At 31.5% G+C, this 57671-nt stretch carries 62 protein-coding genes and 3 pseudogenes (1 of these 65 cut by a window edge); 44 read left to right on the plus strand and 21 right to left on the minus strand.

The annotated features are described in order from the left end of the window. A protein-coding gene (locus V5E38_RS06940; protein WP_499212683.1) for a DMT family transporter crosses the window boundary here: on the minus strand, window positions 1-757 show its 5' portion. 140 nt of this gene lie to the left of the window's left edge; the window shows 757 of its 897 coding nt (coding positions 1-757); the start codon lies at window positions 755-757; its stop codon lies beyond the left edge, outside the window. 425 nt (window positions 758-1182) lie between these two features. Here V5E38_RS06940 and V5E38_RS06945 point away from each other — a divergent pair, with 425 nt between their 5' ends. The 5 genes from V5E38_RS06945 to V5E38_RS06965 all read left to right on the plus strand — a co-directional run bounded on the left by V5E38_RS06945 (window position 1183) and on the right by V5E38_RS06965 (window position 3791). Beyond that, window positions 1183-1338 carry a hypothetical protein gene (locus tag V5E38_RS06945; protein WP_499212684.1) on the plus strand — a complete coding sequence of 52 codons (156 nt, stop codon included), beginning with the start codon at window positions 1183-1185 and terminating at the stop codon, window positions 1336-1338. A gap of 18 nt (window positions 1339-1356) precedes the next feature. Continuing rightward, window positions 1357-1512, plus strand: coding sequence for a dihydrofolate reductase family protein (locus V5E38_RS06950; protein WP_499213531.1), 156 nt, complete (start codon window positions 1357-1359; stop codon window positions 1510-1512). Between the two features lie 643 nt (window positions 1513-2155). Further along, window positions 2156-2431, plus strand: a complete 276-nt coding sequence (locus V5E38_RS06955; RefSeq protein ID WP_499212685.1) for a DUF4190 domain-containing protein — start codon at window positions 2156-2158, stop codon at window positions 2429-2431. A gap of 159 nt (window positions 2432-2590) precedes the next feature. After that, on the plus strand, window positions 2591-2962 hold the full coding sequence (locus V5E38_RS06960) for an iron chaperone (protein WP_499212686.1): 372 nt from the start codon (window positions 2591-2593) through the stop codon (window positions 2960-2962). Between the two features lie 274 nt (window positions 2963-3236). Continuing rightward, complete coding sequence (locus V5E38_RS06965; RefSeq protein WP_499212687.1) at window positions 3237-3791, plus strand: P-loop NTPase family protein; 555 nt, start codon at window positions 3237-3239, stop codon at window positions 3789-3791. 34 nt (window positions 3792-3825) lie between these two features. Here V5E38_RS06965 and V5E38_RS06970 read toward each other — a convergent pair whose 3' ends face one another. Then, a complete protein-coding gene (locus tag V5E38_RS06970; protein WP_499212688.1) occupies window positions 3826-4593 on the minus strand; it encodes a divergent polysaccharide deacetylase family protein in 768 nt (255 codons plus the stop codon). 409 nt (window positions 4594-5002) lie between these two features. On the opposite strand from V5E38_RS06970, the gene V5E38_RS06975 reads away from it, so the two are divergent. Next, complete coding sequence (locus V5E38_RS06975; protein WP_097977912.1) at window positions 5003-5287, plus strand: PspC domain-containing protein; 285 nt, start codon at window positions 5003-5005, stop codon at window positions 5285-5287. A 60-nt stretch (window positions 5288-5347) separates the two neighbouring features. On the opposite strand, the pseudogene V5E38_RS06980 reads toward V5E38_RS06975, so the two are convergent. Further along, window positions 5348-5521: pseudogene (locus tag V5E38_RS06980) on the minus strand (helix-turn-helix domain-containing protein); the annotation flags it as partial. Between the two features lie 150 nt (window positions 5522-5671). Between V5E38_RS06980 and V5E38_RS06985 the strand changes: the two are divergent. After that, window positions 5672-6190 (plus strand): nucleotidyltransferase domain-containing protein, encoded by a 519-nt coding sequence (locus V5E38_RS06985; RefSeq protein WP_499212689.1) that lies wholly within the window; start codon window positions 5672-5674, stop codon window positions 6188-6190. Window positions 6191-6236: 46 nt separating this feature from the next. After that, window positions 6237-6614 (plus strand): glyoxalase superfamily protein, encoded by a 378-nt coding sequence (locus tag V5E38_RS06990; RefSeq protein WP_499212690.1) that lies wholly within the window; start codon window positions 6237-6239, stop codon window positions 6612-6614. Between the two features lie 124 nt (window positions 6615-6738). On the opposite strand, the gene V5E38_RS06995 is transcribed toward V5E38_RS06990, so the two are convergent. Beyond that, window positions 6739-7230 (minus strand): aromatic acid exporter family protein, encoded by a 492-nt coding sequence (locus tag V5E38_RS06995; protein ID WP_499212691.1) that lies wholly within the window; start codon window positions 7228-7230, stop codon window positions 6739-6741. 277 nt (window positions 7231-7507) lie between these two features. Here V5E38_RS06995 and V5E38_RS07000 point away from each other — a divergent pair, with 277 nt between their 5' ends. Beyond that, window positions 7508-7696, plus strand: coding sequence for a hypothetical protein (locus V5E38_RS07000; protein ID WP_499212692.1), 189 nt, complete (start codon window positions 7508-7510; stop codon window positions 7694-7696). Between the two features lie 104 nt (window positions 7697-7800). On the opposite strand, the gene V5E38_RS07005 is transcribed toward V5E38_RS07000, so the two are convergent. Beyond that, entirely contained in the window at window positions 7801-8670 is an 870-nt protein-coding gene (locus V5E38_RS07005) for a metallophosphoesterase (RefSeq protein ID WP_499212693.1), read from the minus strand. A 174-nt stretch (window positions 8671-8844) separates the two neighbouring features. Here V5E38_RS07005 and V5E38_RS07010 point away from each other — a divergent pair. Together V5E38_RS07010 and V5E38_RS07015 are read left to right on the plus strand one after the other, a co-directional pair. Continuing rightward, window positions 8845-9404: pseudogene (locus tag V5E38_RS07010) on the plus strand (response regulator transcription factor); the annotation flags it as partial. Window positions 9405-9587: 183 nt separating this feature from the next. Then, window positions 9588-10442, plus strand: a complete 855-nt coding sequence (locus tag V5E38_RS07015) for a sensor histidine kinase (protein ID WP_499213532.1) — start codon at window positions 9588-9590, stop codon at window positions 10440-10442. A 407-nt stretch (window positions 10443-10849) separates the two neighbouring features. Here V5E38_RS07015 and V5E38_RS07020 read toward each other — a convergent pair whose 3' ends face one another. Next, a complete protein-coding gene (locus tag V5E38_RS07020; RefSeq protein ID WP_098234807.1) occupies window positions 10850-11185 on the minus strand; it encodes a L,D-transpeptidase in 336 nt (111 codons plus the stop codon). A 196-nt stretch (window positions 11186-11381) separates the two neighbouring features. On the opposite strand from V5E38_RS07020, the gene V5E38_RS07025 reads away from it, so the two are divergent. The 4 genes from V5E38_RS07025 (at window position 11382) to V5E38_RS07040 (ending at window position 13359) form a co-directional block, all read left to right on the plus strand. Further along, window positions 11382-11603, plus strand: a complete 222-nt coding sequence (locus V5E38_RS07025) for a hypothetical protein (protein ID WP_499212694.1) — start codon at window positions 11382-11384, stop codon at window positions 11601-11603. A gap of 251 nt (window positions 11604-11854) precedes the next feature. Then, complete coding sequence (locus tag V5E38_RS07030) at window positions 11855-12022, plus strand: peptidoglycan-binding domain-containing protein (protein WP_499212695.1); 168 nt, start codon at window positions 11855-11857, stop codon at window positions 12020-12022. Between the two features lie 133 nt (window positions 12023-12155). Then, on the plus strand, window positions 12156-12572 hold the full coding sequence (locus tag V5E38_RS07035) for a GNAT family N-acetyltransferase (RefSeq protein WP_499212696.1): 417 nt from the start codon (window positions 12156-12158) through the stop codon (window positions 12570-12572). Window positions 12573-12918: 346 nt separating this feature from the next. Then, window positions 12919-13359 (plus strand): hypothetical protein, encoded by a 441-nt coding sequence (locus tag V5E38_RS07040; RefSeq protein WP_098232923.1) that lies wholly within the window; start codon window positions 12919-12921, stop codon window positions 13357-13359. A 165-nt stretch (window positions 13360-13524) separates the two neighbouring features. Here the strand turns inward: V5E38_RS07040 and V5E38_RS07045 are convergent, their stop codons facing one another. Continuing rightward, window positions 13525-14067: a GyrI-like domain-containing protein gene (locus V5E38_RS07045; RefSeq protein WP_499212697.1), complete on the minus strand. Its 543-nt coding sequence runs from the start codon at window positions 14065-14067 to the stop codon at window positions 13525-13527. A gap of 107 nt (window positions 14068-14174) precedes the next feature. After that, on the minus strand, window positions 14175-14822 hold the full coding sequence (gene lexA, locus V5E38_RS07050) for a LexA family protein (protein WP_499212698.1): 648 nt from the start codon (window positions 14820-14822) through the stop codon (window positions 14175-14177). A 140-nt stretch (window positions 14823-14962) separates the two neighbouring features. On the opposite strand from lexA, the gene V5E38_RS07055 reads away from it, so the two are divergent. The 5 genes from V5E38_RS07055 to V5E38_RS07075 all read left to right on the plus strand — a co-directional run bounded on the left by V5E38_RS07055 (window position 14963) and on the right by V5E38_RS07075 (window position 19193). Further along, window positions 14963-15619 carry a recombinase family protein gene (locus V5E38_RS07055; RefSeq protein ID WP_499212699.1) on the plus strand — a complete coding sequence of 219 codons (657 nt, stop codon included), beginning with the start codon at window positions 14963-14965 and terminating at the stop codon, window positions 15617-15619. A gap of 225 nt (window positions 15620-15844) precedes the next feature. After that, on the plus strand, window positions 15845-16084 hold the full coding sequence (locus tag V5E38_RS07060) for a DUF896 domain-containing protein (protein ID WP_097977898.1): 240 nt from the start codon (window positions 15845-15847) through the stop codon (window positions 16082-16084). 186 nt (window positions 16085-16270) lie between these two features. After that, on the plus strand, window positions 16271-18274 hold the full coding sequence (gene tkt, locus V5E38_RS07065; RefSeq protein WP_499212700.1) for a transketolase family protein: 2004 nt from the start codon (window positions 16271-16273) through the stop codon (window positions 18272-18274). A gap of 183 nt (window positions 18275-18457) precedes the next feature. Beyond that, window positions 18458-18895 carry a sporulation inhibitor of replication protein SirA gene (gene sirA, locus V5E38_RS07070; protein ID WP_056476717.1) on the plus strand — a complete coding sequence of 146 codons (438 nt, stop codon included), beginning with the start codon at window positions 18458-18460 and terminating at the stop codon, window positions 18893-18895. Window positions 18896-18980: 85 nt separating this feature from the next. Next, window positions 18981-19193, plus strand: a complete 213-nt coding sequence (locus tag V5E38_RS07075) for a YneF family protein (RefSeq protein WP_056476721.1) — start codon at window positions 18981-18983, stop codon at window positions 19191-19193. A 918-nt stretch (window positions 19194-20111) separates the two neighbouring features. Here V5E38_RS07075 and V5E38_RS07080 read toward each other — a convergent pair. After that, window positions 20112-20306 carry a hypothetical protein gene (locus tag V5E38_RS07080; protein WP_499212701.1) on the minus strand — a complete coding sequence of 65 codons (195 nt, stop codon included), beginning with the start codon at window positions 20304-20306 and terminating at the stop codon, window positions 20112-20114. Window positions 20307-20378: 72 nt separating this feature from the next. Continuing rightward, complete coding sequence (locus V5E38_RS07085; protein ID WP_499212702.1) at window positions 20379-20996, minus strand: type II toxin-antitoxin system SpoIISA family toxin; 618 nt, start codon at window positions 20994-20996, stop codon at window positions 20379-20381. 506 nt (window positions 20997-21502) lie between these two features. On the opposite strand from V5E38_RS07085, the gene V5E38_RS07090 reads away from it, so the two are divergent. The 3 genes from V5E38_RS07090 to V5E38_RS07100 all read left to right on the plus strand — a co-directional run bounded on the left by V5E38_RS07090 (window position 21503) and on the right by V5E38_RS07100 (window position 27635). After that, window positions 21503-23254, plus strand: coding sequence for an ABC transporter domain-containing protein (locus tag V5E38_RS07090; protein WP_499212703.1), 1752 nt, complete (start codon window positions 21503-21505; stop codon window positions 23252-23254). Between the two features lies 1 nt (window position 23255). Continuing rightward, window positions 23256-25040, plus strand: coding sequence for an ABC transporter ATP-binding protein (locus tag V5E38_RS07095; RefSeq protein ID WP_499212704.1), 1785 nt, complete (start codon window positions 23256-23258; stop codon window positions 25038-25040). A 705-nt stretch (window positions 25041-25745) separates the two neighbouring features. Next, a complete protein-coding gene (locus V5E38_RS07100) occupies window positions 25746-27635 on the plus strand; it encodes a S53 family peptidase (RefSeq protein WP_499212705.1) in 1890 nt (629 codons plus the stop codon). 85 nt (window positions 27636-27720) lie between these two features. Here the strand turns inward: V5E38_RS07100 and V5E38_RS07105 are convergent, their stop codons facing one another. Continuing rightward, entirely contained in the window at window positions 27721-28026 is a 306-nt protein-coding gene (locus tag V5E38_RS07105; protein ID WP_097977847.1) for an AzlD domain-containing protein, read from the minus strand. Then, window positions 28023-28763, minus strand: a complete 741-nt coding sequence (locus tag V5E38_RS07110; protein ID WP_097977846.1) for an AzlC family ABC transporter permease — start codon at window positions 28761-28763, stop codon at window positions 28023-28025. The genes V5E38_RS07105 and V5E38_RS07110 overlap by 4 nt, the downstream gene beginning before the upstream one ends. Before the next feature lie 617 nt (window positions 28764-29380). Here V5E38_RS07110 and V5E38_RS07115 point away from each other — a divergent pair. Together V5E38_RS07115 and V5E38_RS07120 are read left to right on the plus strand one after the other, a co-directional pair. Next, window positions 29381-30088, plus strand: a complete 708-nt coding sequence (locus V5E38_RS07115; RefSeq protein WP_499212706.1) for a cytochrome c biogenesis CcdA family protein — start codon at window positions 29381-29383, stop codon at window positions 30086-30088. A 216-nt stretch (window positions 30089-30304) separates the two neighbouring features. Further along, complete coding sequence (locus tag V5E38_RS07120) at window positions 30305-30784, plus strand: CcdC family protein (protein WP_097977948.1); 480 nt, start codon at window positions 30305-30307, stop codon at window positions 30782-30784. Window positions 30785-30813: 29 nt separating this feature from the next. On the opposite strand, the gene V5E38_RS07125 is transcribed toward V5E38_RS07120, so the two are convergent. Further along, window positions 30814-31245 (minus strand): DUF2621 family protein, encoded by a 432-nt coding sequence (locus V5E38_RS07125; RefSeq protein ID WP_097977842.1) that lies wholly within the window; start codon window positions 31243-31245, stop codon window positions 30814-30816. 186 nt (window positions 31246-31431) lie between these two features. On the opposite strand from V5E38_RS07125, the gene V5E38_RS07130 reads away from it, so the two are divergent. Continuing rightward, window positions 31432-31902, plus strand: coding sequence for a hypothetical protein (locus V5E38_RS07130; RefSeq protein ID WP_499212707.1), 471 nt, complete (start codon window positions 31432-31434; stop codon window positions 31900-31902). A gap of 226 nt (window positions 31903-32128) precedes the next feature. Then, window positions 32129-32278 (plus strand): hypothetical protein, encoded by a 150-nt coding sequence (locus tag V5E38_RS07135; protein ID WP_091021567.1) that lies wholly within the window; start codon window positions 32129-32131, stop codon window positions 32276-32278. A gap of 200 nt (window positions 32279-32478) precedes the next feature. Here V5E38_RS07135 and V5E38_RS07140 read toward each other — a convergent pair whose 3' ends face one another. Then, on the minus strand, window positions 32479-32868 hold the full coding sequence (locus V5E38_RS07140; protein WP_499212708.1) for a hypothetical protein: 390 nt from the start codon (window positions 32866-32868) through the stop codon (window positions 32479-32481). A gap of 776 nt (window positions 32869-33644) precedes the next feature. Here V5E38_RS07140 and V5E38_RS07145 point away from each other — a divergent pair. Both V5E38_RS07145 and V5E38_RS07150 read left to right on the plus strand, forming a co-directional pair. Beyond that, window positions 33645-34196, plus strand: coding sequence for an NADPH-dependent FMN reductase (locus tag V5E38_RS07145; RefSeq protein ID WP_499212709.1), 552 nt, complete (start codon window positions 33645-33647; stop codon window positions 34194-34196). Between the two features lie 392 nt (window positions 34197-34588). Next, a complete protein-coding gene (locus V5E38_RS07150; RefSeq protein WP_499212710.1) occupies window positions 34589-35293 on the plus strand; it encodes a DsbA family protein in 705 nt (234 codons plus the stop codon). Window positions 35294-35346: 53 nt separating this feature from the next. On the opposite strand, the gene V5E38_RS07155 is transcribed toward V5E38_RS07150, so the two are convergent. From V5E38_RS07155 to sspO, 3 genes are all read right to left on the minus strand, one after another. Then, window positions 35347-35520, minus strand: a complete 174-nt coding sequence (locus V5E38_RS07155; RefSeq protein WP_499212711.1) for a YfhD family protein — start codon at window positions 35518-35520, stop codon at window positions 35347-35349. A 19-nt stretch (window positions 35521-35539) separates the two neighbouring features. Then, on the minus strand, window positions 35540-35674 hold the full coding sequence (locus V5E38_RS07160; protein ID WP_084006741.1) for a small acid-soluble spore protein P: 135 nt from the start codon (window positions 35672-35674) through the stop codon (window positions 35540-35542). A 680-nt stretch (window positions 35675-36354) separates the two neighbouring features. Then, window positions 36355-36501: a small acid-soluble spore protein SspO gene (gene sspO, locus V5E38_RS07165; protein WP_097977831.1), complete on the minus strand. Its 147-nt coding sequence runs from the start codon at window positions 36499-36501 to the stop codon at window positions 36355-36357. Between the two features lie 435 nt (window positions 36502-36936). On the opposite strand from sspO, the pseudogene V5E38_RS07170 reads away from it, so the two are divergent. The 8 genes and pseudogenes from V5E38_RS07170 to tlp form a co-directional block, all read left to right on the plus strand. Then, a pseudogene (locus tag V5E38_RS07170) lies at window positions 36937-37326 on the plus strand (M15 family metallopeptidase); the annotation flags it as partial. Window positions 37327-37332: 6 nt separating this feature from the next. Further along, window positions 37333-37545 (plus strand): peptidoglycan-binding domain-containing protein, encoded by a 213-nt coding sequence (locus V5E38_RS07175; RefSeq protein WP_499213533.1) that lies wholly within the window; start codon window positions 37333-37335, stop codon window positions 37543-37545. A 295-nt stretch (window positions 37546-37840) separates the two neighbouring features. Continuing rightward, complete coding sequence (locus V5E38_RS07180) at window positions 37841-38881, plus strand: acyltransferase family protein (protein WP_499212712.1); 1041 nt, start codon at window positions 37841-37843, stop codon at window positions 38879-38881. A gap of 432 nt (window positions 38882-39313) precedes the next feature. After that, a complete protein-coding gene (acnA, locus tag V5E38_RS07185; protein WP_499212713.1) occupies window positions 39314-42040 on the plus strand; it encodes an aconitate hydratase in 2727 nt (908 codons plus the stop codon). Between the two features lie 563 nt (window positions 42041-42603). After that, window positions 42604-43155: a TlpA family protein disulfide reductase gene (locus V5E38_RS07190; protein WP_499212714.1), complete on the plus strand. Its 552-nt coding sequence runs from the start codon at window positions 42604-42606 to the stop codon at window positions 43153-43155. A 72-nt stretch (window positions 43156-43227) separates the two neighbouring features. Continuing rightward, entirely contained in the window at window positions 43228-43365 is a 138-nt protein-coding gene (locus V5E38_RS07195) for an FbpB family small basic protein (protein ID WP_082459651.1), read from the plus strand. A gap of 144 nt (window positions 43366-43509) precedes the next feature. Next, on the plus strand, window positions 43510-43650 hold the full coding sequence (locus V5E38_RS07200; protein ID WP_056476763.1) for an acid-soluble spore protein N: 141 nt from the start codon (window positions 43510-43512) through the stop codon (window positions 43648-43650). Between the two features lie 43 nt (window positions 43651-43693). Further along, complete coding sequence (gene tlp / locus V5E38_RS07205) at window positions 43694-43927, plus strand: small acid-soluble spore protein Tlp (RefSeq protein ID WP_499212715.1); 234 nt, start codon at window positions 43694-43696, stop codon at window positions 43925-43927. Window positions 43928-43980: 53 nt separating this feature from the next. On the opposite strand, the gene V5E38_RS07210 is transcribed toward tlp, so the two are convergent. The 3 genes from V5E38_RS07210 to V5E38_RS07220 all read right to left on the minus strand — a co-directional run bounded on the left by V5E38_RS07210 (window position 43981) and on the right by V5E38_RS07220 (window position 46624). After that, complete coding sequence (locus V5E38_RS07210) at window positions 43981-45267, minus strand: glycosyl hydrolase family 18 protein (protein WP_499212716.1); 1287 nt, start codon at window positions 45265-45267, stop codon at window positions 43981-43983. A 321-nt stretch (window positions 45268-45588) separates the two neighbouring features. Continuing rightward, complete coding sequence (locus V5E38_RS07215; protein ID WP_499212717.1) at window positions 45589-46482, minus strand: prohibitin family protein; 894 nt, start codon at window positions 46480-46482, stop codon at window positions 45589-45591. After that, window positions 46463-46624: a DUF8570 family protein gene (locus V5E38_RS07220; protein WP_176522604.1), complete on the minus strand. Its 162-nt coding sequence runs from the start codon at window positions 46622-46624 to the stop codon at window positions 46463-46465. The genes V5E38_RS07215 and V5E38_RS07220 overlap by 20 nt, the downstream gene beginning before the upstream one ends. A gap of 140 nt (window positions 46625-46764) precedes the next feature. On the opposite strand from V5E38_RS07220, the gene V5E38_RS07225 reads away from it, so the two are divergent. Then, the gene (locus V5E38_RS07225) at window positions 46765-47187 is read left to right on the plus strand and encodes an acyl-CoA thioesterase (RefSeq protein ID WP_097977818.1); all 423 of its coding nucleotides are present in this window, start codon (window positions 46765-46767) and stop codon (window positions 47185-47187) included. A 93-nt stretch (window positions 47188-47280) separates the two neighbouring features. Here the strand turns inward: V5E38_RS07225 and plsY are convergent, their stop codons facing one another. Then, window positions 47281-47883 carry a glycerol-3-phosphate acyltransferase gene (plsY, locus tag V5E38_RS07230; RefSeq protein WP_499212718.1) on the minus strand — a complete coding sequence of 201 codons (603 nt, stop codon included), beginning with the start codon at window positions 47881-47883 and terminating at the stop codon, window positions 47281-47283. Window positions 47884-48058: 175 nt separating this feature from the next. Between plsY and V5E38_RS07235 the strand changes: the two genes are divergently transcribed. The 6 genes from V5E38_RS07235 to parC all read left to right on the plus strand — a co-directional run bounded on the left by V5E38_RS07235 (window position 48059) and on the right by parC (window position 57398). After that, window positions 48059-48733, plus strand: coding sequence for a response regulator transcription factor (locus tag V5E38_RS07235; RefSeq protein ID WP_499212719.1), 675 nt, complete (start codon window positions 48059-48061; stop codon window positions 48731-48733). A gap of 3 nt (window positions 48734-48736) precedes the next feature. Next, window positions 48737-50527 carry a sensor histidine kinase gene (locus tag V5E38_RS07240; RefSeq protein ID WP_499212720.1) on the plus strand — a complete coding sequence of 597 codons (1791 nt, stop codon included), beginning with the start codon at window positions 48737-48739 and terminating at the stop codon, window positions 50525-50527. A gap of 81 nt (window positions 50528-50608) precedes the next feature. Next, on the plus strand, window positions 50609-51802 hold the full coding sequence (locus V5E38_RS07245; protein ID WP_097977814.1) for a S1C family serine protease: 1194 nt from the start codon (window positions 50609-50611) through the stop codon (window positions 51800-51802). Between the two features lie 247 nt (window positions 51803-52049). After that, window positions 52050-52460, plus strand: a complete 411-nt coding sequence (locus V5E38_RS07250) for a CoA-binding protein (protein WP_097977812.1) — start codon at window positions 52050-52052, stop codon at window positions 52458-52460. 532 nt (window positions 52461-52992) lie between these two features. Next, the gene (gene parE / locus V5E38_RS07255) at window positions 52993-54966 is read left to right on the plus strand and encodes a DNA gyrase/topoisomerase IV subunit B (RefSeq protein ID WP_499212721.1); all 1974 of its coding nucleotides are present in this window, start codon (window positions 52993-52995) and stop codon (window positions 54964-54966) included. Beyond that, window positions 54966-57398: a DNA gyrase/topoisomerase IV subunit A gene (parC, locus tag V5E38_RS07260; protein WP_499212722.1), complete on the plus strand. Its 2433-nt coding sequence runs from the start codon at window positions 54966-54968 to the stop codon at window positions 57396-57398. The genes parE and parC overlap by 1 nt, the downstream gene beginning before the upstream one ends. Window positions 57399-57671 lie beyond the last annotated feature (273 nt).

Consider the following 57671-nt stretch of genomic DNA (forward strand, 5'->3'; position numbering starts at 1 on the left):
ATAAAGAGGTGATTGGATCAACATAACTTAATGCTGCTATACTTTGCCCGTTTAATTTCTGCATACCTGAAAAGAATAATAAGAACCCAATGCCCGTGTGTACCATCCCTAAGATTATTATAAATGGAATTGAAGAAACTGACATTTCCAAAAGCCCAAATCCTTCAGTAATGAATACATATGGAATGAGAAGTGATGATGCTGTTCCAAGCTGGATAAGTGTAATTTCTAAGCCACCCATGTTTTTAATAAACTTATTGAGTAGCATTAGAGAAGCGTAAAACACAGCAGCTAATAATCCATAACCAATCCCAATAAAATCTTCTAATCTAGCCGTGCTTAACCCACCACTAGCAACAACTAATAACATACCGAATATGGATATGACAATGCAAATTAATTTCTTAGTTGATAATTTTTCTTTTAGTACGAATGGAGATAAAATTAGGACAAAGACTGGTGCAAAATAATAACTTAGTGCCGCGTTTGAAACAGTCGTATATTTATAAGCTTGGAAAAGGAAAATCCAATTTCCACCCAATGTAATACTAGAAAGTAACAAAATATAAGCATTATTTTTTACTGATGCCCATGATATTTTTTTCTTACCGATAAGCATGTATGTTATTAAAAATAAACTACCAATTAAACCACGCAATAAAGCTATTTCACTCGAATCTAAATCAATGTATCTTATAAATACGCCAATCGTACCAAAGATCGCCATTGATAGTAGGAATTGAATTTTAGATTTCATCGTCTACTCCTTCGAATCTACGAAACAGCTTATATTTCGCAGATTCTTAATCTGTTTTTAATATAAGCTCACTTAGTGTTGCTTGAACAGCAGGAGTAAACGGTGGTGGTGGTGAAGTTGAAAATGGTTTCCAAATATATAAATTAAAAGAAGATAAAGGCATTTCGATTCCCCCTATTTCAAAAGCATATTATTGTTACATTCAATTATACTAGATTAATGAATAGTTAATGAACAAAACATACATCAAAAATAATGATAGGAGATTTAATATGGAAAAACAACGTAAAATTATCTTATACATTGGTACATCTATTGATGGATATATAGCTAATAATGATGGAACATTAGAATGGCTAGAAACAACATAAGTAGAAGAAGACTCTGGCTATCATACACTTTTAGAAAGAATTGACACTGTAGTAATGGGTAAAGCAATATATGATGTCGTTCGTGGATTTGATATGGAGTATCCTTATATTGCATATAAAAACTACGTGTTTTCAAAATCTGCAACTGGATCAGATAAATATGCTACTTTTATAGATGAAGATATTAAAACTTTTATAATGGGTTTATAGCAACAACCTGGTAAAGATATATGGTTTGTTGGTGGAGGAAACCTAGCTAGAGAATTTTTTAAAGAAAATTTAATTGATGAATTTCAACTAGCGATCGCTCCAATCGTTTTGGGGAAAGGAGTCTCTCTTTACACGGGTGATGACATTACCCAAAATACACTTATACGAAAGTAGAAAAATTAGGTCAACTTGCTATGCTTCATTATGTTAGGAGATAATCTTATGAATTTTCCTATTTAGTAGAGTAGATTGTTATAAATGGTCTGCAGTAGCAGATCTTTTTATTTGCTTAATTTAGTGTTTAAAAATGATATAAATAAAGTAGCTCCAATTGAACCGAAATCTGATAAGGTTAAAGAAGCTTATGAAAATTATTTGAGAGAAAAAGAATTAAACATTTAAGGATGGAAACTATTTCGATCATTTTTTATTGTATACTCTTTAAATGGTTCTTGTTTTTAGTTACATCTGTAAAGTAATCTTCGTAAGTCTATTCTGCTTTTCTCCAGAATATGGACTCAATCCAAATATTTCCTTCATGATTTTTTTAAAAAAAATTTCACTTTTTAAATTGATTCCAATTCGTCATGATTCCTTATAAAACAATACCTCATTATTTCTATTTTATTTTTATATTAAAATTTATTAATACTTTTTATAAAGAAACGTCGGAATTAACCCAAATTACAAAAAGAAGTTGTTAGTGTAATATTATAATAAAATTATAAATAATAGGATGGTAATTATCTATTTATTTAGAATTAGAATTTTATTATTTATATTAAATTTAATTTTTAAATTTATGGGGGAAATAGTAGTGGTAACAACAAATAGTAAATCTATATCTTCATTAACTTTAGGCGTTTTATCAATCATCATTCCTTATATTGGCTTTATACTTGGTATAATAGGTCTATTTATTTCTCGAAAAAGCATTGCCGAAATTAATCGCACGAATGAAAAAGGGAAAGGTTTAGCAATTTCCGGAAGGGTTTGCAGTATTGTTGGAATAAGCATACAGACAATTTTAATTATCATTTTAGTTTTAGGAATTATTACTTTTTTTTCAATGAATGATAATATGACTTTTTAAAGAGAACACAATACAAAGGTTTTCGAATGAAAAAAGTAGAGAAATAGTTTTTAATTATGATTAAACATTAAAGCGACTTTGACTGTTTAGATTTAAATGTATATAGTTTAAATTAAAGTCCTACATATCTACATAATTTTGGATAGAGGAGGTACGGACATGGAAGTTTTTGCAGAATATTTAGCAAGTATGGATCATCCAGACCAACGTGAGCGAACGGCTGAAATTTTGAATTGGATTTCGAATAAATTTCCTAGCCTAGAGCCACAAATTAAGTGGAATACGCCGATGTTTTCCAATCATGGCACATTCATCATGGGCATTTCGACCGCGAAGCAACATATGAGTGTATCACCTGAAGAAAAAGGTATTGTTCAATTTGCCGATGAAATTGCAAATGCTGGCTATAGTGCTACAAAAGGATTGTTTCGTATTCCTTGGAAAGTCCCGGTTAATTATGAATTACTTGAGAAAATGATTGAGTTCAATATTCAAGATAAAGCAGAATATACGACTTTTTGGCGTAAATAATGTTTCTTATTTCTTAAACTAGTTGGTAATGATTACTTGATTTTCAGACTGATTGCAAGCGCTTGTCTTTCGAGGCGCGGAGTTACCCTAAACGGTAATGAGCACCGCAGACAGGCGAAGCAACGAAGAAAGCGAGCGTTTTCGGGCAGTCTGATAGGAGCTGATTAGAACAGCTCCTATTTTTTATACATAAAGATTTAAATAATAACAAGGTCATTTTAAGGACTAAATCGAATAATATAGAATCAATGTTTTAAGATAAGTGGTGATTTAAGTGAAAAATAGCCTACCAAAGAAAATACATATCATTGGTTCAGTTGGGAGTGGAAAGACGACATTAGCTAGGCAGATGTCCAAAAAGCTAAATATTCCTTATTATGAGTTAGATAATGTTGTATGGAAAAGGCAAAAGGGTCATAAAGATATCAGGCGTTCCGAGCAAGAAAGAGAATGCTATTTAGATACACTCATTCGTTCGAATACATGGATAATTGAAGGTGTTCATAATGAAGAATGGGTTAGTAATAGTTTTCAAAATGCAGAGTTGATTATTTTTTTAGATACGAGCTATTCTGTTAGAACCTACCGAATCATTAAAAGATATTTCTTACAAAAACTTAAATTAGAGAAGTCAAATTATAAACCGACACTTAAAATATTCTTCAAAATGTTTAAATGGAATAAGTATTTTGAAGAGGTGGGGAGACCAACATTCTTTAAAAAGTATAAAGATTTATATGATAAAATATTGGTCGTTAATAATATAAATGAGGTTGAAGATTATTTTAAAGAACAACATAGATCAAAAAATATAGGAATCGCAAAATAGCGGTTCCTAATTTTTTGTTTATCGCAGTAAGTTTTTAATGTAATGGGATTGGTAGGTTTTCTACTAATTCTGATAAAAATACAAATTTAGCTTCTTCTTTAATTTTAGGTATGTATTCCTTTATTACATTTGAGGTAATTTCGCCTGGTTCTCCTACATGTCCAATCGCAATCATAGTTGGTTCGACTCTTACTTTTTCTAATAATAATCGAGTTTGTTTTTCTATATGTTTATAGGTGTATAAATCATCGAAAAATAACTTGTTTTCTATGACCGGCACGCCTATCTCATCTGCAATTTTAGTAACTACGCTCCGATAATTCGTTTTACTATCTAAAAAAAATAGGCCCCTTTCTTTACAAGCAGTTAAGACAATGCGCATTACTCTCTCATCGGAAGTTGCTTTTGAACCCATATGATTATTTATTCCTATTGCGTATGGGACGTCATCAATTGCGGCTAGAACTCTTCTTCGAATTTCGTCATCACTTAAGTTGGTCTTAATCGGATTTGGACCTAACCAACTTGCTTTCCCTTTCCTTGGTTCCATTGGTAAATGAACTATTACTTCATAGCCTTTAGAGTGAGCGAAAGTTGCATCCTTTTTAGTAGTAGGTAAAAAAGGCATCACTGCAACTGTTAATGGGATTGGTAGTGAAAGCATTTGGTCCGTTCCTTTCATGTTATTACCAAAATCATCAATCACTATAGCAAGCTTATGATTAGGCTCAGCAAATACTGAAGAGCAGGTAGTAGATAGAGCTACTAATATAGAGAAAATAGAAGTAATCCAAAGCTTCATCGGTAAATCTCCTTTTCCATTAATTACTATGCTCTTCTATTTTCTGTGATTATAAAGAAAATAACCGTAAAAATTGAAAAGAAACTAAAATGTTTAAATACAAAAAGGAAATGTGATTTTTATGCTCAATTTAAAAAAGGAACTTTAATTCTGTTGGCGAATGTAATTAAGTTAAAGTTTTGGTTTCATCTTAGGAGGTATTATGAAAGATTTTCATTGCTGCGCAACCTGCCAGCATTTTATAACAAAGAAACAAGTAAAAGGTATGAAATATTATTGTAGTAGATTGGGATTTGAAACAATGACGACCTATAAGTTTAATTGCTGGAGTCCAAATGAGAATGTGAAGAAATTGATAAATAAGTTCAACGTGGAACGATAGACTCACAAACAAAAAGAGGAAGATAAAATGAATAGAAATAGGTTATATAAATCGAATACAGATTATGTATTTTTAGGTGTATGTGGAGGAATTGCAGAAGCTTTATTAATCCCATCAATTCTTGTAAGATTGGTATTCTTATTTTTGCCAGTATCACTTCTAGTCTATCTAGTTTTGGGAGCGCTGATGGGAAATGATGATTTTTATTATGTTGAAAATGTAAGAAAAAAGAGTAGGTTTAAAACTGTGATACTTGCTTTTGTATTTACTGTAATCGTAATAGTCATTTTATCAAATTTAGGATTTTTATGAACTAACTCAAACAAATAAGGATGACCAAAAACTAAAATGACCTTAATTAAAAGGTCATTTTTAATTTTCTAAATAACGATATAGAGTAGATTTACTAATCCCAGTCTCCCTTTTAATATCTTCAAGTGTATATTTTTTACTTTCATACTTAATGATCGCTCGTTTTACATTTTCATCAGGTTTTTTAGGACGTCCTGAAGTAACTCCTTTTTGTTTGGCTTCATATATTCCCTTTTATAAACGTAAATATTGGACATTAAGTAAAGACTTCTTCATTTTGAAGAAGCTTTTTTAATTAGGGATTTGTAAATTTTAAGTCAGAAGAAGGTGACAATACTTACAAGATAGAAACAAATAAATAGATGTAAAAAGGGTGTGGTTAATTTGGACAATAACAATTTAGTAGAGAAACAGTTAAAAATCCTCAATGAAATTAACACAATTTGTTTAAAACTTACATTTCAACTCTGGTTACGAGGAGGGTGGGCAATTGATTTTCTTCTTGGTAAAGTGACCCGCGAACACTCGGATATTGATTTAGTCACTTTCATTCAATATAGGGATGAGTTAGAACGGGCAATGGTTAATGTTGGTTTTAAGAAAATCCCGGTCAGTATGCTTCAAACAGATTTCATAAAAGATGAGGTCGATGTGAGTTTTGTATTTGTTAGAATAACAGATGAAGGTAAAATCAAAGCAAATGGTTTTCCAGACTGGGAATGGAGAAAAGATGCTTTGCCTATTCAAAAATATCATTTAAAAGGTATATCAATGAATGTACTAAACCCAAATCAGTTACTTGATGAAAAAAAGGTATATGAAAAAGGTACAGGACGCAAGCTTCGTCCAAAGGACATTGAGAGTATGAAAGTAATTCAAGGAATTATTGATCAATTAAGCTAATTGAACTTAATAGGTAGTAGTTTTAAAAGAAAAGGAGAGAAAAGAAATGAGCACATCGAAAATTTCTATGAAAAGTCCCACACCTATACTACGTATGTTTGATGAAGATAAGGCAAAAGAATTTTACATAACATTTTTAGAATTTGAGATTGATTGGGAGCACCGATTTGAAGATGATTTTCCTTTATATATGCAAATTTCTTATAGCGATTGTGTAATTCATCTTTCTGAGCACCATGGTGACTGTAGTCCAGGTGCAGCTATTAGAATTGAGGTAGAAAATTTAGAGTTACTTCATACAAAGTTGCTGAAAAAGAAATATAAATATGCTCGCCCTGGTATCGAAGAAACTCCTTGGAAAACACGAGAGGTCCGGGTTGGAGATCCATTTGGTAATAGAATTGTCTTTTATGAGAACATGTAAGACTGAAGTTTTATTGTATAGTATCATAATGAATAACCTAAAGATTAAAGAAGATTGAATTAGGTATCATTTTAAATTAATCCTCTTAAAAACTAAAAATGAACTAATCAGCTTAGTATATGTACTATTTCAGAATTTTTTTTCCTGAAATGAATTTAGACCAAACGAACTGTATTAATCCAGCGGTCAAAACACCTACTAGTGTATCCCTCATTCGATCCATCGCATAATCCTTTGATTGGTGTTCAAAAGCAAAGACAAATAGAATTGTGAGAGCGACCTGGTGAAGAACTTTTTTGTCTAATTTTAAATATTTAGCAATATATGTACCAATTAAAATTAAAAGTCCTAAGTTCCATCCATTGACTTTCAGATAACTCGCAATTATTACAGTAATACCAATTCCAATTATTGTTCCAATTACTCTTTTGATTGATAAATTAATTGTTTTGTCCATTGTCGATTGAACAGTAAGGATAAGAGAAACTGGACCTAAGTAGGGATGTGAGGAACCAAAAAATTTCGAGATTTCCCATGCTAATGTAGAACCAATCGATAATTTCCAGATCAGACTAGTTATATTTTTAGATGAGTTCAGTGATTTTGTTTCTACCATAAGCACCTCTTTTAGAAAATTCTATTTTTTTATATTATCCTCTCAAATTAAATCTAATATGTATAAGATGTCTATAAGAATAAATAAGAAATTGAAAACTTATAATAGTGTTTAGCTAATAGACAACAACAAAAAATAGAAATGGGTTGAAGGAATGATAACAGTTTTATTTGAATATAAGTTTGAAAAGAAGTTCTTAGAGGATTTTAAATCAAGATTATGAAAGTCAGCACATCCAAAATTTCATTCAGAGCCCTCAAATATTGGAATGAATTTTATGCAAAGAGAAGATGAGCAATATTATTACATCAATTTAATTATTAAATATAGAAGTAAAGAAGAATATGAAGAACGAACGAGGTTTGAACGAAGTCAGCTTGAATGGAATGAAACATGGTTCAGTAAAGACATTACCCATGAACTATTATCAGTAACAATCTGGAAGGATTTTAGCCCAATGTCATAACAGCTTTATTGCAACATGATTCTTATACTTTACGATAATTTTGTGAATTGGTTATAAAGGATTATTTTTACCCGCAAGGAATTCATATTTCCTTGCGGGTTTTGTCATTTATTCGTTAAAGTAAAAACAGAAATTTCTGGTACACTAAAAAATCGAAACGGAAGCCTTGTTGTTCCTATACCCCTATTAACATATAAGTCCATAGGTTTTATATGATGGATTATTTTATATAACCCTTCAGTATAAATAGTTGCTAATGGCGGAGTATAAATTGCTTCGTGAAATGGTAGTTTAACTTGTCCACCATGACTATGGCCAGAGAGTTGTAAGTCTATGGGATACTCTTTAAGTCGTTCTGCCACATCAGGTTCATGGACTAGTAAGAGATTAAAGGTGTTTTTTTGTATATTTTTAAATGCTTCAGCCGGATTTGGTCTTCCTAAAAGATAGTCATCCAAACCAATAATATTTAGTTTACTATGATCTTTTAAGACGATTTCTTTCTGTTCATTTTCTAAAACGGTAAAACCAGATTTTATAAAAACCGATGATGAGATTTTCTTCCCTGCACCACCAACGTCATGATTTCCGTATATAGCATATTTACCATACTTTGCTTTTAATCGTTGAAGCACAGCAGGGATTTGATCTAATTTATTGGATAAAGCGCTATTATCAATTAAATCACCAGTAAACACAATTAAATCAGGATTTTGTTTATTAATTTGATCGACAACATTATTTAATTGCTTTAATGTATAATGAGCACCTAGATGACTATCACTAAATTGAACAATTTTCATTCCTTCCATCTGTTTTGAAACGGAAGTTGATGAGATTTTTATTTGATTTACATCTAACATTTTTGGTTCAATACTTTTTGAATAACTATATAAACTAATAGGGAAAATTAATAATATAAACGTAAAAACTATTAATCTTCTAACTACCTTTCGAAATATGGTATATTTCATATCTATAACCTGCCTTTATGAATGAATTGATACAATTAAGATTGTAAATAAAATAAATAGAGTACTGACTAAAATTTCAATAATCCTCATATTATCACTCCCCCTAGAAAACAGTTTAAGCTCCTTTTGTTACATGTACGTGACAAAATAACCTAATGAACGGAGGAATTAAATATCAATATTTTAATCGCTGATGATGAAAAAGATATGTTAAAAATCTTAGAGGCATATTTCAAAAAGGAAGGATACAACGTTTTCTTAGCGGAAGACGGAGAACAGCTATCGAAATCTTTTATAGCGAAAAAATTGATTTAGCTATTTTAGATTGGATGTGTGTGAATCTACTATATTTAAATCTTTTTCTTTAAATAATTTATTCGCTATTTGAACAGTTTCATCGCCACTTAATCGAACGATGGCATCCGGGTATCTTAATTACTAGAGCTAAAAAATTACTAAAAGAAGAGCATCATATTGTAATTGGTAATATAAAAGTAGACTTTAAAGCTAAAATAGCATTTAAAAACGGGGAAAATTTAAATTTAACGAAAAAGGAAATTGATTTATTAAGCTGTTTTGTACGTAATCGCGGAAATATTTTATCACGTGAGGATTTATTAGTGAATGTATGGGGTATTGATTACGATGGGGATGATCGAACGGTGGATACCCATATAAGAAGATTAAGAGAAAAAATAGGAGAAGACCTTATTCAAACACATAGGGAAAGTGGTAAAAGAATAAGTAAAATCTATGATCAAGGTAAGTTGAAATCTAGTTTTTTAGTCGATTTTATTCAAAAGGATAATGTATTCATTGTAGTCGGTGTTTCTATTGTATATTTAAGTGATGCTGTTCATATCGTTAATAAGTTCACCATTTATATTATGGTTTTCTTGATTTTAATGCTGATTTTAATGGTTTGGATTTGGTCAAAAAAAATAACAAATCCATTAAAAGAATTAAAAGATATTTCTAAAGAAATCGCTCAATTAGATTTTAAAAAGGCAAAAATTTCAACAAATGATGAAATCGAAGAACTTGCTAAAAGTATAAACGAAATGAGTGACAAATTGAGGATTGCCCATGATGATTTAAATCAACGGAATGCAAATTTAAAAACATTCATTTCAGATATATCTCATGAACTTAAAACTCCATTGGCTTTAATCAAAGCTTATTCTGCAGGCATAAAAGATGGAATAGATGATGGAACTTATGTTGATACGATTATTAAACAAACTGATCAAACAAACCGATTAATCGATAAATTATTAGAGTTATCAAGAATTGAAGGTGAAATATTACATATAGAAAAATTTGACTTAATTCAGCTTTTTGAAACTAGTTTGGAGAACTTTGAAATCGAATTGAATCAAAATAATATCATTTTAACAAAAGAATATATTAGTACGAATCAATTAAATATTGAAGTAGATCGTGACCAAATTGAGAAAGTATTTAATAATTTAATTAGTAATGCAATTAAATATACAAAAAATCCGGGAATAAATATTAAGATTTACGAGGTGAATGAGGAAATTGTATTCATGATTAATAATGAAACAAATCTTAAAAATTCTACTCAAATTAAGCAAATCTGGGAACCTTTTTATGTTATGGAGGCTTCCCGAAATAAACATTTTACAGGTACAGGCTTAGGTCTAGCAATTGTGAAATCGATTTTAACACGTCATCAGTTAAAACATGATGTGAAATTAATAGATGGAATCATTGAATTTTCAATTCATTTTCCAAAACCCTTACAGTAAAGTAAGGGTTTTACGTTGTTGAAAACAACCTTATCAATTAATCATCAAATTTTCGTAAAGGAGTAGTGTGATGTTGATTTCCATTACAGAATGCTCGCTTTCCATGGGGCGAGATTTCGCCTCCTCGGCAAGCCTGTGGGGTCCTTAGCCTTCCCGCTTATCCCATAGGAGTGGAGCATCCCTCCATTCCAATCAACTAATTCATAAAAAAAAAGTTCACTTAAAGTACATTTTCCCAATTGGCCATTTTATATTTCTACACTCTGAAAACCCTTATAATAAAGTAAGGGTTTTTAAATTTACTTCTTAGTTCTAATATTCAAGCCATACGGCAGCATTAACAATGTTAATTTATTTATATAGTAGTACCTATTAATCTATGAAAATCCATCTCGTGGGTTTTAGATTTATTGATGAATAACAACACCTGTACCAATTGGAACCATTGAGGATAACTCAAGAACATCCTTATTATACATTCGAATACAACCATGTGAAACAAAGTGACCAATAGTTGATGGATTATCAGTTCCATGAATTCCGTAATGTGGAGCAGATAGTCCCATCCATAGTACACCAAAAGGTCCACCAGGATTTGGATCTTTATTTATAATTGTATAGGTTCCTGTAGGAGTAGGTGTAAGCATTTTTCCAACACCGATTGGGTAAGTTTTAAGGAGATTGTTGCCATCGAAAAGTTTTAGTTGGCGGTTTGATGTAGAAATGTAGATCCAATTAGTCATTTTATCAGCTCCAGTTTTTAACCATATTATGAAGAAAGTTTAATAGTTGTTAAATACAAGAGTAGTAATAGAAATATGAAATTTAGATAGAAAAAATAGTAAGTTTCCATTACTTTTCTACTATTTCCTTAGTACCAAGATTGGAGCAATTGAATAATCTATAGGACAAGCACTTTAAGGAGTGGATTAGTCTATAGTGTCTAATACAATAAAATATTTTCAATATGCCCAAGAAGTTTCAAAGAAAATTGGCTGGTTACCCGAAGTAATTTATACTCAATGGCAAGTAGAAACAGCACATTTTACGTCTAAAAATTTTAAGAAAAATAACAATATCGCAGGGCAACATGGTATCCAGGCTTACCTCTTAGTAGCAGAGGAACAGCTAGACCTAAAAATGAAGGAGGGTATTATATAAAATATAATGAACCAGTTCAGGGCTATGTTGATTTTATTTTAAATAATCCGAGGTACAGTAAAGTTAGAACATACAAAACTGCTAATGAGCAATTAAATGCGATTGCTGCTGCAGGATGGGCAGTAGCTCAAAATTATGCAGATGTACTAAATTCGGTTAATAATGCAAATATTAAAAATGGATTATATAAAAGGATTATTGAAATTGAATTACATCCTTATAAGGGAATCTTAAAAAAAGGATCAAGGGGAGTGCAAGTAAAGAAAATTCAAGTAATAATAAGCGTCAAAGTGGATGGGATTTTCGGGACTTTAACCGAAAAAGCGGTTAAAGAGTTTCAAAGAAAAAATGATTTAGTAGTTGATGGAATTGTTGGAGTAAAAACATGGGGCAAACTTTTCAATCCAACAAATCTATAAGGAAATTAAATATTTAAAAATGACCTGTATGATTTTTTATACAGGTTATTTAATTTTAACCTACTATATAAGAGGATTTGAAAGAATTTTATAGAAAAATTAACAATAACTATTTAAGAAAAGGAGAATTAAAGTGGAAATTAGAAATGCGGAAATGAATGATTGTGAATCAATCGTAATTCTAGATTCTCAAATTATTGAAAGCCGAATTAGGGAAGATCAAATTAAAAGATCAATTGAAGAAAATCGCTGTATTGTTTGTGAAATGAATATGAGGATAGTAGGTTTTATGATTTATCATAAATTTTTCTTTGGCCATTTATTTATTGATTTAATAATTGTTTCACCAAAAACGAGGAGGCTTGGTATAGCAAAAAATCTCATGAAATATGTTGAAGTTTTATCAGAAAAGAAATTATTTTCCTCTACCAACAAATCAAATATCCAAATGCAAAACGTATTTCAATCTCTAGGATATATTGAAAGTGGATTTATCGATAATTTGGATGAAGGAGATCCTGAAATTATTTATGTTAAATTAATAGATTAAACGATATTTTTGGTCATTTATTTTTTGAAGAGGAATAAAAATATTTTTATTACCCCTATTATCATTAGCCACTTCCAAATACCCATCTTCAATTCTATATAAATTTACTCTCTACAGTTTCTCAAACTTAGTTCGAAATAATCCTATCGAAAAAGTTTACTAATATTCTCAATAATTACGAAAAAAATTGTGTAAAAAGTCCTGATGGAATGATTGATTTGTTACTTTAGGCTAATTAGTATAAAAAAATTTTAAATACATTCTTCCTGTTATTCTATTTTTCAGTACTTGATGAATAGTAATAATATATAAATGCTCCAATTATATCACTACAAGGAGTGGAAATATGGATTTTAAAAGGGAATTCATCTTAAAAACAAAAGCAATATATAAAGAAACTGTTACAGAAAATATGGCATACAGTAAGATGTGTGAGAAATTCGAATCATATTTTGTTGATTTAAAGGAGTCTTTAAAAAAGGAAATTGAAGTTTCGAATGGTGAGTTTGATATTATGATTGATAAAGATGGTGTTATTGAGGTCTTATTAAATCAAAGAGAGTTATTAATTACGATTGATGATGCTGGGGTAGTAGTTAGTATTAAATATTTTGATGAAGTGCAAAATGAACAGGTTGAAAATAAGATTGATATAATTGAATATGATGGTGGCGCATATAAAAGTCAAGTATTTCAATCACCTATTACTAGAAATATAATTGATAATTATTTGGCAATTGCGTTTAGAGATGATTTAGAAAAGAATTTTGAGAGTTATAGTGAATAATAAAGTAATTTATTTGTAAGTGATTTGTTCCAGTTAAATAATAGTAAGACTAGAGCTTGGGATTTCCAAGCTCTTTTAATTTGTTATAGTTCTTGCACTTGAAATCTTAAAACAGTTTTCAATTTTTCAGGTTGAGTTTTTCTTGCATCAGAAATTTAAATCTCTTTATGTGTTTTTTGAACTCTTTAGATTATTCTCCATACAGAATTCTTCCATTAGTTTAAAAGTTCTTGGCTCGTCATCATAGCTTCCGGTGTGCATGGTTTGAACACATAAGCCTTCAGTAATCGATTCGAGTTTTACGTTTGCTAGCAGTGGATTTTTCTTTTTTTGTTTAAGTTGATCTAAAATGATGTATGTTAAATCTTCTGTAACAAAGTCGGGTTGTCTTATCATTAATTTATATAGAAGATGTTCTTTATTTAAGTAGTCTAGTTTTCGACCTTCTTCATCTAAATCCCAAACACCTTCAAGAGGGAAGACTGTGTAATCAAAGTATCCTTCTGGAACAATGCCTTTTTTGGGTAACATTTTAATGGCATATGCTAAAGAATAAAGCGCTTCGACATTTTCTTTAAAAAATTCATTATTTGGATTGCCTTTGCCTTCAATCGTTATATATTTAAAGGTTGGTATATTAATTTTACTAGGCTTACTTTTTGGTAAATAAATTTCTTGTGAACTTTTTCTCCACTCAAGTTTACTCACTAGAAAAACTCCCTAAATAATAAGTTAGTTTGGTTTATTGCGTTATGACTATGCTTGTTAAAAAACAAAAAGCAATCACATAAAGATGTCATTGCTCTTAAAAGGTTTTAATGATATGTACGATAAACTCCTATTACTTTCCCTAAAATTGATACTTGTTTTAATAAAATAGGAAACAGGGCATCATTTTCAGGTTGAAGTCTAAAATGGTCGGTTTCTTTATAAAAGCGCTTTACAGTAGCTTCACTATCTTCGGTCATGGCAACAACAATCTCGCCATTTTCAGCAGTAAATTGTTTTTTAACGATTACAAGATCGTCATTCAAAATACCAGCATTAATCATACTATCTCCTTCTACTCGAAGCATAAAAACTTGTTCGTTAGATGGAGCGACAGATGTCGGTAAAGGGAAATATTCTTCTACGTTTTCGACCGCAGTAATTGGAATACCTGCAGTTACTTTACCGATTACTGGAATATTAATAATATCGTTATAAACTTCACTGTATGATGCTTGTACTTCATTTACAGCCGTTGCTGTTTCGCCAAGAATCTCGATTGCACGCGGTTTCGTAGGGTCTCTTCGAATATAGCCTTTTTGTTCTAGTCTCTCTAAATGACCATGTACTGTAGAGCTTGAAGCTAAACCAACAGCCTCAGCAATCTCTCGAACTGAAGGTGGATAACCTTTAATTTTTACTTCGTCTTTAATATAAGCTAAAATTTCTGCTTGCCTTTTCGATAGTTTGTTCATTTGAATTTCCCCCTTGCCTATAAAGTAGATAATACGTTCCTCTTTATTTTTTTCATTATATCATGATAGGATATGATATACAAACGTTAGTTCTATTTTTTATTAAAGTAGTTTTCGTGTTCGTATGGAGGGAACAGTTAATGAATGCAATAATTTACGCGAGAGTAAGTACAGCAAAGGATTCGCAAGAAACATCATTACATAGACAAATAAGTGAACTAACCGAATTAGGTAAGCGGATGGGAATGTGTATTCTAGAAACAATAGGCGAACAGGCGAGTGGATATGAAGTAGAAAGAGAAGGGCTATTCCAGCTATTCCAAATTATAAAAGAGCATCAAGTTGATGCTTTGTTAATTCAAGATGAAACAAGATTAGGAAGAGGTCATGCAAGAATTGCTTTATTACATTTTTTAAAAAGGGAAGGAATAAGATTATTTACATCTTCTCAAAATGGACAATTTCAATTAAGTGAAAGCGATGAAATGGTTTTAGAAATTTTAAGTATTGTAGAGGAATATCAACGGAAAATTCATAATATGAAAATAAAAAGAGGTATGAAAAAGGCAGTTGAAAACGGGTATAAGCCTCAAAAAAACTTAGAAGGTAGTTTAAACGCCGGTGGTAGAGATAAGTTGGAATTACCTATTTCTGAAATTGTAAGATTACGTCAAAACGATCTAACATTTGAAGAAATAGCTGCAACCTTAAAAGGATTTGGATATAACGTTTCAAAGGCAACTGTCAATAGAAGGTATAATGAACATATGAAAGAAATCTCCAATATTGAAAGCTAATGCAATTTATTGTAAGATGAGATACATTGAATAGAATATCAGACTCTGACTAACGATTGTCTTTCTTCGTTGCACACCTGCAAAGCGCGATGCTCTTTACACCAATGGTAAAACAGCTCGACGTCAGATTTTTTCGCAAAGAAAGAACATATAATTATTCGTCTGATTATCAAAGTGATGGAACTAACAATGAATAGATAGATACAAATAAAGGAGAGGTTACGAATGGTTACTAAAAAATCTTTAGATAGAATAAATGAATTATCAAAAAAGTCAAAAGAAGTAGGGTTAAGTCCTGAAGAGAAAGTTGAACAAGATCAATTAAGAAAAGAATATTTAGCAGACTTCCGTTCCCGTATGGTCGATGAATTAACTTCAATTAAAATTGTTGATGAAAAAGGGAATGATATTACACCAGCAAAGTTAAAATATGAAAAAGCAAAGCGTAAAAAAAACTTACATTAAAAAAATTTTTATAATATAAAATTTCATATTTTGTTAAAAATAACAGAAAAAGCAGAAGAATATTCTGCTTTTTTCTATTTCTTGGAAAGAATTTGTTAAAAATGTCAAAACTTAGTGTTAGTTATTGTAATAAATCATGGTAAATTATATGATAATATCTATGAATAAGCTAAAGGAGCGAAATTTATGTCTAATAATATTGAACAATTAGCAATTAATACGATTCGTACATTATCAATTGATGCAATCGAAAAATCTAATTCTGGTCACCCAGGAATGCCAATGGGTGCTGCACCGATGGCATATGCATTGTTTGCAAAATTTATGAATCATAACCCAAAAAATTCAAAATGGTTTAACAGAGACCGATTTGTGTTATCAGCAGGCCATGGTTCAATGTTACTATATAGCATGTTACATTTATCAGGCTACGAAGTGTCAATTGAAGATATTAAAAACTTCCGTCAATGGGGAAGCAAAACTCCAGGACATCCTGAATTTGGACATACACACGGTGTTGAAGCTACAACAGGTCCACTAGGACAAGGTATTGCGATGGCTGTTGGGATGGCTCTAGCAGAGCGTCATTTAGCTGGTACATATAATAAAGAAGATTTAAATGTAGTAGACCACTTTACATACTCAATTTGTGGTGATGGAGATTTAATGGAAGGTGTTTCTGCAGAGGCAGCTTCATTAGCGGGACATTTACAATTAGGGCGCTTAGTAGTTCTTTATGATTCAAATGATATTTCATTAGACGGAGAATTAAATCGTTCATTTTCTGAAAGTGTAGAAGACCGCTTTAAAGCTTATGGATGGCAAGTGATCCGAGTAGAAGATGGTAATAACTTAGATGAAATTACTGCAGCGATTCAAAAAGCTCAAGAAGAATTATCAAAACCAACTTTAATCGAAGTGAAAACAACAATCGGTTATGGTTCTCCGAATAAATCTGGTAAATCAAAATCTCATGGTGAGCCATTAGGAAAAGAAGAAACGATTTTAACGAAACAAGCGTATGCTTGGGATTATGAAAATGCATTCCACGTTCCAGAAGAAGTGTATGCTCATTTTAATAAAGTAATCGTTGAAGCTGGTGCAAAGAAAGAAGCAGAATGGGTTGCTACTTTTACAAAATACGAAGAAAAATATCCTGAATTAGCAGCTCAATTAAAGAATGCGATTGAAGGTAATATTACTGTAGATTTAGAAACAGCATTACCTAAATATGAAGTTGGTAAAAAAATTGCGACTCGTTCATCTTCGGGTGAAGCAATAAACGCTATTGCAAACGTATTACCTAGTTTCTTTGGTGGATCTGCTGACTTAGCTGGATCTAACAAAACGTATATGAATAGTAAAGGTGACTTTACAAGAGAAAGCTATGATGGACGTAATATTTGGTTCGGTGTACGTGAATTTGCAATGGGTGCAGCTTTAAATGGTATGGCTCTACATGGTGGCGTTCATGCGTTTGGCGCGACATTCTTTGTTTTCTCTGATTACTTAAAACCAGCAATTCGCTTAGCAGCTTTAATGAATTTACCAGTAACTTATGTGTTTACACATGATAGTATCGCAGTTGGTGAAGACGGACCTACTCATGAACCAGTTGAGCAATTAGCAGCATTCAGATCAATGCCTAATCTGAATGTAATTCGTCCAGCTGATGGAAATGAAAGCTCTGCAGCATGGAAAGTGGCAGTAGAAGCTAAAGACGCACCTACAATGTTGGTATTGTCTCGTCAAGATTTACCAACTTTAGAGGGGACTACTACTGATATTCATAATAAAGTTTCTAAAGGTGCTTACGTTATTTCTCCTGCGAAACAAGATAAAATTGATGTTTTATTAATTGCAGCAGGTAGTGAAGTACAATTAGCAGTTGGAGCACAAGAAAAACTAGCGGCAGAAGGAATTTCTGCATCGGTTGTTTCAATGCCTTCAATGGACTTATTTGAAAAGCAATCTGATGAGTATAAACAATCAGTATTACCAAGAGAAGTTACGAAACGAGTAGCAGTAGAAATGGGTTCTTCATTCGGCTGGCATAAATATGTAGGTTTCGATGGAGAAGTTATCTCAATCGATACATTTGGTGCATCTGCTCCGGGTAACTTATTAATGGAGAAATTCGGATTTACTGTTGATCATGTCGTATCAGCAGCAAAAAAAGTATTACAGTAAAAGGTAAAGATAGGAAAAGAATTTTAAATTCTTTTCCTATTTCCTAAACCTTTTTTCAATATAATACTTTATTAAAGATTTTTCGACAAAACTAGTTGATTTTCACTCCTTAAAAATGACAAATATTTTGAATGGAATTTTATATAATCTTCCTTACAGATAGTTGTTGGGAGTGGACAAGATATGAGGGAATATAAAATTTTTTTAATTCGAGAACCACTGTCTATAGAATTTTATGGGAAAGAGCATAAAATATATCAACTAGTATATGAGTATTATTACTCATCTATTGAACTAAGGAAAATAATCGAAAAACAATTAGAATATATAACAGAACCAATACCATTATTCGAGCTACATACATTTATTCGCAAATTTGATTCTCAACAGATCTACTTTTATGAGGAAACTGGAGAGTATCTTCTCGAACTTGTTGATGGTGCAAAAGCTCAGCTAAAACTTTATCCTCACGAACTAATTTTATATGCAGAAGGATCATTAGAGGCAGAAACAATATTCTTTGAGCTATTAAGAAAATTTCGTTCAACATTCATTGCAATTGATGTGAAGGATCAGCGATTTGGCTGGCTAAGACCTATCGCCTATCAAAAGTATATTTAAACGATTAAATTGCAGTTTGCTCTTGTATAAACTGGTTAGTTTTAGTAAAATTGTTTCTAGATGATTTTAAGGAGGAAGCAATAAAATGTGGGTATACTTTCTAGTCGGCATCTTAGCATTAATTGCAGGTGTAGCGATTGGATTTTTCATAGCTCGTCAATATACAATGAACTACCTAAAGAAAAATCCACCAATTAATGAACAAATGTTAAAAGTAATGATGGCTCAAATGGGACAAAAACCTTCACAAAAGAAAATTAATCAAATGATGAAGGCTATGAACAACCAAACAAAATAATAAATCCTTTTAAAATATAAGGCTTTATAGCTTGTTTTGAAATAAATATTGAACATATTCTTTCAGGAAACAGCTCTTTATAGTGAATCCTTTATCAAGAATTTGTAATTATTTAAATCATGATTCATTTTACTAATCTGAAACCACTTATACTGTTGGAATTAACCAATAGGAAAAGTGGTTTTTATTTTTTAGAGGGAAATTTTTATGTTCACTAAAAGAAGTTTGTCCTATATTAGAGAAGAAAATAAAAAATTTAAAACATCGACTTTCGTGAAAAGTTGGTGTTTTTTATCTTTTTCTTCATTTTGAATTTAGAAGATTTTGATTATCTTAAAATTTTTAATGCAACAATCCAATTCATTACAATTCTTCAAAAAGGGTATCAGCAAAAGAATATAATAATTTAAAAGCGAACGCCGATGCGATGATTGAGGTTTGGAAATAGGTTGGAGGCACATTCAGGGTAGATTATCTGTTCCAGTGAAAGAACACTAAAGTTAAAATCCTTCATAAAAAACGTTAAAAAAACTTTGGTTTATACAATAATAAGTAAAAATGAAACCACTTTCTATTGGATATTGAAACAATTGGAAGTGTTTTTTTTGTGATAAATTAACATAATTAAAGGCTCCGATTAATTATCGGAGCCTTTAATGCATACGAACTATTTAGTACCATAGAGAGAACAACCTTTAATTGTTTTTTTAAAATTTATCAATTTCATCCTTTATTTTTCTATTCAAGTTCAGTAATAAGCTATTTTATTTAGAACGTTTTGGTAAAGTACCTGAGGGTTTGTTCGTTAAAAAGGGGCTTTTCTGTTTTTTATCACTCATTACATCATCTCCCATACATAGCTTTGTTCAAATATATTATTTGTATGGGCAATCTATGAAAGTTTAAAACATTTTATATCTATTCGTTGATTCGACTAGCTTTTAAGCGATTTAAGGCTTCGTCACTTCTTTTAAATATTTCTCTAGTGAATAAAGATGGAGATGTACGTGGGGTTGTTCGAGAGGCCTTTTCTTGTAAGAAGGGAGACTTAACTCTACCTTGACCACTTACACTCACTAAATTTGTATTTGTTGATCCTGTTTTATTTAGCATTTTTCCCACTCCTCTTCAAGCTAATTTCATAATTCTATCAAACTTATATTTTATAATCTATATTATTCTCTGCTACACTGAATCACTTTGATGAGATTTTTTTAACCAACTATGTATCAGTGACAAATTAATTACGTGATCAAGGTGTATATCTAATATAGGCTCTTTTTGCGAGTCTATAGAAATTACTACCGGAAATTTTTTTTCTAGATATGGAATGAGAGCAATCTGCTCGTTAATTTGAATAACCGTTTTTTCATTAAGTGAGGTGAGTTGTTCTTCAGTAATGTTAATTCCCAGAACAGCACCTATTTCTTGTTTAAAGTTAATGTCTTTGTCTTTCTTCAAAACAGTAATACTATGTCTGCAAATTTCACCATAAGTAAATAAAAAGTCTTCCAAACTTTTCCGATAGCTTTCAATCTCATTCCATTCTTGTGTCTCAAATGAGGATATTTTCATCATATCAAGTATTTCTGTGAATTGTAGACTTCTATTTTGAGTTTGAACGATAATTTTTTTCATTACATCATTGACGCTTTCCACTTCATTGATTTGCTCTATTTCAGTGCCGCCAATTTTCTTAATGGTAGGTGTAAGAAATAAAGCTAAATCTTCAAAGATGAACATTCCTGCTAACAATGTGAAATGTTGCCACTCATTTACTTTGAAACCTCTTTGATTATGCAATAAAACAGCTCCTACAATGAAAAAAAATACCATGTCCTCCTTAGATTTTGTTTTTGATCATTAAAAAACTTTTTAAATGCCCAACTTGTGTATAATATGATGGCTAAAAATACGGTAAGAATAAACCATTTATTTTGTTGGAAAAAAATAATTATATAATCTCCAAACACTATATTTAAAAGAAATAGTAGCAATATTAAAATGACTGGGGTCAAAATTCTCTTACTTAAAATCATAGTTAATAGATTTTTAGATTTATCTCGAGTATCTTCCATAATCCACCTACATAACTAAATTTTACCATATGGAGGTATGGTTATTATGTCAACTTATTTCTATTTTTTGTCAATATAGCACATCTTTTCTTAGCATTACCGAAAATTAACAACCATTCTAAATAAGCAGATTATTAAAAAACTATTTAATTTTTATGTTATAATGAACACTGTGTTTTGAGTTTTCTAAATATTGTAAAATTAAGTTTGATAGTATTGCGGGGTGAAGGAATGTCAGTTTTTAAAGATTTGTTTTGGTTTTTTAAACAAGAAAAAAGAAGCTATGTATGGGGAATATCTCTTTTAGTAATCGTTGCAATTTTAGAGCTACTACCTCCGAAGGTTATTGGTTATGTAATTGATGAAATGGTGAAAAACTCACTTAATAGTAAAAACTTACTTTTTTGGGTAAGTTTAATTTTTATTAATGGGTTACTTCTTTATGCATTTCGATATTGGTGGAGGAGATTAATATTTGGTTCTTCTTTAAAGTTAGCCAGACAGCTTAGAGATGATTTATACAATCATTTTTCAAAAATGTCTCCATCGTTTTATCAAAAAAATAGAATAGGAGATTTAATGGCTCACGCAACAAACGATGTTCAAGCAGTACGCGAGACAGCTGGGGCTGGGATCTTAACTTTTGTAGATTCTATTATTTTAGGTGGATCGGTACTAATAATGATGGCAGTTTCAATAAGCTGGAAGTTAACGATTATTAGTCTATTGCCATTACCTGTTATGGCCATTTTGACTCAATACTATGGTAAATTATTACATCAACGTTTTCATTTAGCGCAAGAATCATTTTCAGAATTAAATAATAAAGTTCAAGAAAGTATGAGTGGTTTAAAGGTTATCAGAAGTTTAGGGCAAACAAAAGAAGATGTAACCGCTTTTAAAAATCAAGCAGATTTAGTTGTTAAATACAACATGAGAGTTGCTAGAATTGATGCACTTTTTGATCCAACAATCATGTTAGTTGTTTCGATTTGCTATATTATTGCGGTTGTTTATGGTTCTAGATTAGTTATCGCAGATGATATAACTGTAGGCCAATTAATTACATTTGTTACTTATTTAGGTATATTAATTTGGCCAATGCTTGCTATTGGATGGTTATTCAATATTGTCGAAAGAGGTCGCGCTTCTTATGATCGAATCCGTTCTTTATTAAGTGTTGAACCTGAAATTAAAAATAAGAAAAATGCATTAGAAAAAATTCCGATGGGTGAAATTACTTATTCAATTGATTCATTTAAGTTTAATAAAGAATCAAATTTTGAATTAAAGGATATTTATTTTAATGTTCAAGAAGGTCAAACAATTGGAATAGTTGGTAAAACTGGTCAAGGAAAAACAACTCTTTTAAAACTTTTATTGAGAGAATATGAAGTAGTTAACGGGAGTATTTCAGTTGGCGATTTAGATATTAAAGGTACAACTTTATTATCTCTTAGATCACATATCGGTTATGTGCCGCAAGAACATTTCTTATTTTCATCATCAGTTAAGGAAAATATTGCGTTTAGCCAAATTGATTCTTCAATCGAAACAGTACATAAAGCTGCCGAGATTGCTAATATTCATGCGGATATTTTAGAATTCCCATTAGGCTACGACACGATTGTAGGAGAAAGAGGAGTATCATTATCTGGTGGACAGAAACAAAGAATTTCAATCGCTAGATCTTTAATTAAAAATCCTAATATTTTAATATTAGACGACTGTTTATCCGCAGTGGATGCAAAAACAGAGGAAAAAATATTACACTCGTTAAAGGATGAGAGAAGTGGGAAAACAACATTTATTACTTCTCATCGTATGAGTGCTGTCATGCATAGTGATTTAATCATCGTTTTAGATGAAGGAAGAATTATACAACGAGGTAAACATGAAGATTTAGTTCAAATTGATGGTTGGTACAAAGAAATGTTTGAAAGACAACAACTAGAAGAACTAGTAGAGCAAGGAGGGAGATAATATGAATCAAGAGATTGAAATCGATGCTAAAAGGCAGAAAAAAGATTTAATACGACTTCTTTCATTTCTAAAAAAATATAAAGTTTTACTGACTTTTGCATTTATTTTCTTATTCCTTGCAACAGCATGTGAAATGTATGGTCCAATTTTAGTAAAAAGATTTCTAGATGATCATTTAATGAAAAGGTATTTTCCAAAAGATACGATTGTAATGTTATTTTCTATTTATGTTGCAATAACAATCGGCAAAATTGTTTTATCATATTTACAGCTTTTATTGTTTCAACAAATTGCTTTTAAAGTTGTTCAAGATATAAGAATGAAAGTTTATGAGCATGTACATTCATTAGCTTTTTCATTTTTTGATAAAACGCCGATCGGAAGTATCGTATCAAGAATTACGAATGATACAGAAGCTATAAAAGATTTTTACGTTAGTGTACTGGCAACGTTTATCCAGCAAATTGTCTTTTTAGTTGGAATCATTATTGCGATGTACTCATTAGACGCTAAATTAGCAACGATTTGTGTAGGGTTAGTTGTAATTGTTTATTTTATTATATTAACCTATCGTAAAAAGAGTTTTCCATTTTTTATGGAAACAAGAGGACAGTTAAGTAATTTAAATGCTAAATTAAACGAGCACTTACAAGGTATGTCAATCATACAAGCATTTAACCAACAAAAAAGATTACAAAATGAATTTGAGGGTGTAAATAAGTCTCACTATAATGCAGGTGTAAAAACAATACGATTAGATTCTCTGTTTTTAAGACCGGCAACAGATTTAATTTATACAATTGGTATAATGTTTGTTCTTAGCTTCTTTGGCATTTCTTCTTTTAGTAATCCAGTTGAGATTGGTACAGTTTATGCATTTGTAAGTTATTTAGAAAGATTTTTTGAACCGATTACGCAAATGATGATGAAATTATCTTTATTACAGCAAGCTGTCGTATCATCATCTAGAGTATTTGACTTAATGGATGAAGAGCAAAAAGCTCCTTCTAAAGTTGGAACTGACTTACCAAAAGTAAAAGAAGGAAGTATTGATTTTAAAAATGTATCATTCGCATATGACGGAGTACACAATGTCATTCATGATATTTCATTCTCAGTTAAACCTGGTCAATCAGTTGCCTTCGTTGGTCATACAGGAAGTGGTAAGTCAACAATTATGAATCTATTATTACGTTTTTACGATGTGAAAGACGGGGAAATTCTGATTGATGATCAAAAACTATCAACATTTGAAGAAAGTGAATTACGTTCTAATATCGGATTAGTTTTACAAGATCCATACTTATTTGTTGGTGATATAAAAGGAAATATCTCAATGTATAATAACAATATAACTGATAGAGAAATTAAAGAAGCATCCGAATTAGTTAGAGCGAATGAATTTATTGAAAAATTACCAAACGGGTATGATGAGGCAGTTGTTGAAAGAGGTTCAACTTTATCAAGTGGACAGCGCCAATTAATCACGTTTGCAAGAACGATTGCAGCTAAACCTACTATTCTTATATTAGATGAAGCAACTGCAAATATTGATAGTGAAACAGAAGAAGCAATTCAAGTAGCTTTAACAGAGATGAGAAAAGGTAGAACTACTGTTATCATTGCTCATCGTTTATCAACAATTCAAGATGTTGATTGCATCTATGTACTGCACAAAGGAAAAATCGTAGAAGAAGGCAACCATCAACAGCTTCTTGCAAAACAAGGATTGTACTATAATATGTATTTATTACAAAATAAAGGGTCTTTATTATTGGCGGAGTAATGAAAAAGCAGCTAGATTTTCTAGCTGCTTTTTTTATATAGAACTATATCCAGAAGGATATTAGTAAAAATTAATTCATTATTAATATATTTATAAAGTGGAGGGTAAATTAAACGAATCTGAAGTTAATAGTTTTAAGTGTTAAATTATACTAGTAAATTCTACATTATATAAGTTATTAATTTGATAATAAAACTAGTTTATTTAAAAATAGTAGAATGGTAACAAAAACGAATAGGGGGAAATTCTAATAATAGTTCAAATATAGTATGTCTCGAAGATTAGGAAGGTAGGGCGAAATAAGATATTTTAGTATTAAAGTACCGATTTTTACTGAAATTCGCTTAATATACTAATTGTTTATTATTTTATAATAATTAAACTTTTGTTAAATAGAATAATTGTAAGTAAAAACTTAATTAATTTTTTCTAATTAAGGTTCTTTATATATTATTTGAAAAAGGAAAATATTACTAAATATTTTACGGGATTTGTTGTAATTGTTCGGAAATTGGGGGTTTTTATCGTTTTATATCGAATAATATTTCTTTTTTTAGAATGTTTCGAGAATTATAATCGATATCAGAGAATAAATTTAGTATTTTTGAAATTTAATATGAAAATGAAGGGGTATTAAATTTATTATTCTGCAATATTAGTCTTTTAATTTAGGAGTTTTACGTACTCAACAAGGAGGAATATGCTTTGAAAAACTGGAAAAAACCATTAATGACTGTAGCAGCGGCAAGTTCTTTATTATTAGTTAATGCACCAACATTTAAAGTAGCCGCACAAGTAAATAAGGAAGTAGCTCAAGGTACTGGGGCTGCTGTGCTAGGTGGAACAAATTATTTTGGAGACATGGATCCGAATACTACATTATCAATCGATTTTGTTTTGAAACTTCAAAACAAAAATGATTTAGAAAGATATATAAAGGAAACTGTTACACCATACTCTCCTCATTATCGAAAATATTTAAGTGTTGATGAATTCAAAGCTAAATATGCACCAAATCCAGCTTATATCCATTCTGTTACGTCTTATCTGCAATCTTATGGTATTAAAACTGATGTTCATCCAAATAATTTAACGATTACAGCAACAGGAACTGTTGCTCAATTAAATAAAGCCTTAAGTGTCGATTTAAAATATGCTAGTTTTAAAGGTAAAAGCATTCATGCTACTAAAAAGAACCCAACTTTACCAAAAGTAATTTCAGATAATATTTTATGTATTTTAGGTTTAAATAATTATTCAAATTTAGAATCTAGAGCGGTTAAACAACCAACAATAATTGATAAGAAGGATGTACCAACTGGTCCACTTAGTTTAACTCCACAAGATTTACAAAGTCATTACAATGTTAATCCGCTTTATAAAAAGGGAGCAACTGGTGCTGGTCAAACAATAGGTATAGTAACTCTAGCGGAATTTAATACTGATGATGCATATAAATTCTGGGATAATATGGGGATTAAAACTAAGCCTAATCGTATTTCAGTAAAAGATGTAGATGGCGGTTCTGGTTGGGATGGTTATGAAGAAACTACATTAGATATTCAACAAGCAGGTGCAATTGCTCCTAATGCAAATATAAATGTGTATGTAGGTCCTAACTCAGATACTGGATTTGTGGATGCGTTTTCGAATGCAATTAATGAGAATGTAGCAAAACAAATTTCAGTAAGTTGGGGATCAAGTGAACTAAGTATTGATTCATACGTACAGCAACAAATGGAAGCACCAGAGTATGAAGACACATTTAATCAATTGTTTATGCAAGCAGCAGCACAAGGTATATCGATGTTTGCAGCAGCTGGTGATGCAGGTGCTTATGATGAAACTAGAGGTTCAGATAAAGTATTTAAACTTACAGCTGATTTCCCAGCAGCAAGTCCGTACATCACAGTAGCAGGTGGAACAACATTCCCTTTCCAATTCCACTCTAATACAACAGGTGTCGATGTCAAAGTTGGTGAAGAACGTGCTTGGGGTTGGGATTATCTACATGATTATTACAAAGCTAGAAAACTACCAGATGCTAACTTAGTTAATGGTGGTGGTGGTGGTTTCAGTACTTATTTTGAAACTCCAGATTATCAAAAAGGTGTAAGTGGGGTTAACAGTTTTACTGCAGTCGATGAGTTTACTATTTCACCAGATTTATCAAATGTCACATACAAACATCCTACTGTTATTTCAGGACAAGGTACAGGCCGTAACCTTCCAGATTTATCAATGGCTGCAGATCCATACACTGGATATTATGTGTATTTAAGTGAACCAGGTAAACCAGGAACAAATTCCGGGTATGCTGTATTTGGTGGAACTAGTTTCGTATCACCTCAACTGAATGGATTATCGGCGTTAATTAATAGCGCAGATAACACTCAAGTTGGTTTCTGGAATCCTCAAATTTATCGCTTTGCACAACAAAGCTCATCGCCTTTCACGCCATTAAACAAATCAGGTGCTGAAAACGATAATCTATTCTATTCTGGTACACCAGGTACGCTTTATAACCAAGCTACAGGACTTGGAATACCTGATGTTGCAAAATTAGCCGATAATTTCAGTACTCCAGAAAAATAAATTTCAATAAGAAAAAGTCGCATATTATTGCGACTTTTTTTAGTTATTTGATTGTTGAAACTAACCTATGAATATAGAAAAATAACTAAATAAAATAAAGCTTCATCAATAGAACTGTTCCGATTGCTCCAAAAACAACGAAAATGATATGTAATCTAAGTAATGATAAGATAATAGCAACTAATCCACCAATCAGGCCGACGCTCATATTTCCCTTTTGAACACTTAATATTCCAGGGAAAATTAATGCACCCAATGCTGCATATGGAACACCTTTTAACCAGGAGGATACCCAATTTGGAAATTGAATCCGATCAACAATAAATACAGGAATTATTCGGGGAATCATTGTCACTAAGCACATACCTAAAACGAGTAAAAAGACAATCATTCTTTGTGATCTCCTTTCATTAAACCAATTGCAAGTAAACTAGCAAGGATGGAAGACAAAATTAATGACCAGCCTTGACTTAAAAAAGATGAAAGGATGAAATTTAAAAGCATGCTCACGAATACGATTAAACATGCTCTCCAATTTGTACGTATGGCTGGGGTTAACAACCCGATAAACATAGCGTATAAAGATATTCCCATGCTTTCGCTAATTATCTTTGGAATAAGTTTTGAAAAAACTACTCCTAAAATAGTACCGCTTATCCAAGTACAATAAGCAATTGTATGTAATGTAATCAGATAAATGGACGAATAACTCGCTGAGCTGCCTTTTTTACCTAAAGTAGTTACAGCAAAATTTTCATCAGTTAATGTGATCGATAAGTAGACTCTATGCCAAAATGGTAGAGTTTTAAATTGATGATTAAATGATAGACTCATAACAAAGTTTCTAAAATTTAAAATAAATGTAGCGATATAGATTTGAAAAAAACTCACACCAGCCAAATACATCGATAAACCCATAAACTGACTAGCACCTGCATAAACTAGCACACTAAATGAAAGAGTATTTAGCACATCAATGTCAGCTTGCTTTGCAATTAATCCGAATGTAAAAGCAACAGGCAAATAGCCAATAATTAAAGGAACAGACGCTAAAAATCCTTCCTTCATTTCCTTACTACGATTCGCTTTAGGATCTGTAGTTTTTGATTGTTGCAAAACAGTAGACATATTAAGTTATAAACTCCCTTCAATTAAAGTAACCTTTAGTAAGAAAGAACAATAAAGTGTTCTAAAGTTGAGATGGCAGTTATATAAAATGTTTTCAGACACTCTATATATTTCCGTATTCATATTTGTTTGGAGAACGATTGGCCATCAAAGATTGTCATATGATTATACTATAAAATTAAGAAAGTTTTTATAATACTAAAAATTTAATTTGTTTAATAGTTGGGAGCATTAATGAGATTAAAGCATTTGTAGTTAAATAGAGGAGTTTTTGGGAATACCATAAAAATTTTTGACTTATTCATGAAATTTATAAATTATAGGTAATATTTTCCAGTAATAAATGATAAGGATTAATAATAATAAAATACTTGGCCATATTTTTTTAAACATGTTTCCACCTTTATAATAAATTAGTTTATTAAGAAGTGTGCCGAAATTTAAGTGAAAATATTCAAATTTAATCACTATTCTTCAATTTTTTGGTAATGAATGAATAATTAGAGATTCTTAAAATATGTGTATGATGCGGTCTATTAACTACTTTTAATACTAAATAAAAAGCAATTCTGTTATAATATTATCTAGAATGTAAAGATGAGAAGGGATGTAAGTTAATGGGGGATTTAAATATTGGTATTGCATTTGGAGCGGGATTTCTCTCCTTTATTTCTCCATGTTGTCTACCGATTTATCCAGCGTTTTTATCGTATATTACAGGGGTATCTTTAAGTGATCTACAAAATGAAAAAAGAATACATAAAAGTAAAACTTTACTACATACATTGTTCTTTTTACTAGGTTTTACAATCATTTTTATTGTATTAGGTTTTAGCACTTCCATAGTTGGTTCTTTTTTTATGCGATATCAAGATTTTATTCGTCAAGTTGGTGCGATTTTAATTGTATTTCTAGGATTAGTCGTAACGGGTATTTTTCAACCGAAGTTTTTAATGAATGATCGAAGGTTTCAATTTTCAAAACGTCCCTCAGGATTTCTAGGTTCTACTTTAATTGGATTAGCATTTGCTGCAGGTTGGACACCTTGTACTGGACCAATCTTAACGTCAGTATTTGCACTTGCAGTAAGTAACCCAGGTTCAAGTCTATTTTATATGTTAGCATATACACTTGGATTTTCTATTCCATTTTTTGTATTGTCGTTTTATTTAGGATCACTAGGTTGGATTAAAAAATATTCACATAAAATCGTCGTTTTTGGTGGATATATCATGATCATTATGGGAATCCTGTTATATTTTGATTGGTTGACTAAAATAACAATTTATTTTACTAGATTTTTTGGTGGATTTACTGGGTTTTAAACATTATATTTCCATTGTAAAAAAATGCAGGATTTGAAGTTATTGGATTTGCATCGATGTGGTAGAAGCAGTATTATATAATCAGTTTATATGATAAAAAAGAGTGCTTTGTATTCACAAAAACTGTAGTAATCAGTTACTAAAATAGTCAATGCGTTTAAGAATTGTTATTCTTTAAGATTGAGAAAAAAGGTAGTGAAAAAAATGAGTAAAGATATGAGTATAATTTTTAGCACAGTATTTGCAACCTGTATGGCTTTAGGAGTAATTTTCGTTAGACTAAAAGCTGCTAAAAAGCCGACAAACCTTAAAAAAATAATTTTACCTCCATTTTTTATGAGTAGTGGAGCTTTAATGTACTTAGTACCAGAGTTTAGATTGACAGGTTCTGAAGTATTAGAAGCTGTTTGTATGGGAGTATTTTTTTCGTTATTTTTAATTAAAACATCTAAATTTGAAATTGTAGATAATGAAATTTATTTAAAAAGATCAAAAGCATTTGTCTTTATCTTACTTGGTTTATTAGTAGTTCGAATCGTGATGAAGTTATATTTAAGTTCTTCAATCGATGTAGGCCAATTAAGTGGTATGTTCTTCTTATTAGCATTTTCAATGATTGTTCCTTGGCGATTAGCAATGTACAAATCATATCAAAAAATGAGAAGACAGCTTCCATCAAATACAATTATTACATGAAAAAACGTGTACCTAATCGGTACACGTTTTTATTTTGCAAGTAAATGCTTATAATCAGTAAAATCAATTTCTTTTTTCTTTAATGTTTTAACTAAAAATGCATGATCACGTTTTGGGGTTGCTTTAATATAACCTTCAATAATTAAACCTTGTGTAATTTGCGGAGCGTTAGCTATTAGAGCTAACTCACCAATTTTTCCTGCTATTTTATCTCGAGCTATATCTCTAAATAAAGATGGAACAGGTTTTACTAATTCTTCAAGTAATTCTTTCTGTTCAGTTGACCATAAATGTCTTGTTTGTTGTAAATATTCTTCCTGCCAATCTAAAATCGATTTCCCATCCTCTTTAGGTAATCTTTTTAAAAACTTTCTGAACATAAAGTATCCGCCGATTGACATCATTCCTAACAAGAAAATTGTCCATAAGACAATCATAATTTGAGAAAAGAACGAAAACATATGTATCCTCCTTGTATTAGGTAAACATACCACTATTATAGTAAGAAAATATGACAAGTATCAAGCAAGTACAAATGTTTTTTGTCAAAAAATGACCATTAATTTTTAAGTACTAGTTTCATTTTAAGTATTTGAATCATATAGTAGAAAAAATAAAGAAAAAAGTCGTAGAGGAGGCGAAAGAATGTGAAACAAACTAAATTCTCTTCTCACTTTACTTTTCTAAGTATTTTATTTTATATGGCTGCCAGTTCAATATTCCTGGTCATCCTGTACAAGTTAATATCAATGCTTGTAGGAAACGGAAATGATTTAAAGACCTATCTACAAATCGCTGTAGTCGTATTTGTTTTAAGCATTACAGCTTTCCGCCTAATAAGAAGTGATATTGTATTAATCCAGGATGAAATTATTATTCATAAAGGCATTCTAACAGTTAAACTTAAGGTCAATGATATTACAGAAATAAAGCAACTAGTCGAAGTTTATGGAAAAAATAAAGAAATAATAACTTTATTAATTCATATTAACGAGTCAGTGCAACCAATTATTTTAACCCTCGAAAATCCCAAAGCTTTTATAAGAGAACTGTTAATTTTAAATTCCGACATTATATTTGATGAAGAATTGATTATTTTAGTCAATAAAAATAACTAATAAATGAAAGCCAAGTTTATTTAATTGTAGACTTGGCTATTTGCATTTTTAGAATATTGATCAATGAAATGAATACCATTTGGTGATTAAATATTTTACTAAGTTTTTAATGTTTATAGTGATATATGCAAGGTTAAGCGTTATAATAATGTTTTCTTCAGTAAAATAATGTATATTATATTTGTTGAATAGATTCTCTTTAAAGATAGAAAAGTAGGTGAATAAAGTGGGAAAATATCAATTGGATACAAAAGGTCAGATGGCTGTGTCAAAGTTTCATGAAAAACAGACGCCTGCAAAATTTGATAAAAAGCAGCAACTTGAAAAAATGCGTGCGGAGTATTTGAAAAATAAGCAAAAACAAACAGATAAATAATATGAATGAAAACATAGGAAGACTAAAATCTCCCTATGTTTTTTTATTCGAAGTACTTTTTTCAATTATTCGTCATCAGATAGCCATTTGTCGACTAAATTTCAATGGAAGAATCAATAGACTAGCTGTTTGGGTAGCCCAGTAAACTCCAACAGAAATTTTTCTTTTAATTGTCGGTTTCTTTTTTTGTTGTCGCTGATTTATACAATAAATGATACGAACGTAAATGAGATCGCGCCAACGAAAAATAATTTGTACCACTGGCGATACGATAAATGAATTTCCTTTTTTCGTGCAGCATACTTATAAACAAGTGAAAACAAGACTGGCATCATCACCGGAATGATTAGTACAATGAACGGGATGACAATCAGTAGAAATAGCTCAGCATGATCTCCGAATCCATTTTCTAATACCGTCCATAACGATGTCGTATCCGATGCTATATCGAAATTCATCAAGAGCTCAAATAGCCCCGCACTTAACAAGAAACTTGCCAGTAAATAGTAACCGATGATGCTTCGTTTTTTCGAATGAAGCACTTCATTGTACTTACTCGGCTGAAAGCTTGATAGCATGATTTTAAACATAATTTTCCTCCATTTTTCCAAATCATCTTTCATTATAAAGGGGAACAAGCTTTCACATGACTAGTAATTTTTAACATATTCTTAGGAAAAAAACCTCGAAAAGAAGCTTACGTGTATGCGTTAGCCAATTTTGAATGGAAGGTTAATATTTACTTCATGGTAGACTCTTGGATGTAAAGTATTGATCAAAGTAATAGCTTAATATGATTTATAAAAATACACTGAGAGAAAATACCCGTTAAAAAAATTAATTGAACAGGGTCAGGTTGCACAAAAGTACAAAGAAGGATTAATATTTTCAGGAAAGTTGAACAACAAGAGCTGCAAATATAGCTTTTTTTATTTATATAAAAAGCAGAGAATTCATTTAAGATTTCGAATAAAAAGGAATATTTACATATGATAGAGAAATCTTTAATTTATGGTAATATTAGCCAACGAAGAATATAAAAAATTATGAGTATACATAAAGGACTGAGGATTTCATAATTGGTTCGAACTACATATAAGCCAAGCGATGAAGCGAACATCTACTTACACGAGAAAAGAAAGGTCTTGTGGAAATACAGCCTAACCCAAATCGAATGTTGTACTGAAAGAAGAAGGAATAGCATTATTTGACGAGATTTTTCCCAACCACGTTCCAACCATTTCTCAAAGTTATTATTTATCTCAAATGAAGAAAAAGATTAGCTAATTGATTTATATAAGAGAATTGGAATTGGTTCATAAAAATTTGGAAAAATAAATAAATAAGCAAATAGGAGGAAAAAACAATGACAAATGAAAAATTAAATGTGGGTATTATTTTAGGTAGTACAAGACAGGGACGAGTTAGCCCCCAAGTGGGAGAATGGGTTAAAGGAATTGCCGACAAACGTGGAGATGCAAACTATGAAATTGTAGATATAGCTGATTATCAATTACCTTTTTTAGGAACTACTGATGGAACTGAACCAGGAATTGTAGCTTGGAACGAAAAACTTAACAGCTTGGATGGATTCGTATTTATCGCTCAAGAATATAATCACAGTATAACAGGAGCTTTAAAAAATGCACTTGATCTCGCTCGTGAAGCTTGGAATAACAAAGCGGCAGGTATCGTAAGTTATGGTTCAACTGGCGGTGCCCGTGCAGCTGAACATTTACGAGGAATAATGGGAGAATTAATGATTGCAGATGTTCGTGTTCACCCTACACTGTCCTTATTTACCGATTTCGAAAACTATACTACCTTCAAACCAGCTGATTTACATCTTAATAATGTAAAAGCAATGCTTGATCAAGTTATTGCTTGGAGTGGTGCATTAAAAACCTTGAGACAATAGTCATTATTAAGGTACTATGTTAAGAATATCAGACGCAAAAAAAGTTTCTGATATGCTCATTTAAAACGATCCTGCCATATAGCAAAAAAAGGTTGAACTATTTGTTGTTCGACTAAATCATGCTTTATGAAAGTTTAATTGATCAAGTAGGAAATTTTTTAATTTTAAAATAAGGGCATTTCTTTATAATGAGAAATGCTCTTTAATTTTGTTTAAATTAAAAAGAGATTTCAATAATAAAACTACTTATGTACTTAAGAAGATACTTTATGAATATGGATGATCTATTTATTAAGAATTATTTTCAATTACGATGGTTATGAATAGTTAGGCTAATAGAGTTTATGTTACAATAATGTACAATACATAATTGTAGGGGGAATATAGCACTAATGAGTAAAAAGAAAAAATCTAATAGTAATCAAACGTTTGCTATTTCTGTATTTGTTGGAATAGTTGTTTTAGTTGGAGCATTATTTTTAGTTTCTAAATTGCAAGATAAAAAGACTGAAGAAGTATATCCAACAATTGCTGGAGTAAATCAAGTAAAAGTTGATGGGTTTGACACAAAGGATCAACCAACATTTAGCAATAAAGATGCAAAAGTTGAAGTAGTGGAATTTGGTGATTATAAATGTCCAATTTGTGCTCAATGGAATAAAGTAGTTTTTCCAGAACTAAAAGCCGATTATATTGATAATGGTTTAATCAATTTTTCATTTATTAACTATCCGTTTATTTCGAAGGATTCAAATTTAGCTGCACTTGCATCAGAAGTAGTTTATAAAACTCATAAAGATTCATTTTGGAAGTTTCAAGAGCAAATCTATTTAAAACAAGAAGATGAAACAACAACTTGGGCTACACCTGATAAATTAGCAAGCATTGCGAAATCTGTTATTCCGAATTTAGACGAAAAACAATTTAAAAAAGATTTATACAAAAAAGATGCAATGAAACAAGTTGCTAACGATGTTGCAATTGCTAACCATTATGGTGTTAACGGAACACCTACAATCTTTGTAAATGGTAAAGCAGTGGACAACCCTAGCTTAGAATCAATTAAAGCAGCAATTGACGCTGAAATAAACAAATAATTAAAAAAGGTATGCGAAAAATCGCATACCTTTATTTGTTTAGATAAAACAAATTACATTTTTTTCTTTACACGTGCATCTGCTTGAGCTGAACGTTCTTGTGCCTCTATATCATCATGGTCTGCTAATTCCGCTGAATACTCGACATCAAGTCCGTCAGGCTTTACATTCTTATTAAAATTAGAATTGTAAGTACTTTTCTTATTCTTCAATTTAAACCCCTCCATTATAACTAATTAATTTAAATTACATATCGTGGTGACTATGTTTTTTCTGTCTTGTATGATTTTGGTTCTTTACTTTATGAGAACCGCTTAATGGTTTTGGTTGTCCACTTTCATGGTCAATTGGGCTATTTCTTTTTGACGATTTGTTTGTCATTCTTGTCACCTTCCTTTACTAATAGCTTTAGTTGTAAGCGAAAAAATATGCCAAAATGAAATATTTACTAATTTATAATTGAAAGCGTTTTAATCATTTTTTTCTAATAATTTTCAATAACCATTTTCCATATATATAAATAAATTAATGAAAGGGAGGTATTCTTATGATCTAATTCATCTAATTAATTCATCTAATATTAATTGTAAAGATTGAATGTTGAGAAAATTATTTTTCATAATAAAAAAAGACAAACAACAATTAAATCTAAGAAATTAATAGAGTAAAAGTTAATTTTTTTAGTTTGTCTGACTCTTTTGATGTATGAAACAAGTAATTTGACCAATACTAGTAATAGTCAAAATAAAAGAGGAGACTGATACTGATTATGCAAATACTAGCAGTTTGTCTTATATATTCGGGTGTGATCGTACTCTATCTCTTGTTCAAGAAAATTCAATATAATAAGAGACAAAAAAATGTGATTAATTTTTTCCTATACTATAATCGAAGAAAAAGTAATGTTAATAGAGATACGAAAAGAACAGGAGATATTATTTATTTAATGCCTCAATCGACGCTGAACAAAGGTATTTTAAGAAAGCGAAAAGACGATTTTGAGTAATAATTAAAAAAAATAAAAAATAGCAAGCAATTCCTACAAATTGCTTGCTATTTTTTTATTGTCTTTTTTTTGTCTTTTTATTGTTTAACTTATAATCAGCTGAAAGTGGCTCTTGTGCAGTTTCTTCATTAAAACCAGCAGCTTTCCCTTGCTCGATTGAAGCTGACATTCCGCTACCAGAAATATTTTTACGTCTTGACATGATTATTCCTCCTTATACAAGGGCATTTTCGCCAACACTTTTAATGAATTGGTTTGAAAACGGCCTTTTATAATCGATATTCTTTCCTATCTTTTTTTTAGTACCCTAAAAATTCAATGGTAAATAATGTGAGTGTCATTATTAAGTTGTTTAATCTCTGCACCTTAGGTGTTTTTTTATGTTTATAGTTGAGGGAATTTTCCGGGATTTAACATGGCTTCAAAAATTAACAGGAATAAAGACTTGTCCAGTAGAAAAAAACGAGAGCTTTTGGACTATTTATTCAAACCGTATTTCAACTTTGTGAATATATTGGCTTATATGTACGATTTAATGTTTATTTAGAAGTGTATGAAAGCAAGCGATGTTATTTACTGGGATAAGTCTTCCTAAGTAGGTTGGCTTTTTAAATTTATTTAAAAGGAGAAATCAGAAATGACAAATCCAACTTATCACGAAAGAAATTTATCAAATATAAATAAGCTAGCTCCAAATACAAAGCAGGCTGCTTTAAAATGGTACAATTATTGTATAAAAAATAATATCAATGTTTTAATTTACGAAACGACTCGAACAAGAGAACGTCAAGAAGAACTAGTTGATAATGGCAAGTCCCAAACTAGAAAGTCATATCATCTTGTAGGTCAAGCATTAGACTTTGTTCCAATAGTAAATGGTAAAGAAGCGTGGAACTCATACGATTCTGAACCATTTAAATCGGCTATTAATTATGCTAAATCCATTGGCTTCACATGGGGTGGGGACTGGAGTAGCTTTGTAGATGGGCCCCATTTCCAATTTGAATACAAAGGATATGGTACTGATAAAGTATTGGAATCTAAACCTCCTTCATATCCAGGAACAATCTTAAAATCAGGTTCAAAAGGAAATAGTGTTAAATTAGTTCAAAAAGAATTAGGAATTACCGAAGACGGTATTTTCGGTCCAATTACGGATCGGGCAGTAAGGAATTTTCAAAAGAAAAATGGCCTGACCGTAGATGGAAAAGTTGGCGCAAAAACTTGGGCAAAATTATTTGTCTAAGAAAAGGTAAAATCTTATTATTAAATTTAGTAAAGTAACATTTGAAATTTCAAATTGTAAAAATAAAAATTAGTCAAACCCTGTATAAGTATTGTACAGGGTTTGTTTTAATATGCGACTAATCAATTCAAAATGGATTACGTTACATATAGCTTATATGTTACGAAAAAGACAGTTTTTAACGAAAGGAGTATAAAAAATATAAGATTGTAAAAATTTACATCCTCCAATATGATGTTTATTGGACAAAAAACTTATTATGGGTGCTTGAAGCATTTCTGGAGGATACGGATGGATGAAAAGATTTATCGAAATAGACATCGCACGGGGGATAACTATATTTCTAGTAGTAATGGGACATACGGCTATTCCAATCTGGTTAAATAACATATTAAGAGACTTTAGAATGCCATTGTTTTTTTTGGTATCAGGGTATCTTTTTAGTAGTCAGAGGTACTTAAATGATACGCGACTATTATGGATCAACAAATTTCATGCTTTACTTGTTCCTTATTTTTCAGTAGGGATATTATCTTATTTTTACTGGTTAATTTTAAAAATTGCAGACCCATTAAGAACTGAATTTAAATGGTATAAGCCTCTTGTTGGCATTTTATATGGAAATGGAGTTAATGGATGGTTAAGCTTAAATGTACCGTTATGGTTTTTAGTTTGTTTATTTTGTGTTCAATTACTCTATTGTTACTCACAAAAAATAATTGGTGATTTTAACGTTTACACCCAAATAGGTTTTTACTTAATTATTGGATTGATTGGCTATGGTATAAGTCGTTTTGTTTTTTTACCATGGGGTTTAGATATCGCTTTAGTAGCTCTTTTTTTCATGTATTTAGGGAATAAATTTAAGGAATATCATTTATTAAATAAAATAAAACCAATTGGAATTGTATCAATTTTATCTTTCATAATATTCGGAATTGCTACTTATATCAACAATGCAGATATGAACAATAGGATTTATAATAACTTTTTTATATTTTATATAGCTGGCATTTCTGGAAGCATTGCAACATTATCGTTTGCAAAATTGTTGTCAAAAATGAAATTACCAACAAAGTTTTTTACTTATTTAGGTAGAGAATCATTAATAATTTTAATTTTCCATGTTGGATTTGCTATCGCAACATTGAAATTTATAGATAAACTTTATGTTGTAGGAACGATACATTGGTCCATATACTTTGCAATTGGATTAATTATCCCTATTTCACTATCGTTTTTCATTAAAAAGATCCCAATTTTAAACATATTACTAAATGGGAAAGGAAAGCCAGTCGTTACAGAAAATACAATCAGTCAACTAAAGGCCTCATGATAAAAAGTGAAAGCGCTGAAAAATAATTTCGAATTAAAAGAAAAATGGTCAAAAACAATTTCAATTCAAATAAAGCCCTGTGTCCGTTTCAGATAAAGGGCTATTATTTGTTAGTCGGTTATATACCTTTCATCCCTTTCAATGCATTTGATTCACTCGTTTTACAGTCTTATTCCTTTGAAAAAACAATTCAAGTACACAAATTTTTAAAAACTTAAATTAATTATATTGATATAAACTTTGATATAATTGGGTAAAAGATTATTATAGTAACTTTGATTTTAAAAGGTCATAAGTAATACTTATTACAAATGATAAGTTACTTCTTATTTACTTATGATATACATTGTAATAATATATTATTGTAAGGTATTGAAAAGTTTGGATATAAAATATATTCAGACATTTTTTGCTTAATAGGGGGAAGAAAACATGGGGAAAAATGACGTTTTCCAATCTCGTTCGACATTTACTGCGAACGATAAAACTTATCATTATTATCGCTTAAAAGCAATTGAGGAAGCTGGAGTAGCTAAAATCGGTAAATTACCTTATTCGATTAAAGTGTTACTAGAATCAGTTCTTCGTCAAGTAGATGGAAGAGTAATTACAAAAGATCATGTTGAAAATTTAGCAAAATGGGGAACAAGCGAGCTACAAGATGTAGATGTTCCGTTTAAACCTTCTCGTGTTATTTTACAAGACTTCACAGGTGTTCCAGCGGTAGTTGACTTAGCTTCATTACGTAAGGCAATGGCAGATATGGGTGGAGACCCTGAAGTAATTAATCCAGAAATTCCAGTAGATCTAGTAATTGACCACTCTGTAATGGTTGATAAAGCTGGTTCAGTGGATGCATTAGATTTCAATATGGATTTAGAATTTTCTCGTAACGAAGAGCGTTACCAATTCTTAAGCTGGGCTCAAAAAGCATTTAATAACTATCGTGCAGTTCCACCAGCAACTGGTATCGTACACCAAGTTAACTTAGAATACTTAGCAAATGTAGTACACGCAATTGCAAATGAAGATGGTGAAGTTGTTGCATTCCCTGATACATTAGTAGGTACTGACTCACATACTACTATGATTAATGGTATAGGTGTATTAGGTTGGGGTGTAGGTGGTATTGAAGCTGAAGCAGGTATGCTTGGTCAACCATCATATTTCCCAGTTCCAGAAGTTATCGGTGTTAAATTAGTCGGTGCTTTACCAAGTGGAACAACTGCAACTGATGTTGCGTTAAAAGTTACTGAAGTTTTACGTAAAAAAGGTGTAGTAAATAAATTTGTAGAGTTCTTTGGACCAGGTTTACAAAGCATGCCTTTAGCAGACCGTGCTACAATTGCAAACATGGCTCCTGAATACGGTGCAACATGTGGATTCTTCCCAGTTGATGCTGAGGCACTTAACTACTTACGTTTAACAGGTCGTTCTGAAGAGCAAATTCAATTAGTTGAAGCATACTGCAAAGCTAATGATTTATTCTATACAGCTGACTTAGAAGATCCTACATTTACTGATTTAGTAGAAATCAATCTTTCAGAAATTGAATCAAATCTTTCTGGTCCAAAACGTCCACAAGATTTAATCCCATTATCTGAAATGAAAAAAGCATTCCAAGCGGCAGTTTCTGCTCCAATGGGTAATGCAGGATTCGGTTTAACTGATGAAGCATTAAATAAAGAGGTAAACGTTAAATTTGAAAACGGTACTGAAACAACTTTTAAAACTGGTGCAGTAGCAATCGCAGCAATCACAAGTTGTACAAATACTTCAAACCCATACGTTATGTTAGGTGCTGGTTTAGTAGCTAAAAAAGCTGTTGAAAAAGGTTTAACAGTACCTGCTTATGTAAAAACTTCATTAGCTCCAGGATCTAAAGTAGTTAGTGGATATTTACAAGAAGCTGGCTTAATTCCTTTCTTAAATCAATTAGGATTTAACATCGTTGGTTATGGTTGTACTACATGTATCGGTAACTCAGGTCCATTAGCTCCTGAAATGGAAGCAGCTATTGCTGATAATGATATGTTAGTAACATCTGTACTTTCTGGTAACCGTAACTTTGAAGGACGTATTCATCCTCAAGTTAAAGGTAACTACTTAGCATCACCACCATTAGTAGTTGCTTACGCGTTAGCAGGTAATGTAAATATCGACTTCTCTGTTGAACCAATCGGTCAAGATAAAGATGGAAACGATGTATTCTTAAAAGATATTTGGCCAACATCTGCAGAAGTTCAAGAAGTAGTTGCATCTACAGTTACTCCTGAATTATTCAAAAAAGAATACGAAAGAGTATTTGAAGATAACAAACGTTGGAACGAAATTCAAACAACTGATGATTCTTTATACAAATGGGATAGCGAATCAACTTATATCGCAAATCCTCCATTCTTTGAAGGATTATCAAAAGAGCCAGGCATAGTTAAACCATTAGCTGGTTTAAAAATCGTTGGTAAATTCGGTGATTCAGTAACAACTGACCACATCTCACCAGCTGGTTCAATTGGTAAAACAACTCCTGCAGGACTTTACTTACAAAGTAAAGGTGTTAAACCTGTAGACTTTAACTCATACGGCTCTCGTCGTGGTAATCACGATGTAATGATGCGTGGTACTTTTGCTAATATCCGTATCCGTAACCAAATCGCTCCTGGTACAGAAGGTGGATACACTACTTACTGGCCAACTGGTGAAGTAATGTCGATTTATGATGCAGCAATGCGTTATAAAGAAGATGGTACTGGATTAATGATCTTAGCTGGAAATGACTACGGTATGGGAAGTTCTCGTGACTGGGCTGCTAAAGGAACAAATCTATTAGGTATCAAAACGGTTCTTGCTGAAAGTTTCGAGCGTATTCACAGAAGTAACTTAGTATTAATGGGTGTATTACCACTTCAATTTAAAGATGGCGAAAATGCTGAAACATTTGGATTAACAGGTAAAGAAATATTTGCTGTTAATGTAGATGAGAATGTTAAACCACGTGATCTTGTAAAAGTTACTGCAACAAAAGAAGACGGCACAACTGCTGAATTTGAAGTAGTTGCTCGTTTCGACAGTGAAGTTGAAATCGACTACTACCGTCATGGTGGTATCTTACAAATGGTATTACGTGACAAATTAAATAACTCTAAAGTAACTCATTAATTTATGTTGAAAACACGGTCTTTTGGACCGTGTTTTTTTGATTTTGAGTAGGTGGTGCGAGACTGTTGAATCGCAAATAAAACCAGTAATCGCAAATAAAAACCAGTAATCGCAATTAAAAAGTTGGAATCGCAAATAAAAACCAGTAATCGTAATTAAAAAGATGGAATCGCAAATAAAAACCAGAAATCGCAATTAAAAAGATGGAATCACAAATAAAAATCAGTAATCGCAATTAAAAAGATGGAATCATAAATAAAAACCAGTAATCGTAATTAAAAAGATGGAATTAGAATCATAATTAAAATCCGAATATCCGTAATGTAACAGACAGAAACGATCAACCATACACCAAAATGTACAAAATGGATAAAAAATTTACGAATTAATGAGGCATTCTTGTAAAAAATATTAAAAAAGTGGATCTATATTAAGATAATTTGAATGGAAAACAGTATGTAAAAGATAATCCATAAAGATATTGTTTAAGAACAATGCGAGCTTGTTCCACTTTTGTATTTATTATGGTTAAATAGAGATAGTTCATTAAAAGGGTGATTTGTATGAAAAAAGTAATTCCTTTGTTGATTCTTTTAGTAGCGTTAGGATATTCAATTTTTCAATTATATGAGAAAAAAGAAGAAGAGAAAAAAGTCAGTAACAATAATGATGCTTATATTGCTTCAATTCAAAAATTAGGTGTTCAAGTTGGACAGCAGGCACCTGATATACAATTGATGACTTTAGATGAAAAGAAGGTTAATTTGTCTTCATTCAAAGGTAAGAAAGTAATCTTAAACTTCTGGGCTACTTGGTGCCCTCCATGTCAAGATGAGATACCAGCATTAGAGAAATTCCATCAAGAGCATAAGGGTATTGAAATGATCGGTGTTGCGGATTATATTGGCGAGAAAAAGGATTTAAATTTTATCAAGAACTTTGTTAATAAAAATAGTATGAATTATCGAATTTTAATTGATGAAAACGGTGATAATTTTCGTAAATATGGTGTGATTTCAATACCAACTACATACTTTATTAATCCGAATGGAGAAGTAGTTTTTAAGCAAATTGGACCATTAACTGAAAAACAATTAAATGCATTTTTAAAATAAGAAAAAATTTACTAAAATGTAAGAAAACTCTTTTTTTTGGCAATACTAACATAAAAAGAAGAGGTGATTGTTTTGAGAAAGAAAAGACATAAATCGTTTCAAGAATTAATTCTTGAAAATAAAAATTCTCTATTAAATGATGAAGAAGCTTTGAATAAAATATATGATCGACTAGAAGAACGTTTAGAAAGAAAAGCTAAAGCGGAGTAAATTAGACAGTTTCGAAAATCGAATTTGTTTATACAAGAGAAGGAATTATTTCCTTCTTTTTTTGTTGTCAAAATTGGTCATTTTTTAATTTCCTCTTACATATTTACAGCAACAATACTCATACTATCGCTAGGGGGCGATAAAATGGGAAATCCAAAAAAACATCCTAAAGATTTTGTACCAAATCATATAGGTACTCAAAACAAAGCAGCTGGTGGGAATAAGGGTAAACAAATGCAGTATAAAGATCCTACTGGCAAACAACCAATTGTAGATAACGGATAAAATCCAAAACACAAAAACAAATTTTGAATTGGAGTGATTTATGATGGAATATACAAATACACCAAAGCCAGATGATCGTAGTGATAATGCAAGAAAAATTCAAGATAATATAAACAATACGAAGGAAAATATTAACAAAGCAGAAGCTTCAATGAAATTCGGAAATGAACAAGATCGTCAAAACGCATTAGCTAAAAATCAACGTCGCGAAGAAGCTATAGCAGCATTAGAAAGTGAACTAAAAGACGAACAAGCATTTAATAATACGAATGACTGATTAAAAAATAAGCTAGGTATTTTGAGTTAGCCTCATAAATACCTAGCTTTTCATTATGCTCTTTTAACTACATTAAAATTAGCTTCAAGAAGCTCCCAATTTTGAATAAAAGGTAATCCTAATTTCCAATACGATATCCCTCGTATATTCTCTTCTTTTATTAAGTTAAACTTGGCTTGAATTGATCTTGCATCTTCAAACCAAACTTCATGTTTTTGACCATTTGATTCTGTATATCGGTAATGAGGTGCTCTTGCTTTGTTATCAAAAAGGATTTCGTTTGTCATTTGAATTGCTAAATTTGTAGCAGCTTCTGCACTTAATGCTTTAGCCATCGTACCTTGTTTAAATGGAACTTTCCAGTCAAATCCATATAAATTTTGACCCATTACAATTTTTGGTACAGGAATGACAGTTTTCGCATAGTTGATTACTTTACGAACTTGATCAATCGGTGATACGGCCATAGGAGGACCGCCTTGCCAGCCCCAATCATATGTCATGATTACAACAAAGTCGACAACTTTACCTATATTAGCATAATCATGAGCTTCGTAAAATCTACCTTTTTGGTGTGAACTTGTTTTTGGTATTAAAGTAGCGCTCAATATGAATCCTTGAGGTAGCCTTGATTTTACTTTATTTAAAAAATTAATATAAGCTACACGATCAGTTGAAGCAACGTCTTCAAAGTCTATATTTACTTCTCTAAATCCGTATTTATTAGCAGTACTAATAATGGTATTTATCAGTTTATCTTGAACTGCTGGACTTTGTAATATATCGGTTGCTAGAGATGTTGAAAACTGTCCATTTTCTAGATTAGAGACAACCATCATATAAATACAGCGATTATCCTTTGCGATTTGAGGAATGTTTCCAAGCGGCGGTTCTGATAGTGTACCATCTCTTTTTGCATCAAAGCTAAAATGAGCTAAATAAGTTAAAAACTTACTTTCTGTTCGAGCCGATTCTTCAAGTGCTGGCTTAATTGGGTTTGAAGTAGGTTGTAAATAGCCAATTGATTCGATATTTCTTTTTTTCCGTGGTGGAAGATGTAGCTTTTGGCCGACATTTAATGAAGCATATGGACTAATTCCACTTAAAGTTGCGATTTGACTTGATGTTACACCATACGTTAAAGCTAAATCATATAAGTTATCACCGGGTTGAACAAAATATTCGTTTCCTGTAGTTGGTACAACAAGCGATTGACCTTTTATTATTTTATAAGGAGCTACAAGAGCATTTGAATTAATGAGTGCTTGGCGTTCAACTCCATAAAAATCTGCAATACTCATTACAGTTTCTCCACTTTTTACAACATGAATTTGCATCAAGTTTATCTCCTTTCATTAAACGTAGATATTCGTCTCTATTAAATATATGCCAAAGAGTTTGGATTAGAAGAGATTAGGTGGAAAAGCAAATTGAAATTGATTTTGAACATAAAAAACCTAGCCAAAAGCTAGGTTTTGACTGCCCGCCAAACGCTGGCTTTCTTCGTTGCTTCGCCTGCTGAGCGGTGCTCATTACCGTTAAAGGTAACTCCGCTCCTAAACAGGCTTCGCCTCGAAAGACAAGCGCTTGCAATCAGTCTGAAAATCAAGTTTTAATACGCAATGAAACCTAGCTAAAAGCTAGGTTTTTAGGAGAAATATTTATTTTTTTGATTCTTTTTCGCTATTTGGATCAAGCGGGAATTGAATGATATTTGAGTTACTGCCTGAGACAGTTGGGAGTTTTCCATCCCATTTCTCTGCTTTTTTGTATTCAATTAATTCATTGGTTAACGTTTGTTGGATTACTTGGTTCGCTTTTGCTTGACCTTGTGCTCGGATTAGTTGTGAATCAGCATCAGCCTTGGCTTCTACTTTTTTCTTTTCTGCTTCAATTTTAGCTGTTTCTAGTTCAATTTTTTTACGATCATTTTCTTGGGCAGCTTGAACACGTGCATCAATTGCATCCTGCGTTTTTGCATCTGGTTTTGGCGTTCCTAGCGTTAAATTTTCAACAAAGAAACCAAGTACTTTTACATCGTCTTTATAAATTGTTTCAATATCTGCTGAGGCGTTACTTGATTTCTCACCGTATAATTGTAAAACTGTGTATTTTGATACGGCAATTCGAGCTGCATCTTGTAAACGTTTCTTTAAATAGGTATCCTCAATTTCTTCGATCGACACAGGTCCAAACTCGTTAAACATGGAGACTACTTTAGTAGGATCAATTTTATATGTATATGATAAATCCATTTCAATTCTTTTACCGTCTGAAGTAGCTAATGCAACGTCTTTATATTCTACAGTACGAAGACGGACAGGATATTCGGTAACTTTATCGAATAATCCAACGAAATTCCAACCTTGTGATAATGTGTTTTTCTGTATTCCTCCATTTGGTGAATAGACAACTCCTACATAACCAGGTGTTATTTTTTCAATAAATAATGTTGGAATTGTTGCGATTAAGATCAGTGCAATACCCGCGATAATTCCTCCAATTAGTTTACGCTTGAAAAATGGATTCTTTTTCTCATTTGGACGAATTTCCATTATTTTTGTCCTCCTTATCCTTTAAAATATTTTTTACTTTAGCTGATTTCTCTCCAATTTTTTCAAATGTTGGAGAAATAAGAAGCCATACTCCGAATAAAAAAAGTAGGATGATTAAGATTGAGCCCACTAGAACCTTCAAGAAGATCGACCTCCTAATTTCTAATGTTAGAAAATCATTAGACTATTATAAGAAAATTATAACATTTAGGATAAGTTAAAAAATAGAACAATTATTAATTTTTTGGTAAAGTATTCTGTAGAAGAATAAGAGGTGACTTTATGTTTATTTCAGAAAAATTAGTTGAAGTAAGATATGCAGAAACAGATGCAATGGGTGTTGTGTACCATGCAAATTATTTAGTGTGGTTTGAAATTGGACGTACTCAATTAATAAAAGATTTGGGCTTTAATTATGCAGAAATGGAATCACAAGGAGTCATTTCTCCAGTGATCGATTTGAATGTTTCATACAAGAAAAGTCTACGATATGGACAAACAGCTAAAGTAAAAACAAAAATAAAAACACTTACACCACTAAAAGTGATTTATGAATATGAAATAATGAATGAAGAAGGCGATATTTGCTGCATAGGAAATTCAACACATGTCCTTGTTCATAAAGATACATTTAGACCGATTAAATTTAAGAAAATGTTCCCTGACTGGTATGAAGCATATGAGAAGGCGATGGGGCAAGATTAAAGGGATAGAAGAAGCAAAAAAAGCATGAATTAATAAAAGATTAGAGAGGGAAGACATTAATCTTCAATCTCTAATCTTTAGATAATTTTGCTTTTAAAATTTTACTTTTGGTTCGGTTTTGTCTTTAATTCTTTTTATATTTGGACGATGTTTATATACGACAAAGATTGTAAGTACGATCAAAATATAAGTTATTATGTACCCATTGTCTTTAATTAGTCCAGTGTATTCCATTATAAAAGCTAAAATTGTACCTAAAAAAGCTGTTAACATTGACGAAAGTGAAACGTATTTTGTTGTTTTTAAACTAATTGCGAAGATAATAATTAAGCAGACAAAAAGTAGTGGCGATGCATATAATAAGATTCCTGCAGAGGTTGCTACCGCTTTACCACCTCTAAAACCGGCAAATATTGGATACACATGACCAATAACAGCAACTAGACCGATAATTAAAGGGTGAATCCCATGATAATGGAATAATACAGGTAATGAAGCTGCTAGTGTTCCTTTTAAAATATCTCCAAGTGTTACTATAATACCTGCTTTTTTACCTAATGTGCGGAATGTATTTGTTGCACCAAGATTTCCACTACCGTGTTGACGGATATCTACTCCGTAAAATATTTTTCCAACTACTAAACCGAATGGTACAGATCCGATTAAATAGGCTAGTACAATAATGACCAAACTCATTTTCTAGCTCCTTTTCAAACAATAATAAATTAGTGCAGTATCATATAATTTTATCACAATTTTAAGCGAATATATAGATAGTTGCTTTAGAATATTAATTCAAATGAGGAAACTAAGGACATTTTATTTTAGGTAAAAGTTCTTATATCTATCAATTTTAATGGAAGGAAAAAATATGAACCCGACAGTTTTAATTATTGAAGATGAAAAAAGATTAAGAGAAATCGTAAAAGAGTATTTTGAAAACGATCAGTTTACAGTAATCGAAGCAGAAGATGGAGAACAAGGCATAAAGAAATTTAACGAAAATCAAGTAGATTTAATTATTCTAGATTTAATGCTACCGAAATTAGATGGATGGGAAGTTTGTAAGCTAATTAGAGAGCAATCAAGTATACCAATCATTATGACTACTGCTCGTTCAGAAGAAGAAGATCAATTACTTGGTTTTGATATTGGAACAGATGAATATGTGACAAAGCCATTTAGTCCTAAAATTCTAGTAGCTAAAGCAAAAAGTGTACTTAGAAGAACGGCTGATTTAAAAGAAGACGATAAAGAATCGAAATCGATTTGTGGAATTACAATCAATACCTCGTCAAGGACAGCTTCAATAAATAATGAATTATTACAACTTACGAACAAAGAGTTCGAATTATTATGTTATTTAATTGATAATAAAGGCATCGTATTAACAAGAGATCAATTATTAAATAATATTTGGGGCTTTGATTATTTTGGAGATGGTAGAACAGTTGATACACATATAAAAAAACTTAGACATAAATTGGGAGACAAAGCAAAGCATATAGCAACAGTAATTAGAGTAGGCTATAAGTTTGAGGAGTAGAAGATGAAAAATAGTATAGTTCGTAAACTTTTTTTATCCATTACGTTATTATTAGTTATATTTTTATTAATTGTATTTGTTGGTCAATCAATCTTTATGCAATCTTTTTATACGAATAAGAAAGTAAATATTGTAACAGAAGAACTAACACAATTTGCTAAAGGGTATAAAGTGGGTAAATTTAACAACAATCAGTTTCAACAAGAACTATCCAAACTATATTCCAAATACAATACAACTTTAGCAGTTTTAGATAAAAGAGGGGTATTAAAAGCTGAGAATAATTTTGATTTAACGGTTCTTACGAATGAAGGAAAAAAGGTATATGTACCTTTAAATAATCTATTATATTCGGATCAAATAGAGAGTATTTTAGGTCTTAATATTAAAGAAAATTCAAGGATTACAATCCGAGGTTATGTTCAAGATGATTATTTTATTCCACTCTATATAAAAACGAATATGGGTGTATGGCAAGAGGAAAATCAACCGTCTAACACGGTTCAATTGTCATCTAAAGATAGTCTTCAGGAAATGGTGAATATTGAAATTAAAGGGAAAGTTGTTAATTTACATTTACCAATTGCAAATCAATATACATATTCTGCTCAAATGAACTCATTAATGGGTGCGATAACTGATTGGACAAAGACTAATGAAGATTTTTCTAACTATACTGAGGAGGATTTCCCATTAATTTATCGCTACTTAGACCGAGCAAATGGATTAGAAAATAAAGTATTTATTTACCCAATTAATACTAGTAAAGGTTCAAAGGAAGTTATTTTTGCGATTACATCATTACAACCAGTAAATGAAGCAATGTACGTTTTAAAAGATTTTTATATTTACGCTTTTATTATTGCTTTATTGTTGATTGTGATTGTTTCTTTTTACTATTCGAAATTGATTACGAAGCCATTATTGAAAATGAATTCTGTAACTGATCAATTAGCAAAGTTAAACTTTAACGAGAAAATCGATATTCAATCCGATGATGAAATTGGACAATTATCCAAATCAATTAATTCATTATCAGAGAATTTAGCTAGTACGATTGAAAATTTACAGCAGGCAAATGTTAAATTAATGAAGGATATTGAAAAAGAAAAGCAGTTAGAACAAATAAGAAAAGAGTTTATAAGTGGAGTATCCCATGAGCTAAAAACGCCACTGAGTATCGTGCAAAGTTATGCAGAAGGTTTAAAAGATGGATTAAATATTGAAAAAAATGGTTATTATGCAGATGTAATCCTTGAAGAAGTTGATTGGATGAACGGGTTAGTTGTCGATATGCTTGAACTTTCCAAACTTCAATCAGGAACATACACACTTAAAAGTGAACCTTTCTTAATTGTGGATTGCATCGAAAATGTGATTATTCGCATGTTTGAAAATAGTAGTATTCATTGTCATTTCAATTTTAATCTAGATGAGGATACGCTCGTATTAGGTGAAAAAAGAAAAATAGAACAAGTGATCATTAATATCCTTTCAAATGCTATCCATTATGGAAACCCAGGTAGTGTCATAAAAATGAATTTATTAGATGAAGGGGATTATGTAAATATTTCTATTTTTAATGAAGGTAATCCAATCCCTGCTGATAAAATTGATAAAATTTGGGATCGCTTCTATCGAATTGATGAATCTAGAAATAGACAAAATGGTGGAACAGGATTAGGTTTAGCAATCGTAAAAACAATCCTAGACTTACATCATTCAACTATAAAAGTTCATAATAAGGAAGATGGAGTTGAATTTATTTTTAATTTGAATAAATATTTGAATTAAATCAAAAAGTTCACAGCAAATACACATGAGTGGGTTAAATTAATATCAATCAAAGATACCTACATATTGGAGGAATGAATTATGGGATATTATGATGAAACAGATTTATACGATGAAAATAATCATAAAAGACAAAAGAGAAGTAGACGTGGAGGGTATCCACTTGTTACAGGTTTTATTGGAGCGATCATTGGAGCTGTAACGATCTCAATCGTATCCCCGGATATTTTTAACTTAACAAATAAAAATGCAAACTTATCAAATGATACGAATACTGTACCAACACAAGTTATTAATGTATCACGCGAAGATTTAACAACTACAATCCAAAATGCTCGCAAATTTGTAGTAGGAGTTAATAACTATCAATCATCCAATCCATTTTCAATGGAAACGCAAGAAGCTGGATCTGGTTCAGGTGTAGTTTATAAAAAAGTAGGAAATAAAGCTTTAGTAGCGACAAATAACCATGTTGTTGCTGGTGCAAAGCAATTAAAAGTAAAAATGGCAGATGGTCAATTAATTGATGCTAAACTTGTTGGTACAGATGAATTATTAGATTTAGCTGTTGTAGCAATTGATGCAAAATATGTTACGAATATCGCTAAATTAGGTGATTCAGAAAAAATTAACGTAGGTGAAACTGCTATTGCTATTGGAAATCCACTTGGATTTTTAGAAAGTACTGTAACTGAAGGTATTGTAAGTAGTAAAGCACGTGAAATACCACAGGATATCGATGGAGATGGCGTTGCAGATTACCAAACTCAAGTAATCCAAACAGATGCTGCGATTAATCCAGGTAATAGTGGTGGTGCTTTAATCAACGCAAAAGGTGAAGTAATCGGGATTAATTCAAGTAAAATTGCTGAACAAGCTGTTGAAGGAATTGGATTTGCGATCCCAATGAATATTGCAAAACCAGCTTTAGATCAGATCGAAAAATTTGGTGAAGTGACTCGACCTGTAATGGGTGTAGGCTTAAAATCACTTGATGAAATACCGCAATTTAATATCGAAGAAACATTAAAATTACCTGGTTCTGTGACAAAAGGTGCAGTTGTTACACATGTTGATCCAAATACTCCTGCTGCTAAAGTTGGAATGAAACAATTAGACGTTATCGTTGCACTTGATGACAAACCAGTAAGTGACGTAATTACTGTAAGAGAATACCTATATTCACACAAAAAAGTTGGAGATAAATTAAAGATTACTTATTACCGTGACGGTAAATTAACTAATTCAACTTTAACATTAGCTTCTAGTCAATGATTTGACAGGCCATTGACTTAGGAAATATGATAAAAGAATAATAAATAAGCGAAAAGTTTAGTATGTAACATATATTTGATTTTTTAAACTGATTGAAAACGCTTGTCTTTCGAGGCGCGAAGGCTGATGAGGAGCGGAGTTACCTAGACAGGTAATGAGCACCGCAGTAAGGCGAAGCAACGAAGAAAGCGAGCGTTTTTAACAGTTTGAAGCGCTTATTTATACAGAAAGAAAGGGTGATTAGCAAATGAGTAAATACCCATCAAGAGAAGAAATTGGCAAGATTTTAAAATCAAGTAAAGTAATTGCAGTTGTTGGATTATCAAAAGACCCGTCTAAAACGTCTTATATGGTAAGCAAGGCAATGCAAGATGCTGGATATAAAATTATTCCAGTAAACCCAACAGTTGATACGGTATTAGGAGAAAAAGCAGTAGCGAGTTTAACCGAAATAAATGAAAAAGTTGATATTGTAAATGTATTTAGAAGACCTGAACACCTATTACCTGTAGCACAAGAGTTTCTTAAAATTGATTGCGATGTTTTCTTTGCACAGCTTGGAATTGAAAACGAAGAAGCATATCAATTGTTAAAGGAAAATGGTAAAACAGTCATTATGGATCGTTGTATTAAAGTTGAGCATGCAATGACAAGATAGGCCGTTAAAAAAGCTCACTGTTTCAGACTGGCCATCCAGACGCTCGTTTTCTTAGTTGCGTTGCCTGGCTATGGTGCTCATTACCGTGCTCATTACCGCTTAGCGGTAACTTGCCCCGTGCTTCAAAAATCAAGCGCTTTCAATCAGTCTGTAAATTAAATTTTTAAATCTGGCTCACTGTTAATCAGTGAGTTTTTTTAACGGAAGATCGAGTAGGGAATAAGAACATTAAGGTAATCGAGAAATTGTACTGATGTACATCAAAATAGATTAGCAATTAAAATGCCAGTTTGCATTAACTTTAAAATTGAATTTGTAAGTTAATTTATCAATTTTCAACTTTAAACCTGCATTTTCTTGATACAAAAATCCAGCTTTTTATGAACTTGTCCGATTTTTTTTTTCATGTTCGACTTGTAAGTTAGCAAAAAAACCATTAACATGAACGATTAGAAGAAACATTTTATTTATAATATGATATAATGGAACAAATGTTCTTATGTAAGTGTTTAGTTAGAAAGGAGAAATGGTGTTGGCAAAGAATGAAACAACATATAACGAAGATGCGATACAGGTACTAGAAGGTTTAGAAGCTGTACGTAAACGACCTGGAATGTATATTGGCAGCACAGATAGTAGAGGTCTGCACCATTTAGTTTATGAAATCGTAGATAACTCTGTAGATGAAGCATTAGCTGGTCACGGGACTCAAATAGATGTGGTTATTCATAAAGATAATAGCTTAAGCGTAAAAGACCATGGTCGTGGGATGCCTACTGGAATGCACAAAATGGGAAAACCAACTCCAGAAATTATTTTAACTGTATTACACGCAGGTGGTAAATTTGGACAAGGCGGCTACAAAACAAGTGGTGGTCTACATGGTGTTGGTGCATCAGTAGTAAATGCTTTATCAAAATGGTTAACAGTTGAAATTCACCGTGAAGGAACAATTTACAAGCAACGTTTTGAAGATGGAGGTAAAGCAGTAACTTCATTAGAAATCATTGGTAAGACAAGACGAACTGGGACGACGATCCATTTTAAACCAGATCCAACTATTTTTAGCACGACAAATTTTAACTTTGATACTTTATGTGAAAGACTTAGAGAGTCAGCATTTTTATTAAAAGGTTTAAAAATTACAATTAAAGATGAACGACATGATGCGTTTGAAGAGTTTTATTATGAAAACGGTATCGAAGCATTTGTATCGTATTTAAACGAAGAAAAAGAAGCATTACATCCTGTTGTATTCTTTGACGGATTACAAAATAAAATTGAGGTTGAATTTTCGTTCCAATTTAATGATGGATATTCGGAAACGATGCTTTCATTCGTAAATAATGTTCGTACAAAAGATGGTGGTACGCACGAAGTTGGTGCAAAAACCGCTTTAACAAGAGCATTTAATGAATATGCAAGAAAAGTAAGTCTCTTAAAAGAAAAAGATAAAAATCTAGATGGAGCGGATATTCGTGAAGGATTAGCTGCAATTATATCAGTACGAATTCCTGAAGAGCTGCTTCAATTTGAAGGACAAACAAAAGGTAAATTAGGTACTAGTGAAGCAAGATCGGCTGTTGACTCAGTTGTTTCGGATCAATTAGCTTATTTCCTGGAAGAAAATCCAGACATTGCAACTTCATTAGTAAAGAAATCTATTAAAGCTTTTCAAGCTAGAGAAGCTGCAAGAAAAGCACGTGAAGAAGCAAGAAGTGGTAAAAAAAGAAAACGCTCAGAAACTTCATTAAGCGGTAAGCTCACACCTGCACAGTCACGTAACCCACAGAAAAATGAATTATACCTAGTTGAGGGTGATTCAGCTGGTGGAAGTGCGAAACAAGGCCGTGATCGACGTTTCCAAGCAATCTTGCCTTTACGTGGTAAAGTTATCAATACCGAGAAGGCAAAACTAGCTGACATAATGAAAAATGAAGAGATTAATACGATTATTCATGCGATTGGCGCAGGAGTAGGTAGTGATTTTGATATTGAGGATGTTAACTATGACAAAATCGTTATTATGACCGATGCTGATACAGATGGAGCGCATATTCAAGTACTTTTATTAACATTCTTTTACCGCTATATGAAGCCACTAGTAGAAGCTGGTAAAGTTTATATTGCCTTACCTCCTTTATTCAAAGTAAGTAAGGGTACTGGAAAAAAAGAAGTAATCGAATACGCTTGGTCAGAGGTAGATCTACAAGATGCAATCAAAAAAGTTGGTAAAGGGTATATGATTCAGCGTTATAAAGGACTTGGTGAGATGAATGCTGACCAACTTTGGGATACAACGATGGATCCAGAAACGAGAACACTTATTCGTGTGAAAATTGATGATGCCGCAAGAGCGGATCGTCGGGTAACTACATTAATGGGTGATAAAGTTGAACCTAGACGTAAGTGGATTGAATCGAATGTAGTATTTGATTTAGATGAAGAGGATAAAATTTTAAACAATGAGCAAGTTGAAGTAGAGTCGGAAGGGAGCAATGTCTGATGCAATCATCGGAAAAATTATATAATATCCCTTTAGAAGATATAATAGGTGACCGCTTTGGTCGATATAGTAAGTATATTATTCAAGAACGAGCATTACCTGATGCTCGTGACGGATTAAAGCCAGTTCAACGCCGTATTTTATATTCAATGCACGTTGAAGGAAACACGCAAGACAAGCCTTACCGTAAATCTGCTAAAACAGTCGGAAATGTAATTGGTAATTACCATCCTCATGGTGATACTTCTGTTTATGATGCAATGGTACGACTAAGTCAAGATTGGAAATTAAGAAATGTATTAGTTCAAATGCATGGAAATAACGGTAGTATTGATGGAGACCCGCCAGCAGCTATGCGTTATACGGAAGCTAGGTTATCAGCAATAGCAAGTGAACTATTGAGAGATATTGATAAAGAAACAGTTGATTTTGTGCCAAACTTTGACGATACGAGTTTGGAGCCAGTTGTTTTACCATCAATGTTTCCAAATTTATTAGTCAACGGTAGTACTGGAATCTCTGCTGGATATGCAACTGAAATACCTTCGCACCACCTTGGAGAAGTAATCGATGCGACGATTATGCGCATTGAAAATAAAAATTGTTCAGTAGATGAATTAATGACCGTAATCCACGGTCCTGATTTTGCTACTGGAGGGATTATTCAAGGTGTAGATGGTATTAAAAAAGCTTATGAAACAGGAAAAGGAAAAATCATTATTCGAAGCCGAGTTCATACCGAGGATTTACGTGGTGGAAAACAGGCATTAATTATTACAGAAATTCCTTCAGAAGTGAATAAAGCGAATTTAGTAAAGAAAATGGACGAGGTTCGTCTTGATCGAAAAGTAGATGGCATTACGGAAGTACGCGATGAAACAGATCGTACAGGACTACGTATTGTCATTGAACTGAAAAAAGATGCAAATAACGAAGCGATTTTAAATTATTTATATAAAAATACTGAGCTTCAAATACCTTATAACTTCAATATGGTTGCGATTTATAATCGTACACCAAAACAGATGTCATTACCGGCAATTCTTGATGCTTATATTGAACATCAAAAAGAAGTCATTACAAATCGTTCAAATTTTGATTTAAGAAAAGCGAAAGCTCGCCAACATGTTGTAGAAGGTTTAATGAAGGCTTTATCGATTTTAGATGAAGTGATTACAACAATCCGTTCTGCAAATGATAAACGCGATGCAAAAGATAAGTTAATCGCTCAATTTGAGTTTACTGAACTACAAGCTGAAGCGATTGTTATGTTACAGTTATATCGTTTAACAAATACTGATATTACTGCATTACAAGAAGAAGCAGATGAGTTAGATAAAAAGATTAAACAGCTAGAAGCAATTTTAAACAGTGAAGCAAAATTATTGTCAGTTATCAAAACAGACTTAAAGAAAATTAAGTTAAAATATTCAGACGACAGACGTTCAACCATTCAAGAAGAAATTGAAGAAATTAAAATTTCTAGAGAAGATATAATTGCTCAAGAAGACGTCGTTGTCACCGTTACAAGTGAAGGATATGTTAAACGAACTAGTCCAAGATCATATTCAGCATCGAATGGTAAAGATTACGGTATGAAAGAAGGCGACCGTTTAATTTATCAAATAGAAAGTACAACGACGGATACTCTAATTTTATTTACGTCAAAAGGTAACTATTTATATTTACCAATTCATGAAATGCAGGATATCAGATGGAAAGATATGGGGCAACATGTTGCTAATATTATTCCTATTGAACGAGATGAAGCAATTCTTTCTGCTACGGTCGTAAATAATTTTGAAGAAAATAAAGATTATATTTTATTTGTCACTAAAAATGGTGTTGTAAAGCGTACAAGTATACAGCAATTAAAAGTACAACGATATTCTAAACCACTTGTCGGTATGTCAATTAAATCTGATGATTCCTTAATTTTTGCTGGTGTCACTTCAGAAACTGATCAAGTGTTATTGGCTACAAGTTCAGGATACACATTGTTATTTAATGTTGAAGAGATTAGTATTCAAGGCTTAAGAGCTGGTGGAGTTAAAGGAATTAACTTAAAGGATCATGATTTTGTTGTTTCTGCAGACACAATTAGTAATGAAGTGAAAGAAATATTCTGTGCAACACATCGAGGGGCAATTAAAAAAATGAAACTCGATACGATCTCTCAAAGTTCAAGAGGTTCCCGAGGTGTTAAAGTACTACGAGATTTAAAAAATAATCCTCATTTGCTAATTGGGGTATACGTAATAAATGAAAATGATATGTTTGCTTTATTAAGTAAATCTGGTCAATTTGAGACAGTTGACCCAACTGATTTAAGAAATAGTGATCAATATAGTAATGGATCATTTGTTATGGATACAGATGATTCTGGTGAAATAAAGACGATCATTCGATATAAAAAAGAAGAAAATAATTAAAATTAGGCCTATTCCAAGCTTTTTGGAATAGGTTTTTTTGTCGAATTTGTCGAAAAACGCAAAATGATACTAGGAAAATATTTTTTAAGGATTAACCTAGTAAAACACATTGAAATCTTTTAATTTTATATTTCAGAAATAAGGAAAATAGGTTTTTTATGTTTTTTTAATGGGAATAATTACCTAAAATAACAATGAATCGACAGAATTGTCGAAATATTTTGAATCAAAAGAACTTGTCTAACGAAAAAATATAGCTTACTATTTTCTTAA

Source organism: Rossellomorea sp. GAMAL-10_SWC (genome assembly GCF_049568075.1).
In the GTDB taxonomy this organism is placed as follows: Bacteria; Bacillota; Bacilli; order Bacillales; family Bacillaceae_G; genus Gottfriedia.

Coding starts and splice junctions, on each gene's coding strand:
- V5E38_RS06945 (WP_499212684.1), top strand. CDS start 1,183: ATGGGTAAAGCAATATATGATGTCGTTCGTGGATTTGATATGGAGTAT.
- V5E38_RS06960 (WP_499212686.1), top strand. CDS start 2,591: ATGGAAGTTTTTGCAGAATATTTAGCAAGTATGGATCATCCAGACCAA.
- V5E38_RS06970 (WP_499212688.1), bottom strand. CDS start 4,593: ATGAAGCTTTGGATTACTTCTATTTTCTCTATATTAGTAGCTCTATCT.
- V5E38_RS06975 (WP_097977912.1), top strand. CDS start 5,003: ATGAATAGAAATAGGTTATATAAATCGAATACAGATTATGTATTTTTA.
- V5E38_RS06990 (WP_499212690.1), top strand. CDS start 6,237: ATGAGCACATCGAAAATTTCTATGAAAAGTCCCACACCTATACTACGT.
- V5E38_RS06995 (WP_499212691.1), bottom strand. CDS start 7,230: ATGGTAGAAACAAAATCACTGAACTCATCTAAAAATATAACTAGTCTG.
- V5E38_RS07000 (WP_499212692.1), top strand. CDS start 7,508: ATGCAAAGAGAAGATGAGCAATATTATTACATCAATTTAATTATTAAA.
- V5E38_RS07005 (WP_499212693.1), bottom strand. CDS start 8,670: ATGAAATATACCATATTTCGAAAGGTAGTTAGAAGATTAATAGTTTTT.
- V5E38_RS07015 (WP_499213532.1), top strand. CDS start 9,588: ATGGTTTGGATTTGGTCAAAAAAAATAACAAATCCATTAAAAGAATTA.
- V5E38_RS07020 (WP_098234807.1), bottom strand. CDS start 11,185: ATGACTAATTGGATCTACATTTCTACATCAAACCGCCAACTAAAACTT.
- V5E38_RS07040 (WP_098232923.1), top strand. CDS start 12,919: ATGGATTTTAAAAGGGAATTCATCTTAAAAACAAAAGCAATATATAAA.
- lexA (WP_499212698.1), bottom strand. CDS start 14,822: ATGAACAAACTATCGAAAAGGCAAGCAGAAATTTTAGCTTATATTAAA.
- V5E38_RS07055 (WP_499212699.1), top strand. CDS start 14,963: ATGAATGCAATAATTTACGCGAGAGTAAGTACAGCAAAGGATTCGCAA.
- V5E38_RS07060 (WP_097977898.1), top strand. CDS start 15,845: ATGGTTACTAAAAAATCTTTAGATAGAATAAATGAATTATCAAAAAAG.
- tkt (WP_499212700.1), top strand. CDS start 16,271: ATGTCTAATAATATTGAACAATTAGCAATTAATACGATTCGTACATTA.
- sirA (WP_056476717.1), top strand. CDS start 18,458: ATGAGGGAATATAAAATTTTTTTAATTCGAGAACCACTGTCTATAGAA.
- V5E38_RS07075 (WP_056476721.1), top strand. CDS start 18,981: ATGTGGGTATACTTTCTAGTCGGCATCTTAGCATTAATTGCAGGTGTA.
- V5E38_RS07080 (WP_499212701.1), bottom strand. CDS start 20,306: ATGCTAAATAAAACAGGATCAACAAATACAAATTTAGTGAGTGTAAGT.
- V5E38_RS07090 (WP_499212703.1), top strand. CDS start 21,503: ATGTCAGTTTTTAAAGATTTGTTTTGGTTTTTTAAACAAGAAAAAAGA.
- V5E38_RS07095 (WP_499212704.1), top strand. CDS start 23,256: ATGAATCAAGAGATTGAAATCGATGCTAAAAGGCAGAAAAAAGATTTA.
- V5E38_RS07105 (WP_097977847.1), bottom strand. CDS start 28,026: ATGATTGTCTTTTTACTCGTTTTAGGTATGTGCTTAGTGACAATGATT.
- V5E38_RS07110 (WP_097977846.1), bottom strand. CDS start 28,763: ATGTCTACTGTTTTGCAACAATCAAAAACTACAGATCCTAAAGCGAAT.
- V5E38_RS07115 (WP_499212706.1), top strand. CDS start 29,381: ATGGGGGATTTAAATATTGGTATTGCATTTGGAGCGGGATTTCTCTCC.
- V5E38_RS07120 (WP_097977948.1), top strand. CDS start 30,305: ATGAGTATAATTTTTAGCACAGTATTTGCAACCTGTATGGCTTTAGGA.
- V5E38_RS07125 (WP_097977842.1), bottom strand. CDS start 31,245: ATGTTTTCGTTCTTTTCTCAAATTATGATTGTCTTATGGACAATTTTC.
- V5E38_RS07140 (WP_499212708.1), bottom strand. CDS start 32,868: ATGTTTAAAATCATGCTATCAAGCTTTCAGCCGAGTAAGTACAATGAA.
- V5E38_RS07145 (WP_499212709.1), top strand. CDS start 33,645: ATGACAAATGAAAAATTAAATGTGGGTATTATTTTAGGTAGTACAAGA.
- V5E38_RS07150 (WP_499212710.1), top strand. CDS start 34,589: ATGAGTAAAAAGAAAAAATCTAATAGTAATCAAACGTTTGCTATTTCT.
- V5E38_RS07155 (WP_499212711.1), bottom strand. CDS start 35,520: ATGGAGGGGTTTAAATTGAAGAATAAGAAAAGTACTTACAATTCTAAT.
- V5E38_RS07160 (WP_084006741.1), bottom strand. CDS start 35,674: ATGACAAACAAATCGTCAAAAAGAAATAGCCCAATTGACCATGAAAGT.
- sspO (WP_097977831.1), bottom strand. CDS start 36,501: ATGTCAAGACGTAAAAATATTTCTGGTAGCGGAATGTCAGCTTCAATC.
- V5E38_RS07180 (WP_499212712.1), top strand. CDS start 37,841: ATGAAAAGATTTATCGAAATAGACATCGCACGGGGGATAACTATATTT.
- acnA (WP_499212713.1), top strand. CDS start 39,314: ATGGGGAAAAATGACGTTTTCCAATCTCGTTCGACATTTACTGCGAAC.
- V5E38_RS07190 (WP_499212714.1), top strand. CDS start 42,604: ATGAAAAAAGTAATTCCTTTGTTGATTCTTTTAGTAGCGTTAGGATAT.
- V5E38_RS07200 (WP_056476763.1), top strand. CDS start 43,510: ATGGGAAATCCAAAAAAACATCCTAAAGATTTTGTACCAAATCATATA.
- tlp (WP_499212715.1), top strand. CDS start 43,694: ATGGAATATACAAATACACCAAAGCCAGATGATCGTAGTGATAATGCA.
- V5E38_RS07215 (WP_499212717.1), bottom strand. CDS start 46,482: ATGGAAATTCGTCCAAATGAGAAAAAGAATCCATTTTTCAAGCGTAAA.
- V5E38_RS07225 (WP_097977818.1), top strand. CDS start 46,765: ATGTTTATTTCAGAAAAATTAGTTGAAGTAAGATATGCAGAAACAGAT.
- plsY (WP_499212718.1), bottom strand. CDS start 47,883: ATGAGTTTGGTCATTATTGTACTAGCCTATTTAATCGGATCTGTACCA.
- V5E38_RS07235 (WP_499212719.1), top strand. CDS start 48,059: ATGAACCCGACAGTTTTAATTATTGAAGATGAAAAAAGATTAAGAGAA.
- V5E38_RS07240 (WP_499212720.1), top strand. CDS start 48,737: ATGAAAAATAGTATAGTTCGTAAACTTTTTTTATCCATTACGTTATTA.
- V5E38_RS07245 (WP_097977814.1), top strand. CDS start 50,609: ATGGGATATTATGATGAAACAGATTTATACGATGAAAATAATCATAAA.
- V5E38_RS07250 (WP_097977812.1), top strand. CDS start 52,050: ATGAGTAAATACCCATCAAGAGAAGAAATTGGCAAGATTTTAAAATCA.
- parC (WP_499212722.1), top strand. CDS start 54,966: ATGCAATCATCGGAAAAATTATATAATATCCCTTTAGAAGATATAATA.